Annotated in this window: 54 protein-coding genes (2 of these 54 cut by a window edge); 37 read left to right on the top strand and 17 right to left on the bottom strand. The window is 68.0% G+C overall.

Features of this window, described 5'->3' with window-relative positions:
* From accC to WS91_RS18455, 5 genes are all read right to left on the bottom strand, one after another.
* Positions 1–300, bottom strand: partial view of an acetyl-CoA carboxylase biotin carboxylase subunit gene (gene accC / locus WS91_RS18475; RefSeq protein ID WP_038754360.1) — the 5' portion only. It extends 1,068 nt beyond the left edge of the window; only the first 300 of its 1,368 coding nucleotides appear in the window; the start codon lies at positions 298–300; its stop codon lies beyond the left edge, outside the window.
* A gap of 85 nt (positions 301–385) precedes the next feature.
* Positions 386–859 (bottom strand): acetyl-CoA carboxylase biotin carboxyl carrier protein, encoded by a 474-nt coding sequence (gene accB, locus WS91_RS18470; protein ID WP_059583293.1) that lies wholly within the window; start codon positions 857–859, stop codon positions 386–388.
* Positions 860–925: 66 nt separating this feature from the next.
* A complete protein-coding gene (aroQ, locus tag WS91_RS18465; protein ID WP_038754355.1) occupies positions 926–1,378 on the bottom strand; it encodes a type II 3-dehydroquinate dehydratase in 453 nt (150 codons plus the stop codon).
* 195 nt (positions 1,379–1,573) lie between these two features.
* Positions 1,574–2,137: a TlpA family protein disulfide reductase gene (locus tag WS91_RS18460; RefSeq protein ID WP_059647176.1), complete on the bottom strand. Its 564-nt coding sequence runs from the start codon at positions 2,135–2,137 to the stop codon at positions 1,574–1,576.
* Positions 2,138–2,142: 5 nt separating this feature from the next.
* Positions 2,143–2,787, bottom strand: a complete 645-nt coding sequence (locus tag WS91_RS18455) for a hypothetical protein (protein ID WP_038754349.1) — start codon at positions 2,785–2,787, stop codon at positions 2,143–2,145.
* A 193-nt stretch (positions 2,788–2,980) separates the two neighbouring features.
* Between WS91_RS18455 and mpl the strand changes: the two genes are divergently transcribed.
* The 17 genes from mpl (at position 2,981) to pyrF (ending at position 22,245) form a co-directional block, all read left to right on the top strand.
* Positions 2,981–4,393 (top strand): UDP-N-acetylmuramate:L-alanyl-gamma-D-glutamyl-meso-diaminopimelate ligase, encoded by a 1,413-nt coding sequence (mpl, locus tag WS91_RS18450; RefSeq protein ID WP_059583300.1) that lies wholly within the window; start codon positions 2,981–2,983, stop codon positions 4,391–4,393.
* Positions 4,390–4,959: a YqiA/YcfP family alpha/beta fold hydrolase gene (locus WS91_RS18445; RefSeq protein WP_038754343.1), complete on the top strand. Its 570-nt coding sequence runs from the start codon at positions 4,390–4,392 to the stop codon at positions 4,957–4,959. The genes mpl and WS91_RS18445 overlap by 4 nt, the downstream gene beginning before the upstream one ends.
* Before the next feature lie 115 nt (positions 4,960–5,074).
* Positions 5,075–7,153 carry a ribonuclease catalytic domain-containing protein gene (locus tag WS91_RS18440; protein ID WP_059583304.1) on the top strand — a complete coding sequence of 693 codons (2,079 nt, stop codon included), beginning with the start codon at positions 5,075–5,077 and terminating at the stop codon, positions 7,151–7,153.
* Complete coding sequence (aroE, locus tag WS91_RS18435; protein ID WP_059583306.1) at positions 7,150–8,028, top strand: shikimate dehydrogenase; 879 nt, start codon at positions 7,150–7,152, stop codon at positions 8,026–8,028. Before WS91_RS18440 ends, aroE begins: the two co-directional genes overlap by 4 nt.
* 19 nt (positions 8,029–8,047) lie before the next feature.
* A complete protein-coding gene (gene mtgA, locus WS91_RS18430) occupies positions 8,048–8,818 on the top strand; it encodes a monofunctional biosynthetic peptidoglycan transglycosylase (RefSeq protein ID WP_059583308.1) in 771 nt (256 codons plus the stop codon).
* Positions 8,819–9,302: 484 nt separating this feature from the next.
* Positions 9,303–10,937, top strand: a complete 1,635-nt coding sequence (locus WS91_RS18425) for a S10 family serine carboxypeptidase-like protein (protein ID WP_059670742.1) — start codon at positions 9,303–9,305, stop codon at positions 10,935–10,937.
* Between the two features lie 91 nt (positions 10,938–11,028).
* Positions 11,029–11,430 carry an EF-hand domain-containing protein gene (locus tag WS91_RS18420; RefSeq protein WP_059583313.1) on the top strand — a complete coding sequence of 134 codons (402 nt, stop codon included), beginning with the start codon at positions 11,029–11,031 and terminating at the stop codon, positions 11,428–11,430.
* Between the two features lie 275 nt (positions 11,431–11,705).
* Positions 11,706–12,614 carry an IclR family transcriptional regulator gene (locus WS91_RS18415; protein WP_038754329.1) on the top strand — a complete coding sequence of 303 codons (909 nt, stop codon included), beginning with the start codon at positions 11,706–11,708 and terminating at the stop codon, positions 12,612–12,614.
* On the top strand, positions 12,611–13,624 hold the full coding sequence (locus tag WS91_RS18410; protein ID WP_059670741.1) for a 2-dehydro-3-deoxygalactonokinase: 1,014 nt from the start codon (positions 12,611–12,613) through the stop codon (positions 13,622–13,624). The genes WS91_RS18415 and WS91_RS18410 overlap by 4 nt, the downstream gene beginning before the upstream one ends.
* A 40-nt stretch (positions 13,625–13,664) precedes the next feature.
* Positions 13,665–14,354 (top strand): 2-dehydro-3-deoxy-6-phosphogalactonate aldolase, encoded by a 690-nt coding sequence (locus WS91_RS18405; protein WP_197422250.1) that lies wholly within the window; start codon positions 13,665–13,667, stop codon positions 14,352–14,354.
* Positions 14,351–15,130 carry an SDR family oxidoreductase gene (locus tag WS91_RS18400; RefSeq protein WP_038754539.1) on the top strand — a complete coding sequence of 260 codons (780 nt, stop codon included), beginning with the start codon at positions 14,351–14,353 and terminating at the stop codon, positions 15,128–15,130. The genes WS91_RS18405 and WS91_RS18400 overlap by 4 nt, the downstream gene beginning before the upstream one ends.
* A gap of 129 nt (positions 15,131–15,259) precedes the next feature.
* The gene (locus WS91_RS18395) at positions 15,260–16,255 is read left to right on the top strand and encodes an arabinose ABC transporter substrate-binding protein (RefSeq protein ID WP_059670740.1); all 996 of its coding nucleotides are present in this window, start codon (positions 15,260–15,262) and stop codon (positions 16,253–16,255) included.
* Positions 16,256–16,393: 138 nt separating this feature from the next.
* On the top strand, positions 16,394–17,905 hold the full coding sequence (gene araG / locus WS91_RS18390) for an L-arabinose ABC transporter ATP-binding protein AraG (RefSeq protein ID WP_038754536.1): 1,512 nt from the start codon (positions 16,394–16,396) through the stop codon (positions 17,903–17,905).
* 158 nt (positions 17,906–18,063) lie between these two features.
* Positions 18,064–19,068, top strand: a complete 1,005-nt coding sequence (gene araH / locus WS91_RS18385) for an L-arabinose ABC transporter permease AraH (protein ID WP_059647186.1) — start codon at positions 18,064–18,066, stop codon at positions 19,066–19,068.
* 37 nt (positions 19,069–19,105) lie between these two features.
* A complete protein-coding gene (locus WS91_RS18380; protein WP_059583322.1) occupies positions 19,106–19,921 on the top strand; it encodes an SDR family NAD(P)-dependent oxidoreductase in 816 nt (271 codons plus the stop codon).
* 46 nt (positions 19,922–19,967) lie between these two features.
* Positions 19,968–21,041 (top strand): aldose 1-epimerase, encoded by a 1,074-nt coding sequence (locus WS91_RS18375; RefSeq protein WP_038754311.1) that lies wholly within the window; start codon positions 19,968–19,970, stop codon positions 21,039–21,041.
* Between the two features lie 376 nt (positions 21,042–21,417).
* Positions 21,418–22,245 (top strand): orotidine-5'-phosphate decarboxylase, encoded by an 828-nt coding sequence (gene pyrF / locus WS91_RS18365; RefSeq protein WP_059670738.1) that lies wholly within the window; start codon positions 21,418–21,420, stop codon positions 22,243–22,245.
* Between the two features lie 207 nt (positions 22,246–22,452).
* Here the strand turns inward: pyrF and WS91_RS18360 are convergent, their stop codons facing one another.
* From WS91_RS18360 to thiL, 3 genes are read right to left on the bottom strand one after another with little or no spacing between them, the layout of a single operon-like run.
* Entirely contained in the window at positions 22,453–22,953 is a 501-nt protein-coding gene (locus WS91_RS18360; protein ID WP_038754303.1) for a CinA family protein, read from the bottom strand.
* Between the two features lie 46 nt (positions 22,954–22,999).
* Positions 23,000–23,605: a phosphatidylglycerophosphatase A family protein gene (locus WS91_RS18355; protein WP_038754301.1), complete on the bottom strand. Its 606-nt coding sequence runs from the start codon at positions 23,603–23,605 to the stop codon at positions 23,000–23,002.
* Positions 23,595–24,596 carry a thiamine-phosphate kinase gene (gene thiL, locus WS91_RS18350; RefSeq protein WP_038754534.1) on the bottom strand — a complete coding sequence of 334 codons (1,002 nt, stop codon included), beginning with the start codon at positions 24,594–24,596 and terminating at the stop codon, positions 23,595–23,597. The genes WS91_RS18355 and thiL overlap by 11 nt, the downstream gene beginning before the upstream one ends.
* Before the next feature lie 201 nt (positions 24,597–24,797).
* On the opposite strand from thiL, the gene WS91_RS18345 reads away from it, so the two are divergent.
* From WS91_RS18345 to WS91_RS18335, 3 genes are all read left to right on the top strand, one after another.
* Positions 24,798–27,104: an NADP-dependent malic enzyme gene (locus tag WS91_RS18345; RefSeq protein WP_059670737.1), complete on the top strand. Its 2,307-nt coding sequence runs from the start codon at positions 24,798–24,800 to the stop codon at positions 27,102–27,104.
* Positions 27,105–27,432: 328 nt separating this feature from the next.
* Positions 27,433–27,861, top strand: coding sequence for a ribonuclease (locus WS91_RS18340; protein ID WP_038754296.1), 429 nt, complete (start codon positions 27,433–27,435; stop codon positions 27,859–27,861).
* Between the two features lie 16 nt (positions 27,862–27,877).
* Positions 27,878–28,441 (top strand): barstar family protein, encoded by a 564-nt coding sequence (locus WS91_RS18335; protein ID WP_038754531.1) that lies wholly within the window; start codon positions 27,878–27,880, stop codon positions 28,439–28,441.
* Between the two features lie 321 nt (positions 28,442–28,762).
* Here WS91_RS18335 and WS91_RS18330 read toward each other — a convergent pair whose 3' ends face one another.
* Genes WS91_RS18330 through speE form a run of 3 tightly spaced genes read right to left on the bottom strand, consistent with a single transcriptional unit; the run spans position 28,763 to position 30,842 of the window.
* On the bottom strand, positions 28,763–29,530 hold the full coding sequence (locus tag WS91_RS18330; RefSeq protein WP_038754293.1) for a 16S rRNA (uracil(1498)-N(3))-methyltransferase: 768 nt from the start codon (positions 29,528–29,530) through the stop codon (positions 28,763–28,765).
* Complete coding sequence (locus tag WS91_RS18325; RefSeq protein WP_038754290.1) at positions 29,527–29,943, bottom strand: VOC family protein; 417 nt, start codon at positions 29,941–29,943, stop codon at positions 29,527–29,529. The genes WS91_RS18330 and WS91_RS18325 overlap by 4 nt, the downstream gene beginning before the upstream one ends.
* A 41-nt stretch (positions 29,944–29,984) precedes the next feature.
* The gene (speE, locus tag WS91_RS18320; protein WP_038754287.1) at positions 29,985–30,842 is read right to left on the bottom strand and encodes a polyamine aminopropyltransferase; all 858 of its coding nucleotides are present in this window, start codon (positions 30,840–30,842) and stop codon (positions 29,985–29,987) included.
* A 219-nt stretch (positions 30,843–31,061) separates the two neighbouring features.
* On the opposite strand from speE, the gene tkt reads away from it, so the two are divergent.
* The 3 genes from tkt to WS91_RS18305 all read left to right on the top strand — a co-directional run bounded on the left by tkt (position 31,062) and on the right by WS91_RS18305 (position 36,826).
* Positions 31,062–33,134, top strand: a complete 2,073-nt coding sequence (gene tkt, locus WS91_RS18315) for a transketolase (RefSeq protein WP_059647193.1) — start codon at positions 31,062–31,064, stop codon at positions 33,132–33,134.
* Between the two features lie 90 nt (positions 33,135–33,224).
* Positions 33,225–34,235, top strand: a complete 1,011-nt coding sequence (gene gap, locus WS91_RS18310; RefSeq protein WP_038754281.1) for a type I glyceraldehyde-3-phosphate dehydrogenase — start codon at positions 33,225–33,227, stop codon at positions 34,233–34,235.
* Between the two features lie 434 nt (positions 34,236–34,669).
* Positions 34,670–36,826: a hypothetical protein gene (locus WS91_RS18305; RefSeq protein WP_156432392.1), complete on the top strand. Its 2,157-nt coding sequence runs from the start codon at positions 34,670–34,672 to the stop codon at positions 36,824–36,826.
* A 122-nt stretch (positions 36,827–36,948) separates the two neighbouring features.
* On the opposite strand, the gene WS91_RS18300 is transcribed toward WS91_RS18305, so the two are convergent.
* The 3 genes from WS91_RS18300 to WS91_RS18290 form a co-directional block, all read right to left on the bottom strand.
* Positions 36,949–38,148: an MFS transporter gene (locus WS91_RS18300; RefSeq protein WP_038754275.1), complete on the bottom strand. Its 1,200-nt coding sequence runs from the start codon at positions 38,146–38,148 to the stop codon at positions 36,949–36,951.
* Positions 38,149–38,265: 117 nt separating this feature from the next.
* Positions 38,266–38,736: a cyanase gene (gene cynS / locus WS91_RS18295; protein ID WP_038754272.1), complete on the bottom strand. Its 471-nt coding sequence runs from the start codon at positions 38,734–38,736 to the stop codon at positions 38,266–38,268.
* 133 nt (positions 38,737–38,869) lie between these two features.
* A complete protein-coding gene (locus tag WS91_RS18290; protein WP_038754269.1) occupies positions 38,870–39,529 on the bottom strand; it encodes a carbonic anhydrase in 660 nt (219 codons plus the stop codon).
* Between the two features lie 116 nt (positions 39,530–39,645).
* Here WS91_RS18290 and cynR point away from each other — a divergent pair, with 116 nt between their 5' ends.
* A complete protein-coding gene (cynR, locus tag WS91_RS18285; RefSeq protein WP_059647195.1) occupies positions 39,646–40,581 on the top strand; it encodes a transcriptional regulator CynR in 936 nt (311 codons plus the stop codon).
* A 56-nt stretch (positions 40,582–40,637) separates the two neighbouring features.
* On the opposite strand, the gene WS91_RS18280 is transcribed toward cynR, so the two are convergent.
* Entirely contained in the window at positions 40,638–41,330 is a 693-nt protein-coding gene (locus WS91_RS18280; RefSeq protein WP_038754528.1) for a FadR/GntR family transcriptional regulator, read from the bottom strand.
* 243 nt (positions 41,331–41,573) lie between these two features.
* On the opposite strand from WS91_RS18280, the gene WS91_RS18275 reads away from it, so the two are divergent.
* The 3 genes from WS91_RS18275 (at position 41,574) to WS91_RS18265 (ending at position 44,554) form a co-directional block, all read left to right on the top strand.
* On the top strand, positions 41,574–42,896 hold the full coding sequence (locus tag WS91_RS18275) for a C4-dicarboxylate transporter DctA (RefSeq protein ID WP_038754263.1): 1,323 nt from the start codon (positions 41,574–41,576) through the stop codon (positions 42,894–42,896).
* Between the two features lie 109 nt (positions 42,897–43,005).
* Positions 43,006–44,016 (top strand): allantoicase, encoded by a 1,011-nt coding sequence (alc, locus tag WS91_RS18270; protein ID WP_059670736.1) that lies wholly within the window; start codon positions 43,006–43,008, stop codon positions 44,014–44,016.
* A 13-nt stretch (positions 44,017–44,029) separates the two neighbouring features.
* Positions 44,030–44,554, top strand: coding sequence for an ureidoglycolate lyase (locus WS91_RS18265; protein WP_038754258.1), 525 nt, complete (start codon positions 44,030–44,032; stop codon positions 44,552–44,554).
* 116 nt (positions 44,555–44,670) lie between these two features.
* On the opposite strand, the gene fur is transcribed toward WS91_RS18265, so the two are convergent.
* On the bottom strand, positions 44,671–45,099 hold the full coding sequence (gene fur, locus WS91_RS18260; RefSeq protein ID WP_004194273.1) for a ferric iron uptake transcriptional regulator: 429 nt from the start codon (positions 45,097–45,099) through the stop codon (positions 44,671–44,673).
* A 153-nt stretch (positions 45,100–45,252) separates the two neighbouring features.
* Here fur and WS91_RS18255 point away from each other — a divergent pair, with 153 nt between their 5' ends.
* The 9 genes from WS91_RS18255 (at position 45,253) to WS91_RS18215 (ending at position 54,649) form a co-directional block, all read left to right on the top strand.
* Positions 45,253–46,050 (top strand): outer membrane protein assembly factor BamE, encoded by a 798-nt coding sequence (locus tag WS91_RS18255; protein WP_038754255.1) that lies wholly within the window; start codon positions 45,253–45,255, stop codon positions 46,048–46,050.
* A 74-nt stretch (positions 46,051–46,124) separates the two neighbouring features.
* The gene (gene dapB / locus WS91_RS18250) at positions 46,125–46,922 is read left to right on the top strand and encodes a 4-hydroxy-tetrahydrodipicolinate reductase (RefSeq protein WP_038754252.1); all 798 of its coding nucleotides are present in this window, start codon (positions 46,125–46,127) and stop codon (positions 46,920–46,922) included.
* Positions 46,923–46,942: 20 nt separating this feature from the next.
* Positions 46,943–47,650: a MotA/TolQ/ExbB proton channel family protein gene (locus WS91_RS18245; RefSeq protein ID WP_059670735.1), complete on the top strand. Its 708-nt coding sequence runs from the start codon at positions 46,943–46,945 to the stop codon at positions 47,648–47,650.
* 37 nt (positions 47,651–47,687) lie between these two features.
* Positions 47,688–48,191, top strand: coding sequence for an ExbD/TolR family protein (locus WS91_RS18240; RefSeq protein ID WP_059670734.1), 504 nt, complete (start codon positions 47,688–47,690; stop codon positions 48,189–48,191).
* Positions 48,192–48,462: 271 nt separating this feature from the next.
* Complete coding sequence (gene leuS / locus WS91_RS18235; protein WP_038754245.1) at positions 48,463–51,057, top strand: leucine--tRNA ligase; 2,595 nt, start codon at positions 48,463–48,465, stop codon at positions 51,055–51,057.
* A 42-nt stretch (positions 51,058–51,099) separates the two neighbouring features.
* Complete coding sequence (locus WS91_RS18230; protein ID WP_038754242.1) at positions 51,100–51,651, top strand: LPS-assembly lipoprotein LptE; 552 nt, start codon at positions 51,100–51,102, stop codon at positions 51,649–51,651.
* Positions 51,652–51,696: 45 nt separating this feature from the next.
* Positions 51,697–52,785: a DNA polymerase III subunit delta gene (holA, locus tag WS91_RS18225; protein ID WP_038754239.1), complete on the top strand. Its 1,089-nt coding sequence runs from the start codon at positions 51,697–51,699 to the stop codon at positions 52,783–52,785.
* A 152-nt stretch (positions 52,786–52,937) separates the two neighbouring features.
* Entirely contained in the window at positions 52,938–54,209 is a 1,272-nt protein-coding gene (locus tag WS91_RS18220; protein ID WP_038754236.1) for a glutamate-5-semialdehyde dehydrogenase, read from the top strand.
* 17 nt (positions 54,210–54,226) lie between these two features.
* The gene (locus WS91_RS18215) at positions 54,227–54,649 is read left to right on the top strand and encodes a CopD family protein (protein WP_081990064.1); all 423 of its coding nucleotides are present in this window, start codon (positions 54,227–54,229) and stop codon (positions 54,647–54,649) included.
* A 456-nt stretch (positions 54,650–55,105) separates the two neighbouring features.
* Here WS91_RS18215 and WS91_RS18210 read toward each other — a convergent pair whose 3' ends face one another.
* The gene (locus WS91_RS18210) at positions 55,106–56,131 is read right to left on the bottom strand and encodes a MurR/RpiR family transcriptional regulator (protein WP_059583345.1); all 1,026 of its coding nucleotides are present in this window, start codon (positions 56,129–56,131) and stop codon (positions 55,106–55,108) included.
* A 299-nt stretch (positions 56,132–56,430) separates the two neighbouring features.
* On the opposite strand from WS91_RS18210, the gene edd reads away from it, so the two are divergent.
* A protein-coding gene (gene edd, locus WS91_RS18205) for a phosphogluconate dehydratase (RefSeq protein WP_038754227.1) crosses the window boundary here: on the top strand, positions 56,431–56,824 show its start. The gene runs 1,460 nt beyond the window's last position; 394 of the gene's 1,854 nt are visible here — the first part of the coding sequence; the start codon lies at positions 56,431–56,433; its stop codon lies beyond the right edge, outside the window.

The raw sequence follows: 56,824 nt of genomic DNA, 5'->3' as shown, positions 1-56,824 counted from the left end.
GAAGCCCGATTGCTCGACGCGCTCGGCGAAATCGGCGTTCTCCGACAGGAAGCCGTAGCCCGGGTGGATCGCCTCGGCGTCGGTGACTTCGGCCGCGCTGATGAGGGCCGGCATGTTCAGGTAGCTCAGATTCGACGGAGCGGGGCCGATGCAGACCGCTTCGTCGGCTAGCTTCACGTACTTGGCTTCCTTGTCGGCCTCGGAGTAGACGACCACCGTCTTGACGCCGAGCTCGCGGCACGCGCGCTGAATGCGCAGCGCGATTTCCCCGCGGTTGGCAATGAGGATTTTTTCAAACATAGCGAGTATTCGTCTCTTCGATGGGCGAGCGAGCGCGCGCCTTGAGAGGAGCGGCGTCGCTTGCGGGCGCGCCGCGCGGCGGGTCTTAGCCGATCACGAAAAGCGGCTGGCCGTATTCGACGGCTTGGCCGTTTTCGGCGAGGATTTCCTTGATGACGCCGGCTTTGTCGGATTCGATTTCGTTCAGGAGCTTCATCGCTTCGATGATGCAAAGCGTCTGGCCTTCCTTCACGGTGTCGCCGACCTGGGCGAACGGATCGGCGCCCGGCGACGGCGCGCGGTAGAACGTGCCGACCATCGGCGACGTCACGATGTGGCCCTGCGGCGCAGCGGCGGCGGGCGCGGCGGCGGGAGCCGAGGCGCCCGCGCCTTCGATCGGCGCCGTCATGACGGGGGCGGGGGCGCTCACCTGCGGCGCGAAGCCGGCCGACGGCTGCACATAGACCGGCGGCGCGTTCTTGACGATGCGCACCTTGCCTTCGCCTTCGGTGACTTCCAGCTCGGAGATGCCGGATTCGGAGACGAGGTCGATCAGAGTTTTCAGCTTGCGAAGGTCCATCGGGAGTTCCCCTTTCAATACGTGAAACGCCGGTTCGGGACCGGCGCTGAATCGAGTTCGTGAAAATCAGCCGCGCGACGCGCTTTGCAGCTTGTCGAGCGCGTATTCGAGCGCGTACAGATAACCCTTCCAGCCGAGGCCGCAGATGACGCCTTCGGCCTGATCGGAGAAATAGGAGTGATGCCTGAACGGCTCGCGCCGGTGCACGTTCGACAGATGAATCTCGACGAACGGAATGCCGACGCCCGCGAGCGCATCCCGGATCGCCACGCTCGTATGCGTATACGCGGCCGGATTGATCAGGATGAACTCGGTGCCGTCGCCTCTCGCAGCCTGGACGCGGTCGACGATCGCGCCCTCGTGGTTGCTCTGAAACGACTCGAGCTCGACGCCCGCCTCCTGCGCCCGCGCGGCAAGCGCCCGATCGATCTGCTCGAGCGTCACGCGGCCGTACACCTCCGGCTCCCGGGTGCCGAGAAGGTTCAGGTTAGGGCCGTGCAGCACCAGCAATCGTGTCATGGTCGCTTCTTTTTCTGCGGAATTGCGCGAACTTTATCGCCAATTAGAGAAATTTGTCTAGTTTTGCCGAATGGACGAGGGCCTCGACGGTCGCGAAACGGCGCGCTCGCGCGCCCAGAATCGGTCAACTTCGCGTAAATTGTCGCCATCGACATTCCAAGTATCGGCAACGCGCCGGTAGTATGCCGGGCTGGATCAGAGCGTATCGAGCGTGCGTTTCAGCTCGTCCGGGTGGATTTGCCCCAATTTTGTCTCGCGAACCTTGCCCGTTTCGTCGATGACGACGGTGAAGGGCAGTGCACCCGCCGTGTTGCCGAAATTGCGGGCCAGATCGGCGCCGGCATAGCCGCTGACGAAGATCGGATAGTCGACCGGCACCTTCTTCAGGAAGTTCTTCACGTTCTGCTCGGAATCGACGCCGATCCCGACGAAACGTACGCCTTTCTTCTCGTATTCCTGCGACAGCTTCACGAGTTCGGGCATCTCCTCGACGCACGGGCCGCACCACGATGCCCAGAAGTTGACGACCACCTTCTGGCCCTTGAAGGCGGCGAGCCCTTGCGGCTTGCCGTCGACGTCCGGATACGACGCGGCCCACAGCGCGTCGACCGCGTTGCTCGCGGCGGGGGCGCCCGCCGGCGCACCGGCTTGCGTGCCCCCGTCGGCCGCGCTGCCACGCACCCAGTGGCCGGCGACGAGGCCGCCCGCGATCGCGACGGCAGCAACCACGACGCCTGCGAAAATCCCTTTGCTGTTCATTCGGTTCAAGATTCGGTTGATGAGGAGGGCGACGCGTCGACGAGCGCGCGCAGCGCCTGCGCGTCGGCTCGCGACAGACGGCCGCGGGCGTCGGCCTTCACGGCGCCGCGCAAGTCGTCGCTCGTATACAGTGCGACGTGGATGCCGACCGGCTCCGCGCCGCGCGCCTCGCGCCACAGGAAGCTGAGCGTCTCGACGTCGCCGCGCCCCGCGAAGTGGCGGGTTTCGGATACGTCGTACTGGATGTTCTGGTTCAGCAGATAGATCGCGACGTCCTTCTGGTTGTCGCTGAACGTCTGCAGATGGATGTCGGAGTGCGCGTTCGCCGTGCCGTTCAGCACCGCGCCCGCGACGTACGGATTGAACGGCGCGAGCCGCTCCATCCACGCGAGCGCGACGACGCGCAGCCGCCGCAGTTCGGCGGGCTGCGTGTCGCCCTGGAAGAGCGCGAGGTATTCGTGCAGTTCTTCTTCGATTTGGTCGTTATCCGGCAGCCATTCGCCGGCAATTCGGCTTTCGCCGAGCACCTGGCGCGCGGCCTTGCGCTTCGCGCCGGCGTAGTCGAGCCCGTCTTCGGCGATCAGGCGTGCCGCGGCGAGCGCGATTTCGTCGCGCACGCGTCGCGGATCGAGTAGGGTTTTGCGAGACATGATCCGGCAATCATACTAGATCGGTGCCGAGTGACCTGGCGGTTGCGTCAAGCGTCGTTCGCGTCGGAGCCGTCAGTTACAATAGCCCCCTTTGCGCGGCGGCGCGAGCGCCACGACGCGCAGGTTTTTCCGGCTGCCGGCGCGAAGCGCGGCCGGCTTCCGATTCGACTACGCCCATGCGGCGCGAAGCTCTATGCATATCCACATTCTCGGCATCTGCGGCACCTTCATGGGCGGTCTCGCCGTGCTCGCCCGCGCGGCGGGCCACACCGTGACGGGTTGCGACGCGGGCGTCTATCCGCCGATGAGCACGCAGCTCGAGGCGCAGGGCATTCAGCTGATCGAGGGTTACGGCGCCGAACAGGTCGACCTGAAGCCCGATCTGTTCGTGATCGGCAATGTCGTGTCGCGCGGCAACCCTTTGATGGAGGCGATCCTCGACCGGGGGCTGCCGTACGTGTCCGGTCCTCAATGGCTCGGTGAGCATGTGCTCGCCGGCAAGTGGGTGCTCGCTGTCGCCGGCACGCACGGCAAGACGACGACGAGCTCGATGCTTGCGTGGATTCTCGAAGACGCCGGCTTGAATCCCGGCTTCCTGATCGGCGGCGTGCCGCTGAACTTCGGCGTGTCCGCGCGGCATACTGATTCGAGCTTCTTCGTGATCGAGGCGGACGAGTACGACACGGCGTTTTTCGACAAGCGCTCGAAGTTCGTCCACTACCGGCCGCGGACCGCGATCCTGAACAACCTCGAATTCGATCATGCCGACATCTTTCCGGATCTCGCCGCGATCGAAACGCAATTCCATCATCTCGTGCGTATGGTGCCGGGGGTCGGCCGGCTTGTGACGAACGGCTGCGAAGATGCGCTCGAGCGCGTGCTGTCGCGCGGCTGCTGGAGCGACGTCGAGCGTTTCGGCGTCGACGGCGGCTGGCAGGCGCTGCCCGCCGAGGACGGCGTGCCGATCGACGAGCGCTTCGCCGTCTATTGGCGCAGCGAGCGAATCGGTGCGGTCGACTGGCAAGTGCAGGGCGAGCACAACCGGATGAATGCACTCGCCGCGATCGCCGCGGCGCGCCACGTCGGCGTGCCGCCCGTGCAGGCGGCCGCCGCACTCGCGGCGTTTCGCAACGTGAAGCGCCGGATGGAAGTGCGCGGCAGCGTCGACGGCGTGACTGTCTACGACGATTTCGCACACCATCCGACGGCGATCGAAACGACGATCGCCGGTCTTCGTGCGCGTATCGGCTGCCAAAATTCCCGAATCCTCGCGGTGCTGGAGCCGCGCTCGAACACGATGAAGCTCGGCGTGATGAAGGCGCAACTGCCGGCGAGCCTTGCCGACGCCGATCTCGTGTTCGGCTACGGCGCGCCGACCGGCCGCGACGCGCTCGGCTGGAGCCTGCCCGACGCGCTTGCGCCGCTCGGCGACAAGGCGCGAGCATTCGACGATCTGCACGCGCTCGTGAAGGCGGTGACGGCGGCCGCGCGGCCGGGCGACCATGTGCTCGTGATGAGCAACGGCGGCTTCGGCGGCGTGCACCAGAAGCTGCTCGACGCGCTGTCGGCGCGCGGCGGCGCGGCGACGCCACGGAGCGGCGCGTGATTCTGTATCTGCACGGCTTCCGCTCGTCGCCGCAGTCGTTCAAGGCGCGCGCGCTCGCGGGCCGGCTGTCCGAGCTCGGGCGCGCGGACGAATGGCGCTGCCCGACGCTGTCGGTCGCGCCGCTCGACGCGATCGCGGCGGTGGAGGCCGAAGTCGCGGGCGTGCCCGTGCGCGACGTTACCGTGATCGGCAGCTCGCTCGGCGGCTATTACGCGACGTGGCTCGCGGAAAAGCACGGCTGGCGCGCGGTGCTGCTGAATCCGGCGACGCAGCCGCAGCGCGACCTGCGTCGCCATCTCGGCGAGCAGCCGCTCTGGCACGGCGGCGGCACGATTGTCGTCGAGCCGCATCATCTGGACGAGCTGAACGCGCTGCGCGTCGCGGCGATCACGCGGCCCGAGCGCTACTATCTGCTTGCGGCGACGGGCGACGAAGTGCTCGACTACCGCGAGATGCTCGCGCACTACCCGGGCGCGCGAACACGCGTCATCGACGGCAGCGATCACGGAATCAGCGAATTTGCCGACTATATCGACGACGTTCTTGCATTTTGTGACGCCGGATAGACCGTCGCCGGACGCGAAGTCCGGCGCGCGGCACCTTATACACCACACGCGGCGTCGACGGCTTCCGAAGCGAAGCGCGGCGCGCGGAAGTCTGAACGAAAGACGAGAGTACTGAGTGAACGTTTTCTTCGAGGAATCGGGCAGTTTCAAGGCGGGCAGCGTGCTGTCGCGCCAGGGCGACGCGTTTCAGGTCGAATTGCCGGGCGGCCGGCGCGCAAAGGTGCGCGCGAAGGATGTGCTGATCGAATTCGAGAAACCTGCCGCGGGCGAGCTGATGCAACAGGCGGATGAAGCCGCGCAACAGATCGATCTGGACTTTCTGTGGGAGTGCGCGCCCGCCGAGGAATTCGCGTATGCGACGCTCGCCGACGAATATTTCGGCGCGAGCTATGGCCCCGTCGAGCGCGCGGCGCTCGTGCTGCGCCTGCACGGCTCGCCCGTCTATTTCCGCCGCAAGGGGCGCGGACAGTACCAGCGCGCGCCCGAAGAGCAGTTGAAGATGGCGCTCGCCGCGCTGGAGCGCAAGCGCCAGCAGGCGCTCGTGCAGGCCGGCTACGAAGAGGAGCTGAAGGCGGGCAAGCTGCCCGACGCGTTCGCCGGCAAGGCGCTCAACCTCCTGACGAAGCCGGACAAGAACTCGATCGAATACAAGGCGCTCGACGCGGCGGCGCTCGCTCGCGGCGTGTCGCCCGCGCGCCTGATGCTCGACTGCGGCGGCGTTGCGTCCGCGCGCGCATTGCACGAGGCGCGCTTTCTCGCCGAATACTTCCCGCACGGCACGGGCTTTCCGACCGTCGCGGTGGGCAAGCTGCCCGACGACCTGCCGCGCGCGGACGTGAACGCGTTCTCGATCGACGACATCACGACGACCGAAATCGACGACGCGTTCTCCGTCGAGCATCTGACCGACGGCCGCGTGCGGATCGGCGTGCACATCGCGGCGCCCGCGCTCGGCGTCGCGCGCGGCGACGCGGTCGATGCGATCGCGCGCGCGCGGCTGTCGACCGTCTACATGCCGGGCGACAAGATCACGATGCTGCCGGACGACGTCGTCGACGTGTTCACGCTGAAGGAAGGCGACTATCGCCCGGCGCTGTCGCTGTACATCATCGTGAAGCGCGACACGCAGGAAATCGTCGCGAACGAAACGCGCGCCGAATACGTGTACGTGAAGAGCAACCTGCGGCACAACACGCTCGACGAGCTCGTCACCGAGGAGGCGCTCGCGGCGGGCGCGGGCGACTATCCGCACAAGGACGACATCGCAGTGCTCTGGCCGCTCGCGCAGGCGCTCTTCGAGCGGCGCCAGGTCGCGCGCGCGGGCTATGGCCTGAGGCGTGAAGTGCAGCGCAACACCGATTACAACTTCTACGTCGAAGACGAGCGCGTGTCGATCACGCCGCGCCGGCGCGGCTCGCCGCTCGATCTGATCGTGTCCGAGCTCGCGATCCTCGCGAATTCGACGTGGGGCGCGTTCCTGCACGATCACAGCGTGCCCGGCATCTATCGCACGCAGCGCGCGTTCGGCATGCCGAGCGGGCCGAAGCGCACGCGGATGCAGACGAGCGCCGCGCCGCACGAAGGGCTCGGCGTGCCGCAGTACGCGTGGAGCACGTCGCCGCTGCGTCGTTACGTCGACCTCGTCAATCAATGGCAACTGCTCGCCTGCGTGCAGCACGGCGTGACCGCGAAGCTCGCCGCGCCTTTCAAGCAGAAGGACGCGGATCTGTACGCGGTCGTGCAGGGCTTCGACGACACGTATGCCGCCTACGCCGATCACCAGCGGCGGATGGAATATTTCTGGTGCCTGCGCTGGATCAAGCAGGAAGGCCGCAAGCAGGTGAACGCGACCGTCGTGAAGGGCGATCTCGTGCGTCTCGACGAAGTACCGCTGCTGCTGCACGTGCCCGCGCTCGGCGTGCATGCGCGCGGCACGCGCGTGCTGCTCGACGTGATGTCGGTCGACGAGCTGACGATCGAGGCGTCGGTGCGGCTCCTCGGCGTGCTCGACGCGCCGACGGTGTCGGGCGGCGAGCCGGCCGACGATGAAGAGGACGCCGAAGCGGCCGACGACGTGCTGCTCGACGCGGCCGACGAATCGGCCGAAAGCGAGGCGGAAGCGCTTGCCGAGGCGGGCGGCGCGGCGCACGGCGACGGCGAAGCGTCCGCGAGCGGCGAGGAGCAGCCGAAATGAGCGCGACCGTCGATTCCGCCGCGCGCACGCGCGATCGCTATGCGGTGATCGGCAATCCGATCGCGCACAGCAAGTCGCCGTTCATCCATGAGCGCTTCGCCGATCAGACGGGCGAGGCGATCGAATACGCGCATCTGCTCGCGCCGCTCGACGGCTTCGCGGCCGCGGTGCGCGAGTTCATCGCGCAGGGCGGCCGCGGCGTGAACGTCACCGTGCCGTTCAAGCTCGAGGCCTACGCGCTTGCCGACACGCTGTCGCCGCGCGCGGCGGCGGCGGGTGCCGTGAACACGCTGCGCTTCGACGCAGGCGGCATCTTCGGCGACAACACCGACGGCGTCGGCCTCGTACGCGACATCGAGACGAATCTCGGCGTGAGCCTGACGGGCGCGCGCATCCTGCTGCTCGGCTCGGGCGGCGCGGCGCGCGGCGTCGTGCTGCCGATGCTCGAGCGCGCGCCCGCGTCGCTCACGATCGTCAACCGGACCGCGAGCAAGGCAGAAGAGCTCGTCGGCCAGTTCACGCAGGCGGCGCACGACGCGGGTTGCGTGCTCGCGGGCGGCGGGCCCGAGCGGGTCGCGCGCGAGCCGTACGACGTGATCGTCAACGCGACGGCGGGCAGCCTCGATGCGGCGCTGCCCGCGTGCGACGCGGCGGCGTTCGGCCCGTCGACGCTCGCGTACGACATGATGTACGGCGCGCGGCCGACCGTCTTCATGGAGCACGCGGCGGCGCTCGGCGCGCGCGTGGCGGACGGGCTCGGGATGCTGGTCGAGCAGGCGGCGGAGTCGTTCTATATCTGGCGCGGCGTGCGGCCCGACAGCGCGCCCGTGCTCGCCGCACTGCGGGCCGCGCTCGCGGCGTCGGCGGCGCACTGAGCGCGAGAGGCGCGGCGGGGTGCGGAACAGTCCCGTTACGCCCGGCCGGGGCCGCGCGCCGGCACGCGGCGCGACCGGCGCGCGCCGGCGCGGCCTCGCGCGCTGGCTCGCGTACGCAGGCGGCGTGTTCGCCGGCGCGTGGCTCGCGACGCAGCTCTACTACTTCGCGCAGATCGCGCTCTGGACGGTGATCGATCCGGGCTCGAGCGCGTTCATGCGCGCGGACGCGTGGCGCTTGTCGGCCGAGCGGCCCGCCGCAGCGATCCGGCATCGATGGGTGCCGTACGACAAGATCTCGCGAAACCTGAAGCGCGCGGTGATCGCATCCGAAGACGCCGATTTCGCAAACAATTCGGGCTACGAAGTGGATGCGATCCTGCAGGCGTGGGAGAAGAACCGCGCGCACGGCAGGATCGTGTCGGGCGGCTCGACGATCACGCAGCAGCTCGCGCGCAACCTGTTCCTGTCCGGCGAGCGGAGCTATATCCGCAAGGGGCAGGAGCTCGTCATCGCGTGGATGCTCGAAACGCTGCTCGACAAGGAGCGCATTTTCGAGATCTATCTGAACTCCGTCGAATTCGGCCGCGGCGTGTATGGCGCGGAAGCCGCCGCGCAGTACTACTACCGGATTTCCGCGAGCCGGCTATCCGCATGGCAGTCGGCGCGGCTCGCGGTGATGCTGCCGAATCCTAGGTATTTCGATGCGCACCGCGGCTCGCCTTATCTTGCGCAGCGCGCGGGCGTGATCGCGCGACGGATGGGCGCGGCGGAATTGCCGGCGTCGCAGTAAGGGCGGCCGGGCCGCCCGCGTTTTCCGTTTTCTTCCGCGCGTGCGCGTCGATCGGGCGGCGTTTCTTCATGCGGCCGGCGCGCGCGCATCCTGCGGCACACCATTCCGCTATTCAGGCTTCTACAAATCTTTCAAAATCGATACATCCGGAATTCGGGTAATTCCTCAATTTATTTCGGTCACCAGATTAGTTCTGCTCCGCAGTGCGAATCGAGCAATAAAAAATCCGTTCGATCGGCGCTTTTGTGGCGATCGGATTGACAAAACACGGCTCGAAAGCCCGATTTCATATCGATTCCGTTCAAATCGAAATTCGAGTTCGAAAGAATAAAGTAAGCCTGATTTCTTTCAAATGTTTCGCTATTTTTCAAATCGAAGCTTGTCGCGTATATTGGCCGACGCCTTGGCTTATCGGGCCGATCGAGCAAGGTGGGGGCGCCTATCCGGCCGCTCTGGAAAACAACACGAGAGAAGGAAGACGACTATGCCAGCACGTAAAACGAAGCTGTTATTAGCCGCGGTATTCTCTTCGCTGCTCCTCGCAGCGTGCAACGGGGATGACGGAGGCCCCGCTGCGAGCGTCGCCGCGAACGCCGACAGTTCGAGCAATACCGGCACGTCCTCCGGCGCGGACAAGCCCTACCAAGATCCCAACCGCTATTCGTCGAGCGGGAGCGCATCGCTGTCGCCTTCCGCCGTGACCGAGAACGCCGCGATCACGCATCACCAGATCACGGTGAACGGCAAGACGATCAACTACACGGCGACTGCCGGCCACCTGAGCGCCCGCAACCCGCAGACGGGCGCCGCCGAAGCATCGTTCTTCTACGTCGCGTACACGGCGGACAACCAGCCGCTCGGCAAGCGTCCCGTCACGTTCTTCTACAACGGCGGCCCGGGTTCGTCGACGGTCTGGCTGCACCTCGGCTCGTTCGGTCCGAAGCGCCTCGTGACCGGCGATCCGAACGCGAACAGCCCGACGCCGTTCCCGTTCGTCGACAACCAGGAAACGCTCCTCGACACGACCGATCTCGTGTTCGTCGACGCGATCGGCACCGGCTTCTCGGAAGCGATCGCGCCGAACACGAACCAGACGTTCTGGGGCGTCGATCAGGACGGCGGAGCATTTCGCGATTTCGTGACCCGCTATCTGCAGGTGAATCGGCGCAACGATTCGCCGAAGTACCTGTTCGGCGAATCGTACGGCACGCCGCGCACCGACGTGCTCGCGAACCTGCTCGAGACGGCGGGCGTGAAGCTCGACGGGATCGTGCTGCAGTCGTCGATTCTCAACTACAACAGCAATTGCGACATGGCGAGCAACTCCGTCGGCAATTCGAACAACGGATCGAGCGCGGTGAGCTGCGCGGGCTTCGTGCCGAGCTACGGCACGGTCGGCGCGTACTACCGGCTCGACAATCCGAACCCGTCGAATCTGCCGCAATACGCGGACCAGATGCGCCTGCTGACGGCGGGCACCTATGCGCCGGCCGTGGATGCGTATCTCGCGAGCAACACGCAGCCGTCGCAGAGCCTCGTGACGACGATGTCGAATTCGACGGGCGCCGCCGCGTCGCTCTGGCGCGCGAACTTCAACCTGCTGCCGACCACGTACGACAACAGCTATCAGCTCGCGCTGATCCCGGGCACGCTGATCGGCCGCTACGACGCGCGCGTGAACGTGCCGACGAACAGCCCGCTCGCCGCGGACGGCGATCCGTCGAGCAGCTTCATCACGAAGCCGTTCACCGACACGATCGGTACCTATTTGCCGAACGTGCTGAAGTACTCGGCGAAGTCGGCCTATGCTGTGGAGAGCAACGCGATCAATTCGTGGGATTGGAGCCACGACGGTCTCGATCTGCCCGACACGATCCCGGATCTGGCCACGGCGCTCACGCTCAATTCTGCGCTGAAGGTGCTGTCGCTGAACGGTTATCACGACATCGCGACGCCGTTCTATCAGACGGAGCTCGATCTCGCCCGTCTCGGCGCGCAGCCCAACCTGACGATCAAGGATTACCAGGGCGGACACATGGTCTATCTGGACGATACGTCGCGGCCGCGGGAGAAAGCCGATCTGGCGACGTTCTATGCCGCGACGCCCGTCGCGCGGTGACGTCGAACGATGCTGAACCGCTGGTCGCGCCGCGCGCATGATGCGCGGCGCGCGACGAGCCATGACGACCCCATTTCTCATCGGAGCTGACATGAAAATCCATTCGGCATTTGCCTGGTCGGCGCTCGCCGCCGCAGGCCTCGCGCTCTTCATGCAAGCGGCGCTCGCGCAGCAGGCGGCGAGCGGCGCGCAACCCGATCGCCGCGCGCAGGCGCAACTCGGCGATCCGTACGTACCGCCCGCCGCGCGCAAGCCGACGGCCGGCACACAGACGTCGGGCGCCGCGCTGCACGCGCAGGTCGTGCGCAAGCTGCAGCGCCAGTTCGCAGCGGCCGACGCCGACAATACGGGCCTGACCGAAGCGCAGGCGAAGGCGGCGGGCCTCGGCTACGTCGCGAAGAACTTCAAGCAGATCGACGCGAACCACACGGGGCGCGTGTCGTTCTCCGACGTGCAGCGCTACATCCAATCGCAGAGCGCGACGCAGCAGTAAGCGCGCCGCGCATCGTCTACCCCACGAGGAGCGCGGGGTGCGCATCGAACGGGCTCAGCCGGGCATTCGGCTCAGCCCGTTTTTTTCATGCGCGTTCATGCGCGCGGCCGTCTCGCGGGTATGATCTGGATTCCCAATATATGAGAGCTTCATTCAGATATTGGAGCTTGCTGCAGGCCCCCCTACAATCCGAAGCACATCGAAATGCTTCGGCAGATGTGCGGCCGCCGCGAAATCGCGGCTCGCGCGTCTGAATTGCCGGAGTTCATCGCACCATGAACAAGACGCCCATGACGCTTGCTTTGAACGGCGCGACAGCCGTCCATACCGACATGTCCGACGCGGCGCTCGCCGACAGCATCGGCGCGACGAGCACGCCGCTCGATCTCGCCGCGCAGCAGGCGGGCACGCAGACGCTGCTGCGCGGGCTCGCGATTCTCGAGGCGGTCGCGGGCGGCGCGCGCGACATGCGCGCGATCGGCGCCGCGCTCGGCACGACGCGCAGCACGACGCACCGCCTCGTCAGCAGCCTCGTGCAGGCGCGCTATCTGCGCCAGGTGCAAGGCGGCTATCTGCTCGGTCCGAAGCTGATCGAGCTCGGCACGATCGCGCTCGAGCAGATGCCGCTCACGGCGGTTGCGCGGCCGCATCTCGAGGCGCTCGCGCAAGCGACGCTCGACACGATTCACCTCGGCGTGCGCGACGGCGACGACGTGCTTTACATCGACAAGATTCCCGGCACGCGCGGCCTCGAGATGCGCTCGCGGATCGGCCACCGGATGCCGCTCGCGTCGACGGGAATCGGCAAGGCGATGATGCTCGACCTCGATCCCGACACGTGGCGCTCGCTGTTCGAGGCGTCCAAGCGCGCGCTCGCGGGCGTGAACTTCAAGCCGGATCGCCGCCCCGACGTCGGCACGTTCCTGCAGCGGATGGCGCACTACGCGGCGGGCGGCTACACGTTCGATCTCGAGGAGAACGAAACGTCGATTCGCTGTGTCGCCGCGCCGGTGCGAGACGCGTCGGGCGCGATCGTCGCCGCGCTGTCGGTGGCGAGCACGATTCCGTACATGTCGCTCGACCGCATGAACGAGCTCGTGCCGCTCGTGCAGCGCGGCGCGCGCGCGATTTCGGCCGATCTCGGCTGGAGCGCGCCGCAGGCGACGCGCAGGATCAAGCGATGACGGCGCACGCGGCGGCGCCCGCGCTGATCGGGCTCGACTGGGGCACGACGTCGCTGCGCGCGTACCTGTTCGCCGCCGACGGCTCGGTGCTCGACACGCGCGCGCTTGCCGCCGGCGTGATGAGCTTGCCCGATGCGCAGGGCGCATCGTCGTCGCAGGCATTCGACGCGGCGTTCGAGCGCGCGTGCGGCGCATGGCTCGATCGCGCGCCGCACGTGCCCGCGCTCGCGGCCGGCATGGTCGGCAGCGCGCAGGGCTGGCGCGAAGCGCCGTACGTGACGATGCCGGCCGACGCCGACGTGTTCGCATCGAATCTCGTGCGGCTTCGCACCGCGCGCGGCTCGTCGCTCGCGATCGTGCCGGGCGCGCTCGAGCCGGACGAGTTGCCGGACGTGATGCGCGGCGAGGAGACGCAGATCGTCGGCGCGCTCGCGGCCGAGCCGTCGCTCGCGCACGAGCGAGCGGGCGTGCTGATCGCGCTGCCCGGCACGCACGCGAAATGGGCGTGGGTGCGCGACGGCCGCATCGAGTGGTTTCGCACGTACATGACGGGCGAGCTGTACGCCGCGCTGCGCGGGCACACGATTCTCGGCCGCACGATGCAGCCGAGCGACGCGCCCGATTGGCCCGCGTTCGCGCATGGCGTGCGGATCGCGCGCCGCAAGCGCGGCGAGGGATTGCTCGCGACCTTGTTCAGCACGCGCACGCTCGGCCTGACCGGGCAGCTCGCGCCGCAAGCGCAGGGCGATTATTTGTCCGGACTGCTGATCGGTCACGAGCTGAACGCGCTCGACGCGCTGCTCGACGGCCACGGCGCATCGCTTGCCGCGCTCGCTCCGCGCCTCGTCGGCGACGGCGCATTGTGCGATCGCTATCGCCGCGCGCTGGCCGAATTCGACTGCGGCGAGGCGCGCATCGTCGAGCGTGCGTCCGAGCGCGGCCTGTGGCGCATCGCGACGCTGGCCGGGCTCGTCGGCGCGGCGGGCGACGCCGTCTGCACGTCGCAATAGACGCAGCACGTTTCGACGCGAAGCTGCTGGAGGAGATGAGATGTCGATGGATGCCGAAGCACTCCGTTTTCCCGCGCCGTATGCGCCGCATCGCGCCCTGATGCGCGCGTTCGACGCGTGTCCGCTGATCGCGATCCTGCGCGGGATCACGCCCGCGGACGCGGCGGCGCACGGCGCCGCGTTGTACGAAGCGGGCTTTCGCATCGTCGAGGTGCCGCTCAATTCGCCCGATCCGTTCGACGGCATCGCCGCGTTGCGCGCCGCGTTGCCCGCCGACGCGATCGTCGGCGCGGGCACGGTGTTGCGCGCCGAATACGTCGACGATGTCGTGCGCGCCGGTGGCGAGCTGATCGTGATGCCGCATGCGGACGGCGACGTCGTGCGCCGCGCGAAGACGCTCGGCATCGGCTGCGCGCCCGGCGTCGCGACGCCGACCGAGGCGTTCGCCGCGCTCGCGAACGGCGCGGACGTGCTGAAGATGTTTCCGGCCGAGCAGCTCGGCCAGGTCGCCGTGAAGGCGTGGCGCGCGGTGATCGATGCGCGCGTGCCGCTCGTGCCGGTCGGCGGGATCACGCCCGAGAACATGGGGTCGTATCTCGCGGCGGGCGCGAACGGCTTCGGCCTTGGCTCCGCGCTGTACGCGCCCGGACAGACGCCCGACGTCACAGCCTCGCGCGCGCGGGCGTTCGTCAAGGGATGGCAGATCGCCCGCAACGGAGCGGCGCGGTGAACCGGCTCGCGGGCAAGATCGCGTTCGTGACGGGCGCGGGGCGCGGCATCGGCGCGGCGATCGCGCGCGCGTTCGTGCAGGAAGGCGCGGCCGTCGCGCTCGCGGAGCTCGACGCGGCGCTCGCCGAAGAGACCGTCGACGCGATCGCGCGCGATGTGGCCGATGCGCGCGTGCTCGCCGTGCCGACGGACGTCGCGCAGGCCGAGTCGGTCGCGGCGGCGCTCGCGCAAACGGAGCGCGCGTTCGGCCCGCTCGACGTGCTCGTCAACAACGCGGGCATCAACGTGTTCCGTGATCCGCTCTCGCTCACCGACGAAGACTGGCGGCGCTGTTTCGCGGTCGATCTCGACGGCGTCTGGAACGGCTGTCGCGCGGCGCTGCCCGGCATGGTCGAGCGCGGGCGCGGCAGCATCGTGAACATCGCGTCGACGCATGCGTTCAAGATCATTCCGGGCTGCTTTCCGTATCCGGTCGCCAAGCACGGCGTGCTGGGTCTCACGCGCGCGCTCGGCATCGAATACGCGCCGCGCAACGTGCGCGTGAATGCGATCGCGCCCGGCTACATCGAGACGCAGGCGACGCGCGACTGGTGGAGCGCGCAGCCCGACCCCGAGGCCGCGCGGCGCGAGACGCTCGCGCTGCAGCCGATGAAGCGGATCGGGCGCGCGGACGAAGTGGCGATGACCGCGGTGTTTCTCGCGTCGGACGAAGCGCCGTTCATCAACGCGAGCTGCATCACGATCGACGGCGGGCGTTCGGTGCTGTATCACGATTGATTCATTCGCGCGGTCGTCCACTCGTGGACGCATACGCGCGAAGGCGGCGCGCGACGGTCGCACGCGCCGCGTCGAGACGACGAAGCGGCCGACGTATCCGGTGACGGAGACAACAAGGAGACAAGCAACATGAAGCGCAGAACGTTCATCACACTGGCGGCCGCCGCGACGGTCGCGGCGGCGGGCCTGCCCGCGCACGCGGCCGAGCCCGTGAAGATCGGCTTCCTCGTCAAGCAGCCCGAGGAGCCGTGGTTCCAGGACGAATGGAAATTCGCCGAGATCGCCGCGAAGAGCCGGGGCTTTACGCTCGTGAAGATCGGCGCGCCGTCCGGCGAGAAGGTGATGAGCGCGATCGACAACCTCGCCGCGCAGAAGGCGCAGGGCTTCGTCATCTGCACGCCCGACGTGAAGCTCGGGCCGGGCATCGTCGCGAAGGCGAAGTCGCACGGCCTGAAGATGATGACCGTCGACGATCGCCTCGTCGACGGCGCGGGCAAGCCGATCGAATCGGTCCCGCACATGGGCATTTCCGCGTACGACATCGGCAAGCAGGTCGGCGGCGGGATCGCGGCCGAGATCAAGAAGCGCGGCTGGAACATCAACGAAGTCGGCGCGATCGACATCACGTACGAACAGTTGCCGACCGCGCACGACCGCACGACGGGCGCGACCGATGCGCTCGTCGCGGCGGGCTTTCCGAAGGCGAACGTGATCGCCGCGCCGCAGGCGAAGACCGACACCGAGAACGCGTTCAACGCGGCGAACATCGCGCTCACGAAGAATCCGCAGTTCAAGCACTGGGTCGCGTACGGCCTCAACGACGAAGCGGTGCTCGGCGCGGTGCGCGCGGCAGAAGGGCGCGGCTTCAAGGCGGCCGACATGATCGGCATCGGCATCGGCGGCTCCGATTCGGCGCTCAGCGAATTCAAGAAGCCGCAGCCGACGGGCTTTTTCGGCACCGTGATCATCAGCCCGAAACGCCACGGCGAGGAGACGTCGGAGCTGATGTACGCGTGGATCACGCAGGGCAAGGCGCCGCCGCCGCTCACGCTGACGACGGGCATGCTCGCGACGCGCGAGAACGTCGGCCACGTGCGCGAGACGATGGGGCTCGCGGCGAAGTGAGCAGCATGCGCCGTGCGCGCGAAGCGGGCGTCGCGCGTTGCGCGGCGCTCGCGGCGAGCGTGGCGAACGATGTGCGCGATGCGCCCGATGGGGCGAGGCGACGCAATGGCAATACGGATGGCGGTAGACGGAGGCGACGTGGCTGCGGCACTGCGTTTTGACAATATCGGCAAGGTCTTTCCCGGCGTGCGCGCGCTCGACGGCATCTCGTTCGACGTGCACGCGGGGCAGGTGCACGGCCTGATGGGCGAGAACGGCGCGGGCAAGTCGACGCTGCTCAAGATTCTCGGCGGCGAATATCAGCCCGATTCGGGCGGCGTGCTCGTCGACGGGCGGGCGATGCGCTTTCCGAGCGCCGCTGCGTCGATCGCGGCGGGCGTCGCGGTGATCCATCAGGAACTGCAATACGTGCCTGATCTGACGGTCGCCGAGAACCTACTGCTCGGCCGGCTGCCGAACGTGCTCGGCTGGGTCAGGAAGCGCGACGCGCAGCGCTTCGTGCGCGAGCGGCTAGCCGCGATGGGCGTCGATCTCGATCCGCAGGCGAAGCTGTGCCGGCTGTCGATCGCGCAGCGGCAGATGGTCGAGATCTGCAAGGCGCTCATGCGCAACGCGCGCGTGATCGCGCTCGACGAGCCGACGAGCTCGCTGTCGCACCGCGAAACCGAGGTGCTCTTCGCGCTCGTCGACGATTTGCGGCGCGACGGCCGCGCGCTCATCTACATCTCGCACCGGATGGACGAGATCTATCGGCTCTGCGACGCATGCACGATCTTTCGCGACGGCCGCCAGGTCGCGTCGCACGCGTCGCTCGCCGACGTGCCGCGCGAGTCGCTCGTGCGCCAGATGGTCGGCCGCGAGATCAGCGACATCTATCACTACGAGCCGCGCGCGCTCGGCGGCGTGCGCTTGTCGGCGCGCGCGCTCGAGGGCGACGCGCTGCGAGCGGGCGCGAGCTTCGACGTACGCGCGGGCGAGATCGTCGGCTTCTTCGGGCTCGTCGGCGCGGGGCGCAGCGAGCTGATGCGCGTGATCTACGGCGCGGACCGCCGGACGGGCGGCGCGCTCACGCTCGACGGCGAGCCGCTCGACATCCGCTCGACGGGCGACGCGATCCGCCACGGGATCGTGCTGTGCCCCGAGGATCGCAAGGAGGAGGGGATCGTCGCGCATGCGTCGGTTGCGGAGAACATCAACATCAGCTGCCGCCGTCATACGCTGCGCGCGGGGCTCTTCCTCGATCGCAAGCGCGAGGCGCAGACAGCCGAGCGCTTCATCAAGCTCTTGAAGATCAAGACGCCTAACCGTCGGCAGAAGATCCGCTTCCTGTCGGGCGGCAATCAGCAGAAGGCGATTCTCGCGCGCTGGCTCGCGGAGCCGGATCTGAAGGTCGTGATTCTCGACGAGCCGACGCGCGGCATCGACGTGGGCGCGAAGCACGAGATCTACGGCGTGATCTACGAGCTCGCGAAGCGCGGCTGCGCGATCGTGATGGTGTCGTCGGAGCTGCCGGAGGTGCTCGGCGTGTCGGATCGCATCGTCGTGATGCGCGAGGGGCGGATCGCGGGCGAGCTCGCGCGCGACGAGGCGAACGAAGAGGCGGTGCTGAATCTCGCGCTGCCTCAGGGCGCGACCGCGCGCGCCGCATGACGCACGGCGCGCGATATACGACGCATGACGAGTGACGCACGAAGCGCGAAGCATGACGCGCGCGCGATCGGAGCGCAACGGTCCCGCGATACGCGCGACGACTGATTCAGGAATTGGAGACGAGGGCGGCCGCGCCGCCCCGCAGAGGAGCAGACGACATGCAAGCGAGAGAGAATCTTCCCCAGGCCGCCGCGCACGCGGCGGTTGCGCCGGCCGGCGACCGGCAACGCTGGCGGCAGCACGTCGCCGATTACAGCCTCGTCGCGATCTTCGCGGCGATGTTCGTCGCGATGTCGCTGACCGTCGATCATTTCTTCTCGATCGACAACATGCTCGGGCTCGCGCTGTCGATCTCGCAGATCGGCATGGTCGCGTGCACGATGATGTTCTGCCTCGCGTCGCGCGATTTCGACCTGTCGATCGGCTCGACGGTCGCGTTCGCCGGCGTGCTGTGCGCGATGGTGCTGAACGCGACCGACAACACGTTCGTCGCGATCGGCGCGGCGGTCGCGGCGGGCGCGGTCATCGGCTTCGTCAACGGCGCGGTGATCGCGTATCTGCGGATCAACGCGCTGATCACGACGCTCGCGACGATGGAGATCGTGCGCGGGCTCGGCTTCATCGTGTCGAAGGGGCAGGCGGTGGGCGTGTCGTCGGAGACGTTCATCGCGCTGGGCGGGCTGTCGTTCCTCGGCGTGTCGCTGCCGATCTGGGTGACGCTCGTGTGTTTCGTCGTGTTCGGCGTGCTGCTCAACCAGACCGTGTACGGCCGCAACACGCTCGCGATCGGCGGCAATCCGGAGGCGTCGCGGCTCGCGGGGATCAACGTCGAGCGCACGCGCGTCTACATCTTCCTGATCCAGGGCGCGGTGACCGCGCTCGCGGGCGTGATCCTCGCGTCGCGGATCACGTCGGGCCAGCCGAACGCCGCGCAAGGCTTCGAGCTGAACGTGATCTCCGCGTGCGTGCTGGGGGGCGTGTCGCTCGCGGGCGGGCGCGCGTCGATCTCGGGCGTCGTGATCGGCGTGCTGATCATGGGCACCGTCGAGAACGTGATGAACCTGCTCAACATCGATGCGTTCTATCAATACCTCGTGCGCGGCGCGATCCTGCTCGCCGCCGTGCTGCTCGACCAGTTGAAGAATCGCGGCGCGCGCGATTGAGCGCGCCGCTTTTTTCGAGACCTTTCGGGAACGTCTGATGACCGACATTTCTTCGCATTTCGAATCGAACGGCGCGCAGGATGCGCAAGACGAGCGTTACGCGCGCTACCCGAGCCTCGCCGGCCGCACCGTGCTCGTCACGGGCGGCGCGACGGGCATCGGCGCGTCGTTCGTCGAGCATTTCGCGCGGCAGCGCGCGCGCGTCGCGTTCGTCGATCTCGACGCCGAAGCCGGCGAGGCGCTCGCCGCGCGGCTGTCCGACGCGGCGCACGCGCCCGTGTTCATCGCGTGCGATCTCACCGAGATCGCGGCGCTGCGCGGCGCGATCGACACGATCCGCGCGCGCATCGGCCCGATCGCAGTGCTCGTCAACAACGCGGCGAACGACGCGCGCCATGCGATCGTCGACGTGACGCCCGCGTCGTTCGACGCGAGCATCGCGGTGAACCTGCGCCATCAGTTCTTCGCCGCGCAGGCGGTGATCGACGACATGAAAGAGCTCGGCGGCGGCTCGATCGTCAATCTCGGCTCGATCAGCTGGATGCTCAAGAACGCGGGCTATCCGGTCTACGCGACCGCGAAGGCCGCCGTGCAGGGGCTCACGCGCGCGCTCGCGCGCGAGCTCGGGCCGTTCGGCATCCGCGTGAATTCGCTCGTGCCCGGCTGGGTGATGACCGACAAGCAGCGCCGCTTGTGGCTCGACGACGCGGGCCGTGAGGCGATCAAGGCGGGGCAGTGCATCGACGCCGAGCTGCTGCCCGGCGATCTCGCGCGGATGGCGCTTTTTCTCGCCGCGGACGACAGCCGGATGATCACCGCGCAGGATGTCGTCGTCGACGGCGGCTGGGCATAGCATTCGTTCGGATAACGAAGCTCGACGCAAGCAGGAGGACCGAAACATGACGGCGACCCACCGCCGATCCTCGGCAGCCGAGGCGGTGCAGACCTTGCAGACGCGCACGGCGCGGCGCGCGGCCGCCGCGCACCTGGTGAGCCCGGGGCCGCAGACGTCGCAGATCGCGCGCGGCGCGGGCGTCACGGAGACGGCGATCGCGACGCTCGCGAACGACGTGCTGCGGCTCGATGTCGCGCCGCATCTGGGCGGCGGCGTCACGCGCTTCGACTGGCGCGGCGACGGGGCGCTCACGCCGATCTTCCGCCGCTGCGACGCGCCCGGCGCGCGCACCGACCCGAACGAGCTCGCGTGCTATCCGCTGCTGCCGTATTCGAACCGGATCGGCGGCGGGCGCTTCGAGTGCGACGGGCGGCTCGTGCGCGTGCCGCGCAACCGTGCGACGGAGCCGCTGCCGATTCACGGCGACGGCTGGCTCGCGCACTGGCGGCTCGACGATGCGAGCGACACGCAGGTGTGCCTGTCGCTCGATCGCAGCCAAAGCGCGCCGTATGCGTATCGCGCGACGCTCGTCTACGCGCTCGACGGCGCGACGCTCTCGATCGCGCTCGCGATCGAGAACGCGGGCGCGATGCGCTTGCCGTTCGGGCTCGGCGTGCATCCGTTCATCGTGCGCGACGCGTCGACCGAACTCGCGGCCGCGGCGAGCGGGCTATGGCTGTCGACGCCCGACTGGCTGCCGTCGCGCCATGTCGGCGCGCCGGCCGCGTGGCGCTTCGGCATCGCGTATCCGTTGCCGGACACGCTCGTCAATCATGCGTTCACCGGCTGGGGCGGCGGCGCGACGATCGCGTGGCCGCAGCGCCGGCTCGCGCTGACGGTCACGGCCGACGCCGATTGCTACGTGCTGTACACGCCGCCCGGCGAACCGTTTTTCTGCTTCGAGCCGGTCGATCATCCGATCGACGCGGTGAACCTGCCGGGCGGCGCCGACGCGCACGGCATGACGCTGCTCGCGCCGGGCGAGCGTTTGACGCGGCGTTTCCGCTTCACGGTCGCGCGCACCGACGCGCGGGCGGCGCCCGTCGCGCGCGAGTCGAAGCGCGGTTCGATCGGATAGCGGAGGCCGATCTCGGCGCGCGCGACCGTTCGCGCGCGTGCGGGGAGCGCGGTGGGCGCGGCGCGGCTCGAAAAGCGTGCGCGCGATCGGTTCGCGGTTCGCGCCGGCGTTCGCGCGCCGCGCTCGGAGCCGGCACGACCGCTCGGCGCCCGGCGCGCGGCGCCCGGCGCGATTCCGAGCTGCCGCTGCGCATTCGGCCGCGGCTTGATCGTACGAATGATCGTACGAATCCGCGCCAGGCAGGCGCCGCGCGGCGCATTCGCATCCGCGTTCCTGCGCGCCGCCGCCGCCCCGCCACGACGCCGCCCGCGCGATCGCCCGGCGCGACACAGGTAAAATACGCGCCTTCCCAACCGCTTAGCCGCGAGTGAGCGCCATGTCTTCCACGCCTACCTTCATCGAATCGCTGCGCGCCGCCTGGCGGCGCACGAATTCGCTGCTGTGCGTCGGCCTCGATCCCGAGCCGACGAAGTTTCCCGCGCACCTTGAGAATCAGCCCGATGCGATCTTCGATTTCTGCCGCGAGATCGTCGACGCGACCGCGCCGTACGCGAGCGCGTTCAAGCCGCAGATCGCATACTTTTCCGCGCATCGCGCGGAGGATCAGCTCGAGCGGCTGATTGCGCACATCCATTTGCAGCATTCCGGCCTGCCCGTGATTCTCGACGCGAAGCGCGGCGACATCGGCAGCACCGCCGAGCAGTACGCGCGCGAAGCGTTCGAGCGCTATCGCGCGGACGCGGTCACGGTCAATCCGTACATGGGCTTCGATTCGATCGAGCCGTATCTCGCGTACGAGGACAAGGGCGTGATCGTGCTGTGCCGCACGTCGAATCCGGGCGGCTCGGACCTGCAGTTCCTCCAGACGGGCGGCCGGCCGCTCTATCAGGTCGTCGCCGATCTTGCGGCGAACAAGTGGAACGCGAAGACGGGCCAGCTCGCGCTCGTCGTCGGCGCGACGTTTCCGAAGGAGATCGAGATCGTGCGCGGGATCGTCGGCGACATGCCGCTTCTGATTCCCGGCATCGGCGCGCAGGGCGGGGACGTCGCCGCGACCGTCGCCGCGGGCCGCACGGCCGACGGAGCGGGCATGATGATCAACTCGTCGCGCGCGATTCTGTACGCGAGCCGCGACGACGACTTCGCCGACGCGGCCGCGCGCGTCGCCGAGCAGACCCGCGACGCGATCAACGCGCATCGCTGAACATCGCCGCCGCCCCCGACGATGCCCGGCGCGGTGCCGGGCGTCGTTCGCCGCCGCTCATTCGCGCAGTTCATTTGCGCCGTTCATTCGAGCGCTTCATTCGACGCCGCCGCGTCGCGCGCATTTCGCGCGCCGTAGCGCGTCCGATCGCGTCCGATTCGATGACGTCGATGCGAGCTACCCGCCGCCCGCCGCCCGTCGCGCGCTTCAGCGCTCCTCTTCCTCGAGCAGCTTGATGAGGCCGCGCAGCGCGTGCGCGGCCGCCTGCACGCGGATCTGCTCGCGGTCGCCCTTGAACACCAGCGTCTCGACCGACGTGTGCAGCCGGTTGCTCCAGCCGAACGACACGGTGCCGACGGGTTTGTGCTCGGAGCCGCCGCCCGGCCCGGCGATGCCAGTGACGGCGAGCGCGACCTGCGCGCGGCTGTTGCGCAGCGCGCCTTCGGCCATCGCGTGCGCGACGGGCTCGCTGACCGCGCCGTGCTTGTCGATCAGATCGGCGGGCACGCCGATCATCTCGATCTTCGCGGCATTCGAATAGGTGACGAAGCCGCGATCGAACCAGCCGCTGCTGCCGGAGATGTCGGTGATCGCGGTCGCGATCATGCCGCCCGTGCAGGACTCGGCGGTGGCGAGCGTCAGGTGCTCGTCGCGCAGCTTGTTGCCGGCGCGGATCGCGAGCTGGTGAACGACGGAATCGGTTGGCATGCGGGAAGATCCGGTGCGAACGGGGGCGAGCGGGAATCGGGCCGCGTCACTGGACGAACGAGCGCCACAGCGCGATCACGAAGAGCGTCATCAACGCGGCGATCAGGTCGTCGAACATGATGCCGAAGCCGCCTTTCAAATTCCGGTCGAAGTAGCGGACGGGCGGCGGCTTCACCATGTCGAAGAAGCGGAACACGACGAACGCCCACAATTGCTCGACGAACGTCGCCGGCGTGACGAGCAGCATCACGAGCCAGATCGCGACGATCTCGTCCCAGACAGCGGGGCCCGGGTCGGCGATGCCCATCTTCTTCGCGGTGAAGCCCGTCATCCAGATGCCGGCGACGAAGCCGACGACGATGAGCGCCCACCATTCGGGCACCGTGAGATAACGGTTCAGCGCGACGAACGTGAGCCAGCCGAACAGCGTGCCGAACGTGCCGGGCATGAACGGCGCGAGGCCGCTGCCGAAGCCGAGCGAGACGACATGCACCGGGTGCGAGAACATGAAGCGCACGGTCGCGCGGCGGCGCGCGGTCGCCTGCGAATCTTGCTGCGGCGCGGCCGAGGGCACGGCAGACGGGGCTGCTGAGGGCGCCGGGCCGGGCTGGCCGGCGGAGTCGCCCGGACGGGACGTCGGGTCAGTTGGCATGGAAATGATCGAAACCGTGCAGCGTGAGCGAAAGCGGCGCGCCCGACGCGTCGCGCCACGTGACGGCGCACGCGTCCGTCGGCGCGGACAAGCCGCGTATTGTACCGATCCGCGTGACGGCCACGCCCGCGCGCGCGCCGGCCGCCTCGATCGCGGTGCGCGCGGACGGCGCGGCCGTGAAGCACAGCTCGTAGTCGTCGCCGCCCTCGAGCATGCAGCGGCGCTGCACGTCGGCGGGCAGCGTCGCGAGCGCGGCCGAGCGCGGCACCGCGTCGACGTTCACGTCGGCGCGCACGCTCGAGCGCGCGAGGATGTGAGGAAGATCGCCCGCGAGGCCGTCGGACACGTCGAGCGCCGCGTGCGCGATGCCCGCGAGCGCGATGCCGAGCGCGACGCGCGGCTCCGGCCGCTCGAGCGCCGCGCGCAACGCGGCCGCTTCGTGCTCACCCGCGCGCCATTCGCCGCGGATCACGCCGAGTCCGGCGCGCGCGTCGCCGAGCGTGCCGGACACCCACACGTCGTCGCCGTCGCGCGCGGCGTCGCGGCGTAGCGCCGCGTCGGGGGCGACGTCGCCGAACACGGTGACGCACAGATTGAGCGGGCCGCTCGTCGTGTCGCCGCCGATCAGCTCGCAGCCATGGCGGTCCGCGAGCGCGAAGAGGCCGTCGGAGAACGCGTCGAGCCAGTCGGCGTCGGCGCGCGGCAGCGCGCACGCGAGCGTGAACGCGCGCGGCGCGGCGCCCATCGCGGCGAGGTCCGACAAATTGACGGCGAGCGTCTTGTGGCCCAGCGCGCGCGGATCGACGTCGGCGAGGAAGTGCCGGCCCTCGACCAGCATGTCCGTCGAAATCGCGAGCATCTTGCCCGGTTGTGGCGCAAGCAGCGCGCAATCGTCGCCGATGCCGAGCGCGGCGCGCGCGTGCGGCCCCTTCGCGCGGCGCGCGAAGAAGCGGTCGATCAACGAGAATTCCGAAAGGGGAGTCTGGGCCACGGGCGAGAATGTCCGAGCAATGAGATGACGCTCATTGTAAGGCGCTTCGGGCGGGCGCCAGGCGCTGCGGCGGCCCGCGCGCGGCCGATTCATGGCGTTTCGGTCGCGGCTGTCAAACCCTAATACGACGATTTAACGTGTGGGATTGGCGCTACAATGCGTCGAACAGGTATTCTAATCCGCAGCCCCCCGTAGAGACACATGCCCACCTCGTCCTCCTCCTCGTCCAAAGAAAAACTCCGCGAAGCCGCTCTCGATTATCACGAATTCCCGACACCGGGCAAAGTCGCGATCGCGCCGACCAAACAGATGATCAACCAGCGCGATCTCGCGCTTGCGTATTCGCCGGGCGTCGCGTTCGCGTGCGAGGAGATCGTCGAGAATCCGCTGAACGCCGCGCGCTTCACCGCGCGCAGCAACTTGGTCGGCGTCGTGACGAACGGCACGGCGGTGCTCGGGCTCGGCAACATCGGCCCGCTCGCGTCGAAGCCGGTGATGGAGGGCAAGGCGGTCCTGTTCAAGAAGTTCGCCGGGATCGACGTGTTCGACATCGAGCTCAACGAGTCCGATCCGCACAAGCTCGTCGACGTGATCGCCGCGCTCGAGCCGACGTTCGGCGGGATCAATCTCGAGGACATCAAGGCGCCGGACTGCTTCATCGTCGAGCGCGAATGCCGCAAGCGGATGAAGATTCCGGTGTTCCACGACGACCAGCACGGCACCGCGATCGTCGTCGCGGCGGCGGTCACGAACGGGCTGAAGGTCGTCGGCAAGAGCATCAAGGAAGTGAAGCTCGTCGCGTCGGGCGCGGGCGCCGCGGCGCTCGCGTGCCTCGACCTGCTCGTCGATCTCGGCCTGCCGCTCGAGCACATCACGGTCACGGATCTGGCAGGCGTCGTCTACAAGGGCCGCACCGAGCTGATGGACCCGGACAAGGAGCGTTTCGCGCGCGAAACCGACGCGCGCACGCTGTCGGAGGTGATCGGCGGCGCGGACATCTTCCTCGGCCTGTCGGCGGCCGGCGTGCTGAAGGCCGACATGGTGAAGACGATGGGCGAACGCCCGCTGATTCTCGCGCTCGCGAATCCGACGCCGGAAATCCTGCCGGAAGTCGCGCTCGAAGCGCGCCCGGACGCCGTGCTCGCGACGGGCCGCACCGACTACCCGAACCAGGTCAACAACGTCCTTTGCTTCCCGTTCATCTTCCGCGGCGCGCTCGACGTCGGCGCGACGACGATCACCCGCGAGATGGAGGTCGCCGCCGTCAACGCGATCGCCGAGCTCGCGCAGCAGGAGCAAAGCGACATCGTCGCGACCGCGTACGGCATCCAGGATCTGTCGTTCGGCCCCGAATATCTGATTCCGAAGCCGTTCGATCCGCGCCTCATCGTGAAGATCGCGCCCGCCGTCGCGCAGGCGGCGATGGACGGCGGCGTCGCGACGCGCCCGATCGAGGACATGGACGCATACAAGGTTCACCTGCAGCAGTTCGTCTACCACAGCGGCACGACGATGAAGCCGGTGTTCCAGATCGCGCGCGGCGCGCCCGCCGAGAAGAAGCGGGTCGTGTTCGCGGAAGGCGAGGAAGAGCGCGTGCTGCGCGCCGTGCAGATCGTCGTCGACGAGAAGCTCGCGAAACCGATCCTGATCGGCCGGCCGGGCGTGATCGAGCACCGGATACAGCGCTACGGGCTGCGCCTCACGCCGGGCGTCGATTTCACGATCGTCAACACCGAACACGACGAGCGCTACCGCGATTTCTGGCAGACCTACTTCAAGATGATGGCCCGCAAGGGGATCAGCGAGCAGCTCGCGCGGGTGGAGATGCGCCGCCGCACGACGCTGATCGGCTCGATGCTCGTCAAGAAGGGTGAGGCGGACGGGATGATCTGCGGCACGATCAGCACGACGCACCGCCATCTGCACTTCATCGACCAGGTGATCGGCAAGCGCCAAGGCTGCAGCGTGTACGGCGCGATGAACGCGCTCGTGCTGCCGGGCCGCCAGATTTTCCTCGTCGATACGCACGTGAACGTCGATCCGACCCCGGCGCAGCTCGCCGAGATCACGATCATGGCGGCCGAGGAAGTGCGCCGCTTCGGCATCGAGCCGAAGGTCGCGCTGCTGTCGCACTCGAACTTCGGCACGAGCAACGCGCCTTCCGCGCAGAAGATGCGCGATACGCTCGCGATCCTGCACGAACGCGCGCCGCAGCTGCACGTCGACGGCGAGATGCACGGCGACGTCGCGCTCGACGCGGCGCTGCGCAAGGAAATCCTGCCGGAATCGACCCTCGAGGGCGAGGCGAACCTGCTCGTGCTGCCGAACATCGACGCGGCGAACATCGCATACAACCTGCTGAAGACGGCCGCGGGCAACAACATCGCGATCGGGCCGATCCTGCTCGGCGCCGCACAGCCTGTGCACGTGCTGACCGAATCGGCGACCGTGCGCCGGATCGTCAACATGACGGCGCTGCTGGTTGCCGACGTGAACGCGGTGCGTTGAACGAAGTTAGCGGCCGATAAAAAAGCGGCGCGCCCATTGCGGGCGCGCCGTCGGGCATGGCGGAGATAAGCGCCTTCCCGAAGCCGACGACGCCACCCTTGGGCCGCAAGAGGCGGCGAGGAGGCAGAAACCCGCCGCAGCTGACGCCGTCGAGGCAATTTTACCTCATTGGAGCTATTTCTATCCTATAAAAGATAGAAATAGTGCCGACGAGGACTATTCTGTCCTTTCATTTCCCTAACGAGCATTGATTCCCGCGTGCATTAGCGCTACGCTTACGCCTTTCTTGGTCGTCAACTTATTGATTTAACAGCGGGAACCCTCGTTTATGGCACGCAAGTGGCTCCGCAACGGCGCGCTCGCGTCCGTCTTCGCGATCGTCGCGATGGGCAATATCGGCGTTTCGCCGGGCAGTCTGGTTTCCGCCGCATACGCACGGGAAGCCGCCGCTGTAAATGGGGCGGCGCAGACCGACACGGTCCCCGCATCCCGATTGCCGCGCGAAGCCGTGACCACGCTGAGCCTGATCGCCGCGGGCGGCCCCTATCCGTACGAGAAAGACGGCGCGGTATTCGGCAATTTCGAACGGATATTGCCGAAGATGCGGCGCGGTTATTACCACGAGTACACCGTGCCGACCCCGCGGGCCCGCAATCGCGGCGCGCGGCGCATCGTTTGCGGCGGTGCCTTGAGGCGCGTCGACAATTGTTATTACACCGACGACCACTACAACAGTTTCAAACGTATCGTTGATTGACTTCGGGATGAGCGGCATGAGCGACAACATTTACGCGCGCGACATGTCGGCTGCGGCGGATCTGTTCGCGGCCGGCGACGGCAACCTGTTCCAGCGCGTCATGCAGATGCGCATGGCGGCGCACGCCGGCGGCGCGCCTGACGGCGCGGCCAGCCCCGGGCTTTCATCCATCGAGGAGCCTATGAGCCTTTTTGCGACCGTGCGACCGAATCTCGTGCAGTCGATCCGTGCATTCCGCGTGCAGGATCTTGCCGACGAAGCGAATCAGCTCGGCCAGCATTTCCTGTATGCGTACTGCGGGAATGCCCAATCGAAGCAGGAAGTGCTGGAGACGATCGCGACGTCGTTCCTGTTTCCGAAGCACTTCGGCAAAAACTACGACGCGCTGTACGACTGCCTGACGGACCTCGTCCACAAGGCGGGCGCGCAGCCCGGCTTCGTGATCGTGCTCGAGGCGCTGCCGATCGCGCACAAGTTCGACAAGGAAGGGCGCGAGACGCTGCTCGACGTGTTCCGCGAAGCGGCGGAATTCTGGGCCGAGCGCAAGGTCGCGTTCCGTGTCTTCTACTCCTTCGCGTAATTCCGGACCGCACGGCCCGCCGGAAAGCCCGCCTTCGCGCGGGCTTTTTGCGTTTGCGGCCTCGGCAGGCGGGCAGCGGGCGCGCGTTCGCCTGACGGCGGCCTTTCATTGCGCATCATTTCTCATGATCGACGAGGCGCCGCTGCGCCGGCGCGTGACGGGCAAGGTGGAAATCCGCGGCACGGACCGATAGGGGTGGGCGACCGATCGCCCTGTGGGTTGTGGTGACCGGTGGTCGACGCGCCGTTCGGCCCCGTCATCGCGGCCGTCGCCCCGCCTTCGCCCGCGGCCGACCGGCGCGTGTCGGCAGGTGGCCGCGCGTCACCATCCGCCCCAGCGCGCCGCGAGCGCGGCGAGCACCGCCGCGCCTGCCGTCTCGGTGCGCAGCACGCGCGGGCCGAGCGACAGCGCGGCGAAGCCGCGTGCGCGCGCGGCCAGTTCCTCGTCGGGCGACAGCCCGCCTTCCGGGCCGATCAGCAACGTGACGCCGCCGGCGGGCGGCACCTCGGGCAACGACGCGAACGCCATGCTCGCGCGCGGCGACAGCAGCAAACGCAACTCGCCGTCGGCCGGCGCGGGCGGCAGCGCGTCGAGCCATGCGTCGAAGCCGCGCACCGGCGTGACGTCCGGCACGCGATTGCGGCCGCATTGTTCGCACGACGCGCGCACGACGCCGCGCCAGTGGGAGACGCGCTTGTCCGCGCGCTCGCCCGACAGCCTCACCACGCCGCGCGCGGTCGACAGCGGCGCGACCGCCGAAACGCCGAGCTCGACCGCCTTTTCGATCACCCAATCCATCTTGTCGCCGCCGGCGATGCCCTGCGCGAGCGTGACGTGGTACGGCGGCTCCGCTTCCGCCGGCTCGAACGCGTCGATCCGGGCGAGCGCGCCGCGCTTGTCGATCTCGACGAGGCGCGCGTGGTACTGGCCGCCCGTGCCGTCGAACAGCGCGAGCGCGTCGCCCGGCTGCAGCCGCAGCACCTGCGCGTGCCGCGCGACGTCGGCCGGCAACGGGAGCATGGCGTCGGCCCGCAACGCCGCGTCGACGAAGAAGCGCGGCACTGCCGCGGTCGTGGCGCCGCCGCTCATGCCGCGATCCGCCGCGCGAGCGCCCAGCGATAACCATCGAGATCCTCGATCTGCGCGAAGCGATCGCCCCAGAACTGGTCTTGCGGCGCGCTCAGCGATTTCGCGCCGGCGTCGAGCGCGCGACGATAGGTCGCGTCGACGTCGTCGACGTACAGATAGAACGACTGCGGCGCGATCGCGCCCGCGCTCCTCGGCGTGCGGGCCGTCGAGCCGAACGCACCCTCGGGCGCGAACATCACGATCAGCTGGCCGCGGTACGACATCTCGACGTGCATGATCGCGCCGTCTTCGTCGATCAACTCGCGCTTTTCGAAGCCGAATGCGTCGCCAAAGAACTGAATCGACACGTGCGCGCTGCGCACCGTCAGGTAAGGGGTCAACCAGGGCACGTCGGCCGGCCGTGGGTCGGTCATGCGGGTTCTCCTGCGGGGAAAAGGCGAATGCTTCGCCGAACTTAGCGATGCATGCCGAGAGTATCGCGCAGCGTGCGCGGCAGCGTGAAGAGCGCGGGATGCAGCTTCGCGTCGTAGAAGCGCAATCCGCCGATGCGCCGCACGGCGAGCCGCTCGTCGACGTCGTGCGAGAACAGCGACGCCGCGTCGAGCGCGTCGCTCGCGATCGCCATCAGCCACGGCGAGCCGTACAGCGGCACGTGCGCGCAAAGCGGCGCGACCACGGCGAAGCACGCATGCAGCCCGGCGAGCAGCGAGACGATGCGCGCCTCGTGAAAGAGCGGCGAGCCGAGGTGCAGCGAGACCGCGCCTTGCGGCGTCAGGATGCGCTTCAGGCGAGCGTAGAACTCGGGCGTGTAGAGGCTTGCGGCGGGCGAGTCGGGCGGCGTCAGGTCGAACACGGCGAGGTCGAAGTGCTCGCACGCGTGATCGACGAAGCGTGCGGCGTCGCCGATCACGAGCTCGACGCGCGGATCGTCGAGCGCGCCCTGGTGGACGTCGCCGAGAAAGCGGCGCGCCATCTCGACTACGGCCGGATCGAGCTCCGCGACGACGATCCGCTCGATGCACGGATGCTTGAGCAACTGGCGCGCGGCGCCGCCGTCGCCGCCGCCCAGCACGAGCGCTTTTCTCGGCGCCGGATGCGCGAGCGCGGCCGGATGCGTCATGCACTCGTGGTACACGAATTCGTCGCCGACCGACGTCATCGGTCGGCCGTCGAGCGTGAAGAGGCGCCCGAGCAGCGCCGTTTCCCAGACCTCGATCGCCTGATGATCGGACGCGACGCGCGCGAGCCGCCGGGCGTTCGGAAAGCCGTAGGCGACGTCGGGGGTCGGATGGAAGAGGAGGGTGGAGCTCAAGGCGGCGGGCGCGGCTGGCGGGGCGGTTCCGATGGTGAGAATTATAGAGGGTGGGAAGACGCGCGAGAAACCGCGCGGCCGGGCGGTTTCCGACAAGGCCCGCGCGGAGGGCATCTGCTAAAATGACGAGCTTTGCAGCCTCGTCCGTTTGCTCGTCCGCTTCGCGTCCTGCCGGCGCCGCACCGCGCGCCGGGAACGGTTTGGTCCGCGAGCTTTCGGATGCCGCCCGCGCCCCGTTTTCTCGACTCGTTCTCCGGACTCGACATGACGACTTCGTCTCCCGCCCCCACCACTTTGATGGCCAACGCGATTCGTGCGCTCGCAATGGACGCCGTTCAGCAAGCGAACTCCGGCCACCCCGGCATGCCGATGGGCATGGCCGAGATCGGCGTCGCGCTGTGGTCGCGCCACCTGAAACACAACCCGACGAACCCGCACTGGGCCGACCGCGACCGCTTCGTGCTGTCGAACGGCCACGGCTCGATGCTGCTGTACGCGCTGCTGCATCTGACGGGCTACGCGCTGCCGATCGACGAGCTGAAGAACTTCCGCCAACTGCACTCGAAGACGCCGGGCCACCCGGAATACGGGATCACGCCGGGCGTCGAGACGACGACGGGCCCGCTCGGGCAGGGTCTCGCGAACGCGGTCGGCATGGCGCTCGGCGAAGCGCTGATGGCCGCCGAGTTCAACCGCGACGGCGCGAAGATCGTCGATCACCACACGTACGTGTTCCTCGGCGACGGCTGCCTGATGGAAGGCATCTCGCACGAGGCGTGCTCGCTCGCGGGCACGCTGAAGCTGAACAAGCTGATCGCGCTCTACGACGACAACGGCATCTCGATCGACGGCGACGTCGTCAACTGGTTCAACGACGACACGCCGAAGCGCTTCGAGGCGTATGGCTGGAACGTGATTCCGAACGTGCACGGCCATGACGTCGATGCGATCGACGCGGCGATCGCGAAGGCGAAGCAATCGGACAAGCCGACCCTCATCTGCTGCAAGACGCGCATCGGCAACGGCGCGGCGACGAAGGCGGGCGGCCACGACGTGCACGGCGCGCCGCTCGGCGCGGAAGAAATCGCGAAGACGCGCGAGGCGCTCGGCTGGAAGTGGGAGCCGTTCGTGATCCCGCAGGAAGTCTACGCGGCATGGGACGCGAAGGAAGCGGGCAAGCGCAGCGAAGACGACTGGAACGCGGCGTTCGCGCAATATCGCGCGAAGTATCCGACCGAGGCGGCCGAGTTCGAGCGCCGGATGACGGGCAAGCTGCCGGCCGACTGGGCCGCGAAGGCCGCGGCGATCGTCGCGGGCGCGAACGAGCGCGGCGAGACGGTCGCGACCCGCAAGGCGTCGCAGCAGACGATCGAGGGGCTGGCGGCGGTGCTGCCCGAGCTGCTCGGCGGTTCGGCCGACCTGACGGGCTCGAACCTCACGAACTGGAAAGCGTCGAAGGCGGTGCGCGCGAATGCGGACGGCCCGGGCGTCCAGTGGGGCAACCACATCAACTATGGCGTGCGCGAGTTCGGCATGAGCGCCGCGATCAACGGCCTCGTGCTGCACGGCGGCTACAAGCCGTTCGGCGGCACGTTCCTGACGTTCTCCGATTACAGCCGCAACGCGCTGCGCGTCGCCGCGCTGATGAAGGTGCCGTCGATCTATGTGTTCACGCACGATTCGATCGGCCTCGGCGAGGACGGCCCGACGCACCAGTCGATCGAGCACGTCGCGAGCCTGCGGCTCATCCCGAACCTCGACGTCTGGCGTCCGGCCGACACGGTCGAGACGGCCGTCGCGTGGACCCACGCGGTCTCGCATCAGCATCCGTCGTGCCTGATCTTCAGCCGCCAGAACCTCGCGTTCAACGCACGCACCGACGCGCAGATCGCGAACGTCGAGAAGGGCGGCTATGTGCTGCGCGACTGGGACGAAGAGATCGTCGCGCGCAAGATCATCCTGATCGCGACGGGCTCGGAAGTCGAGCTCGCGATGAAGGCGGTCGAGCCGCTCGCGCGGCAAGGGATCGCCGCGCGCGTCGTGTCGATGCCGTCGACGACGGTGTTCGACCGGCAGGACGCCGAATACCGCGAGCGCGTGCTGCCGCACGGCGTGCGCCGCGTCGCGATCGAAGCGGGCGTCACCGGATTCTGGCGCAAGTACGTGGGCCTCGAAGGCGGCGTGGTCGGCATCGACACGTTCGGCGAGTCGGCTCCGGCTGGCGTGTTGTTCAAGCATTTCGGCTTCACCGTCGAGCACGTGGTCGAAACGTCGAAGGCGGTGCTCGCGTAACCCAATCGACGCCCGGGCGGCCGTGCCCCGCGCCGGCCGGGCGCGCGTGAAGCTGCACGAAGTATTTTTTCAGCCATCAGGAGATACATCATGACGATTCGCGTTGCAATCAACGGTTACGGCCGCATCGGCCGCAACACGCTGCGCGCTTTCTACGAAAACGGCAAGAAGCACGATCTCGAGATCGTTGCGATCAACGATCTGGGCGACGCGAAGACCAACGCGCACCTGACGCAGTACGACACCGCGCACGGCAAGTTCCCGGGCGAAGTGTCGGTGGACGGCGACTACCTCGTCGTGAACGGCGACAAGATCCGCGTGCTCGCGAACCGCAATCCGGCCGAACTGCCGTGGGGCGAGCTGGGCGTCGACGTCGTGCTGGAATGCACGGGCTTCTTCACGACGAAGGAAAAGGCGAGCGCGCACCTGAAGGGCGGCGCGAAGAAGGTGATCATCTCGGCGCCGGGCGGCAAGGACGTCGACGCGACGATCGTCTACGGCGTGAACCACAATGTGCTGAAGGCCGAGCACACGGTGATCTCGAACGCATCGTGCACGACGAACTGCCTCGCGCCGCTCGTCAAGCCGCTGAACGACAAGATCGGCCTCGAAACCGGCCTGATGACGACGATCCACGCGTACACGAACGACCAGGTGCTGACGGACGTCTATCACGAAGACCTGCGCCGCGCGCGCTCGGCCACGCACAGCCAGATCCCGACGAAGACGGGCGCGGCGGCGGCCGTCGGCCTCGTGCTGCCGGAGCTGAACGGCAAGCTCGACGGCTACGCGATTCGCGTGCCGACCATCAATGTGTCGGTCGTCGACCTGTCGTTCATCGCGAAGCGCGATACGACGGTCGAGGAAGTCAACGCGATCATGAAGGAAGCGTCGCAAGGCGCGCTCGCGGGCATCCTCGGCTACAACGACGCGCCGCTCGTGTCGATCGACTTCAACCACAACCCGGCTTCGTCGACGTTCGACGCGACGCTGACGAAGGTGTCGGGCCGTCTCGTGAAGGTGTCGAGCTGGTACGACAACGAGTGGGGCTTCTCGAACCGCATGCTGGATACGGCGATCGCGCTCGCGAACGCGAAGTAACAGGTCGAGCCGACGCGCGTTGCTATGTGCCGGGGCTGGGCACGGCAGCGCCAGGCAGGATCGGGCCGCGCCGATGATGATTCATCGGCGCGGCTTTTTTATCGGACGGCGCCGCATCGGGCGCGACGGCAATGCACACCTCGATGATGAAGAGGCATGGGGTGGCCGGTTCTCATATCCCGCGCGGCGGCAATGGCGGTGCTGCCGTCGGCGTCCGTCTTGCCGGGCTCGCACCCGCCGCATTTCGCAATCCGCTCCGTCAAAATATTTTCGACACATCCCCCTTCCGGGTTGATGGTTAATATATTAATAAAAATACGAAAATCGAGTTTTATTTCAAAAGGCGAGTTAATCGGCCTTTGCTAGGATCGGGTGCCTATGTACGGACATGACGTGTCCGAAGGTTGAACCGACCAACGAAGGAGGTAACCCGTATGACCCAAAGTCCTTTCAACGGACGTGTCGTCCGGCAGTTCCGAATGCGCCGGATTACCGGTTTTCCCGCGGTACTGGACAAATTGATTCGGTCCGAGAAACGCCAAGCGACCGGCCGCGGCGCAAACGCTCGGGCGTCGGCGGGCGGCGCACGCAGTATGAACGGCGCAGGCTGGTGGACCGCTCCGGCAGCCGGACGCGCTGACATCGCGGCGGACCCGGTCGCACGGAGTCGGCCCGCTAACGGAACGGCGCTGCTCCGGCGAATCGGACGCCCGATTCTCGCTTGCATGCTCGTCTCCTGGCTGTGCTATTTCCCGAGCGTAAGTCTGGCACAGGCCGCGAGCGGCGAGCTGGCCGATCGCCGGGTAAACGAATTCAAGTATTTCAATATCGACAAGATATACGGACGCGCGCAAAAGCCGGACGAAATCCGGAGTTTCCATCTGACTTTCGAAGGCAGCAGGAATCGGGTGTATTCGACCGAATTGAACGAACACCTGATTGCGTCGTTCGTGGACGGCACGGCGACCATCGTTCAGCAAAGCCGCACCACACCCAAGAAAATGACCGTGTTGTACTCTAACCGGTTGAGCGACAAGACGGCGTTCGTGTCCGTCGCGTTCGAATTGACGCCGGGCCACGGCGCTGCGCTGCAGGTGGTGGAGACCGATCGTAACCACAACTTCGTCGACGGCAGCCCGATCTACAGGCTGCCTTCGCGGGCGGAAGACGACCCGGCGGCAAGCGACGCGTCCGACCAGGTTCGCGTCACCAATCGTCCGCAATTTGGTGGCCCACTGACGATCGAACGCGTGTCCTTCGCCACCCGGGCAAACGAAGACCTGCGCGCGCGACGCTCCGTCCATGCCTATCAACTGGAATGCGTGCTGCCGATCCTCGCGATCGCCAATTACGTGTTGAACCGGCCGTGCGACCTCATCAAGAGCGCGCTTTCTCATTTTGACGGCGATCGGCCGCTCAAGAAGGTCGCGGCGAGCCCTGCGCCCGTCGCGGCAGGCCTGGAATGGCGGCTTCACAGCCTGACCTCGGTCGGCAGCAAGAATCCTTACGCCGGCTATGCGGCGAGCATCGCGTGCAAGGCGCCGCTGCAGTTCGCGTTCTCGTCCCGCAAGCCGCGCGGGCCGGAAACGTCCGACTGCGTGTTCATGGTGATGGACGTCATTACGCCGTACCTGATTCTGAACAACTACGATTTCGATCGTGCGCACTTCGATCGCATCATCCAGAACGTCGTGAACACCGGATCGAGCGGCCTCGCCGGTGCGAATTCGCTTGCCGAGCAGCAACTCGTCAGCGCGGTCAACGCCGTGCAGGCCCGAACGAGAGAGAATATGGCGCGCATCAGTCGCGCATTTCACGATGCGTCCAGGCTGAACGCTTCGACCATCAGCTTCGCCAGCACCGAGGTCGGCACAGTCGACGCCAATTCGGCCAACGACACGTTGCCGCCCGTCCCGGAGCCGTCCACCTCGGGACAAGCGACGAGGGCGGTCGGCCAGTTCGAGCTGAATCTCGCCGATCTGACGCTCGAACGCTTCCGGCAACTTCATCCGGAGGTCAGGCCGCGAATCCGGGCCGGCAACCAATGGGTGCAGGGCAACGCGTCCTTTGCGGTCGACGTGCTGCCGAATCCGAGCCCGTCGCAGATCGCCGAAGTGCAAAGCACGCTGTCGCAGTGGTATCCGTCGGATTCCGATTCCAACTCGTCTTCCGACAGCGACTCCAGCGATTCGAGCGGCCCTATCGCCATTTCGAATACGCCGATCGGCGCTGGCGCACTGCTCAGGTCCGGACGGACGATCGCCTCGTCGATGAGCGACGAGCTCGACGAGCGCAATCCCGGTACCGTGATCGTCATCGCGCGCTACCAGAACCGGCCCGTTTCGATCTTGATGGGTAACGTCAACACGGACGTTCGCGAAGCGTCGATTCCTTACAGCGTGTCCAATCCCGACAGCCTGCGTACGCCGTACTCGAACGCCGCGGTTCGCGGCGGGGGGCAGCGCACGTTGCAGCGTTTCATCGAGTACAACCTCGAGCGCGGCATCCGGTTGATCAGCACGGATGCGGTCACGGAAGTGTCGGCCCAGGTCAAGCGGAAGTTCGGCTTCAAGCATGAAGACGAACTATGATTGATCGGCGCCGCAATCGCGCGGTGAACGTGCGGAATCGGTGTGTGTCCTTTGCGCCCCGGATTCCGTGCGTCGTCCGCGCGCGGCGCTCGCGTGGTGGTTTTCGGTATCCGAGGCGTGCTTCAGCGTGCGGCGCGGCGTGCGCGCACGCCGTGCGTCACGCACCACAGCGCGACGAGCGTGCTCGACAGCGCGCCGCCCGCGGCGCACACGCCGCGCCAGCCGTCGAAGCGGTATGCGGCGCTCGCGACGGCCGAGCCAAGCGCGCCGCCGATGAAGTAGCTCGTCAGATAGACGGTCGTGACGCGGCTGCGTGCGTCGGTGGCGAGCGCATAGATGACGCTCTGGTTCGAGATGTGCAGCCCTTGCACGCCGACGTCGAGCAGCAGAATGCCCGCCACTAGCGCGACGAGCGACTGCGCGCCCGCCGCGATGAACGCGAACGATACGAGCACGGCGGCTGCGAAGAGGCCCGTCGCCGCATGGGCGTGGCCGCGGTCGACAAGCCGGCCCGCCGCGCCCGCCGCGAGCGCGCCCATCGCGCCGACGACGCCGAACAGACCGATCGCGCCTTCGCTGAAGCGATAGGGCGGTGCGCTCAAGAGGAACGTGAGGCCCGTCCACAGCAGGCTGAAGCACGCGAACACGAGCGCGCCGTAGACGGAGCGCAGCGCGAGCGTCGGCTCGCTGCGCACGAGCGTCGCGAGCGAGCCCATCAGCTTTCGGTAATCGAGGCGCGCGGTGCGGCGATCCTTCGGCAGTTTCGTCGAGAGCACGCCGGCGAGCGCGAGCACGAGCGCCGCCGCGATCGCATAGACGGCGCGCCAGCCGAGCCAGTCGGCGATCGCGCCGGATACGACGCGCGCGAGCAGGATGCCGAGCAAGAGGCCGCTCATCACGGTGCCGACCGCGCGGCCGCGCGATGCGTCGTCGGCGAGCGACGCGGCGAACGGCACGAGCAACTGCGTCGAGCACGTGACGAAACCGACGCACACGTTCGCCGCGATGAAAAAGCCGTAGCTCGTGCTCGATGCGACCGCGACGAGCGCGACGACGTTCGCGCCCAGCAGCCGCACGATCAGCGCGTGGCGATTGACGACGTCGCCGAGCGGCACGACGACGAGCAGGCTCGCCGCGTAACCGAGCTGCGTCAGCGTGACGAGATAGCCGAGCTCGGCCGGCTTGCGCCCGAAGCTCGATGCGATCGCCGCGAGAAGCGGCTGCGAATAGTAGAGGTTGCCGATGACGATGCCGCAGGCACACGCGAACAGCAGCGTCATCCCGCGCGTCAGCGCGGGCGGGGGAACGGTGACGGAATTCATGAGGCGCGTAGCGAAGAAGAACGGAGTCCGAAAAGCCGGACGGGCATCACGCGAACGGCGCGCGCGGCGGGCCGCGAGAAATCGGCCCGCCGCGCGCGCCGCGCGTCGGATGGGCGATCAGAACGGCTTCGTCGGCAGGTACTTGCCGTCGAGCGTGATGACGGCGCGCGAGCCGCCTTCCGGATCGTCGACCTTCTTGACGTCGAGCTTGAAGTTGATCGCGCTGACGATGCCGTCGCCGAATTGCTCGTGGATCAGCGCCTTCAGCGTCGAGCCGTAGACCTGCACGATTTCGTAGAAACGGTAGATCGTCGGATCGGTCGGAATGCCGCCCGGGATGCTGCCGCGCACGGGAATCGTCTGCAAGAGGCGCACCGCGTCGTCGTCGAGGTCGAGCTTCGCGGCGACGGTGCGCGCGGCGTCGGCGGGCAGCGGATGCTGGCCGAGCAGCGCGGCCGTCGTGAACGCGACGCTCAGGCCGGTGCCCTCGTTGAGCTGCTCGAACGTGAGGTTCTTGCGCGTCTTCGCGTCGACGATGCGATCGGCGAGCGCCTGGCGCGCGGTCTGGTTGTGTTGCGATTGGGTCATGCGGGCTCCTTGCGGTGAGGGTTCGGCAACGAAACGGAGATTGCTGTCGGCGCGTGATGCGTCGCGCCGCGAGCTGCATGTGGCGCCCGGCGCCTCGCGGGCGCGTTGCGCGGCGCGCGTCATGTGTCGTGCGTCAGGCCGCGCGATCGAGTCGCGGCGGCGTCGCGCGCACGTGCGGATGGTCGGCGAGCGCGACGAAGCGGCCCGTCGCGCCGTCGAGCGCGTCGATCGAGCCGGTCTCGATGTCGTACACCCAGCCGTGCAGCGCGAGGCGTCCTTGCTCGAGCGCGAGCCGCACGCATGGATGCGTGTTGAGATTGGCGAGCTGCGCGACGACGTTTTCCCGCACCATCGAATCGACGCGCTCCCGCTCGCCCGCGTGCTCGCGCGCTTCGTTCACGCATTTGGCGGCGTCCGCGTAGCGCAGCCAGCCGCGCACGGCGGGCAGATGGTCGAGGCATGCGCACGATGCGATCGCGGTCATCGCGCCGCAGTCCGAGTGGCCGCACACGACGACGTCGGCCACTTCGAGCACCGCGACCGCGTATTCGACGGACGCCGATACGCCGCCCGGCTCGGGGCCGAACGACGGCACGATGTTGCCCGCGTTGCGGATCACGAACAAATCGCCCGGCTCGCGCTGCGTGACGAGCTCGGGCACGAGGCGGCTGTCCGAGCACGAGATGAAGAGCGCGCGCGGCCGCTGGCTCGCGGCGAGGCGCTTGAACAGTTCCGTGCGCTGCGGGAGCGCGTCGCGCTGGAACTTCAGAAATCCTTCGATGATGTCCTGCATCGTGTGCTCCGTGGTCGATGGCGAGAGCCGACGACCGAAGAATGAGGCAAACGATCCATAGCGTCCAAGACCGGTTTATTATCATTCGTATAGGTAAAACCAATACTCGAGGCGCGATGCTGCTCCGACACATCCGTTATTTTCTCGCCGTCGCCGAGCAGGGAAATTTCACGCGCGCGGCCGAGTCGCTGCACGTATCGCAGCCGACGCTGTCGCAGCAGATCCGGCAGCTCGAGGACGCGCTCGGCGTGCAACTGTTCGACCGCTCGGCTCGCGCGGTGCGGCTGACCGAGTTCGGCGCCGCGTATGCGCGGCACGCGCGGGCCGCGCTGCAGCAGCTCGAGGCTGGACGGCGCGCGGTGCATGACGTCGAGAATCTTCAGAGCGGCTCGCTGCGGCTCGCGATGACGCCGACCTTCTCCGCGTATCTGATCGGCTGGCTGATCGACGGCTTCAACGCGCGCTATCCGGGCCTGAAGCTGACGATCCGGGAGATGCCGCAGGAGCAGATCGAGCCGCTCCTCGCCGATGACGAGCTCGACGTGGGGATCGCGTTCGATCCGACGCAGTCGCCCGAGATCGACGCGACGCCGTTGTGGGTGGAGACGCTCGCGCTCGTCGTCGGGCGCGATCATCGCCATGCGCGCCGCCGCAAGCCGCTATCGCCCGCCGAGGCCGGCGACGAACCGCTGATCCTGCTGAGCCGTGCGTTCGCGACGCGCAGCAAGGTCGATCAGTACTTCCATCGCAACGGCGTGACGCCGCGCGTGGCGATCGAAGTGAATTCGATCAGCGCGATGCTCGAGATGGTGCGCGGCGGCCGGATCGCGACGGTGCTGCCGTCGGCGATCGCCGAGCGCCGCGACGACCTGCGCGCGATCCGGCTCGACCCGCCGCTGCCGCGGCGCACGGCGGCGCTGCTCACGCGCAAGGGCGGCTATCGAAGCGCGGCGATGCGCGCGTTCATCGACTATGCGCTGGCGAGGCGACACGAAATCCGAAGCAGCGGCGGCTCGCAGGCGCGCGGCGGCGCGTCGCCCGAAGGCGAGTAGCCGCGCCGCGCGCGATGCCGCATGCGCGACGGCGTGCCGCGCGCGAACGCGCCGCGTCAGCCCTTCGGTGTCGGAAAGAACACGCCCGCGCGCTGCGCGGCGTTGGAGATGTGCGCTTCGATCGCCGCGCCTGCGGCGGCCGGGTCCTTCGCGATCAGCGCATCGAGAATCGCGCGATGCTCGTGATACGTCGACAGCACGAGCTCGCGCCGGTAGAACGGCATCCGCTGGCTTTCCTTCATGATGTCCGCGCTGCCGCGCAGGATCGATTCGATCGCCGCGTTGCCGGCGAGGCTGACGATCCGCATGTGGAAATCGAAATCGAGCTGCGACGCGCCGTCGAGCTCGTCGTTCGCGAGCGCCTCCTGCAGCGCGGCGACATTCTCCTCGAACCACGCGAGATCCTGCTCGCTGACGGCGAGTGCGGCCATTCGCGCGGCGAAGCCTTCGAGCGCGTAGCGCATCTGATAGGTGTCGGGCAGCGACGATTGCTCGGCGAAGCGCCACGCGTGCGCGGCGCTCGCCTGCGCGCTCTCGACGTACACGCCCTTGCCGGGGCGGATGCGCAGCATCCCGAGCGCCTCGAGCGTCGACAGCGCCTCGCGCAGCGACGCGCGGCTGATCTCCAGTTCTTCGGACAATTGACGTTGCGCGGGCAACAGGCTGCCGACGGGATAGAAGCCGCTCTCGATCCGGCTGCGGATCGTGGCGATGGCGGCGTCGGTGACGGTGTGCGGAACGTTCTTCATGCAGTGGATCGATTGCGCGGTCTGACCGGCATTGTAAACCGCCGCCGGCGGCGCGCGCTCCGGCTCCGGGAAAGCGATGATCCGCGTGCGCCGCAGCATCGAAACGACCGCCGAAATGCGCGGGTAATCCCTATTTTTGGCGTCCTTGACTCGACTATATCGGCTTCCTACTATCCTCCATAACAGTACTGGTCGGACCAGTATGAACAGACGAATCCGCAACCGTTGTGACGGGAGAACGCCGTGTCGAAGTTTCTCAATTCGCTGTTTGGTCGGGTGGTCATCGCGCTTGTGATCGGCGTGGCGCTCGGCGCCTTTTTCCCGCACTTCGCGCAGTCGCTGCGACCGTTGGGTGACGGGTTCCTCAAGCTGATCAAGATGGTGATCGGGCCGATCGTGTTCTGCGTCGTCGTGAGCGGCATGGCGAACGCGGGCGATCTGAAGAAGGTCGGCCGCGTCGGCCTGAAGGCAGTCGTCTACTTCGAGGCGATGACGACGCTCGCGCTCGGCATCGGCCTCGTGCTCGCGTATCTGACGAAGCCGGGCGTCGGGATGAACGTCGATCTGCACGCGCTCGACGCCGCGTCGCTCGCCGATTACGCGAAGAACGCGCAGAGCCTGAAGGACACGGCGGGCTATCTGCTGAAGATCATCCCCGAAACCGCGTTCGACGCGTTCGCGAAGGGCGACATCCTGCAGATCCTCGTGTTCTCGGTGCTGTTCGGCTCCGCGCTGTCGCTGCTCGGCGAGAAGGCGAAGCGCGTGAACTCGCTGATCGACGAATTCGCGCAGGTGTTCTTCCGCGTGATGGGCTTCATCATCAAGCTCGCGCCGCTCGGCGTGCTCGGCGCGATCGCGTTCACGACCGGCAAGTACGGCGTCGCGTCGCTCAAGCAGCTCGGCCTTCTCGTGATCGTGTTCTACGTGAGCTGCGCCGCGTTCGTCGTGATCGTGCTCGGCGCGGTGATGAAGCTCGCGGGCTTCTCGGTGTTCAAGCTGATCCGCTACCTGCGCGAGGAACTGCTGATCGTGCTCGGCACCGCGTCGTCGGACGCCGTGCTGCCGCAGGTGATGCGCAAGCTCGAATGGCTCGGCGTGAAGGATTCGACGGTCGGCCTCGTGATCCCGACCGGCTACTCGTTCAACCTCGACGGCTTCTCGATCTACCTGACGCTCGCCGTGCTCTTCATCGCGCAGGCGACCAACACGCCGCTGTCGGCGCACGACCTGATCGTCGTGCTGCTCGTGTCGCTCGTCACGTCGAAGGGCGCGCACGGCATTCCGGGCTCGGCGATCGTGATCCTCGCCGCGACGCTGTCCGCGATCCCCGCGCTGCCGGTGCTCGGCCTCGTGCTGATCCTGCCCGTCGACTGGTTCGTCGGCATCGCCCGCGCGCTCACGAATCTGCTCGGCAACTGCGTCGCGACGATCGTCGTCGCCGTGTGGGAGAACGACATCGACCGCGCCCGCGCGAAGCGTGTGCTGAACGAGGAACTGCGCTACGTGCCGGCAGGCGACGAAAGCCCGAACGGCGCGATCGCGGACGGCGGCGCGCACGCGCTCTGACGCCGCGCCGCCCGGCATCGCGCGCCGGCGCGGCGGTTCGCGCCGGCGCTTCGTTTTTCAGCTTCCGGTTTTCGGTTTTTCGGATGCACACCCAACAATAGGAGACGACATGGCCGCCCCGATTCTCGATCCGAACGCGCCCGCGTTCACGCGCCGCTACATGAATCTCGCCGATCCGCGCCTCGGCGCGAAGGCGCTCTTCGCGAGCGACGAATTCTTCGCGCCGAAGGAGCGGATGCTCGATCCGGAGCCCGCCGTGTTCATTCCCGGCAAGTACGACGACCACGGCAAGTGGATGGACGGCTGGGAGACGCGCCGCAAGCGCACGACGGGCCACGATTTCTGCGTGGTGCGTCTCGCGCGGCCGGGCGTCGTGCACGGCGTCGATCTCGACACGAGCCACTTCACCGGCAACTTCCCGCCCGCGGCGTCGATCGACGCGTGCGTGTCGGACGTGCAAACGCCGCCCGACGACGCCGACTGGCAGGCGCTCGTGCCCGCGACGACGCTCGCGGGCAACCAGCATCACTACGTCGAGGTGAGCGATCCGCGGGCCTGGACGCACCTGCGCGTGAACCTGTATCCGGACGGCGGGCTCGCGCGGCTGCGCGTGTACGGCCAGCCGCAGCGCGACTGGAGCCGCGCGGCGCGCGGCGAGCTCGTCGATCTCGCCGCGATCGAGAACGGCGCGTATCTCGTCGCCGCGAACAACGAGCACTTCGGGCCGGCGTCGCGGATGCTGATGCCCGGGCGCGGCGCGAACATGGGCGACGGCTGGGAGACCCGCCGCCGCCGCGAGCCCGGGAACGACTGGGCGATCGTCGCGCTCGCGCGGCCGGGCGTGATTCGCAGGGTCGAAGTCGATACCGCGCACTTCAAGGGCAATTACCCGGATCGCTGCTCGCTGCAGGCGGCGCACGTCGCGGGCGGCACCGATGCGTCGCTCGTCACGCAGGCGATGTTCTGGCCGACGCTGCTCGGCGAGCAGCCGCTCAGGATGGACAGCGTGCATACGTTCGAGGCGGAGCTCGCCGCGCTCGGCCCCGTCACGCACGTGCGCCTGAACATCCATCCGGACGGCGGCGTGTCGCGGCTGCGCCTCTGGGGCGAGCTCGCATAACGGGAGGACGCGCATGGAGACGCTCAATACCCTGCGCCTCGAGCGCCTGACGCGCGAAGCGTTCGCGCCGTTCGGCGACGTGATCGAGCTGGCGGGCGCGCGCCGCTTCCTGATCAACGGCGGGACGACCGAGCGCTTTCACGATCTCGCGTCGATCGACGTCGCGGAGGCGGGCGGCCGGCCGCTCGTGAGCCTGTTTCGCGCGCAGCCGCGCGGGTGGCCGGTCGAGATCGACATGATGGAGCGCCATCCGCTCGGCAGCCAGGCGTTCGTGCCGCTCGCGGCGGTCGCGCGCTACGCGATCGTCGTCGCGCCGGCGGGCGAATTCGATCCGACCCGGATGCGCGCATTCCTCGCGCAAGGCTGGCAGGGCGTCAATTACGCGAGGGGCGTCTGGCACCATCCGCTCCTCGCGCTCGACGCGGTCAGCGATTTCGTCGTGGTCGACCGGGGCGGCGCGCAGCCGAACTGCGACGAGATCACGCTCGACGCGCGCTGGCGGCTCGTCACGGACGGCGCGCACGCGAGCGCCGCCTGACGCGCACGTCGCGCCGGACGCAAAAAGGCCCGGTCAGGCTTGCGCCGGCCGGGCCTTTCAGCATGCGCGGCGAGGATGCCGCGACGCGAGCGTTCGGGGGGCGCTCGGTGCTTGTCTCAGTGCTTGCGATACGGGCAGTTTTCTGTCGTGCACGTGCCGTACATCGCGAGCGAATGCTCCTGCAGCTTGAAGCCGCGTTCCTTCGCGATCGACTGCTGGCGGGTTTCGATCTCGGCGTCGAAGAACTCTTCGACGCGGCCGCAATCGAGGCACACGAGGTGGTCGTGGTGCGAGCCTTCGTTCAGCTCGAACACGGCCTTGCCGGATTCGAAGTTGCTGCGCGACAGAAGGCCCGCCTGCTCGAACTGGGTGAGCACGCGGTAGACCGTCGCGAGGCCGATGTCGAGCTCCTCGTGCAGCAGGTTGCGATAGACGTCTTCAGCCGTCAGGTGGCGAACCGGGCTTTGCTGGAAAATTTCGAGAATCTTGAGGCGCGGTAGGGTGGCCTTGAGCCCGATGTTTTTGAGATCGGTCGGATTGGTCATGGCTAGGCGTCCCTAGAGTACAATGCAGGGCTTCAATAGTACCGGCTTTTCGCCTTTTCAGTCATCTGTGACATTCTCGCGCGGCCTCGGACAAGGGCCAGCACGGTGAGGGAAATGATTCCAAGATCTCTTTTGCAACTTCAGAGGAGCCGCATGCGGAGCACCGTCATCGCAGCTGTCGCCGTGGCCGGACTGGCCGCCTGTTCGTCGTACGACAGCGTGACTCAGCGGATCGCTCAGAGCATCACGCCGTATCGGATCACCGTCGTCCAGGGCAACTTCGTGTCGCAGGAAAAGGCCTCGCAGCTGCAGGTCGGCATGTCGCGGGACCAGGTGCGCGCGCTTCTCGGCACGCCGCTTCTGACCGACATGTTCCATGCGGATCGCTGGGACTACATTTTCTACTTCAAGCGCGGCTCGACGTCGGTCGTTCAGCAGCGCGATCTCGTGGTGAACTTCTCGGGCGACCGCGTGGCGAGCTGGACGGGCGCCGACAACCTGCCGTCCGAGCTTGATCTGCTCGCCGACATCGACGGCGACCGCCGCGGCAAGAAGGCGAGCAAGGCGGCCGCGGCCGCGCGCGCCGCCGCCGCGTCGGAAGTCGCCGCCGCGGCGGCGCCCGAAGCCGCGCAGGCGGCGGACCAGAACGACGCGAACGCGCAGGCGGCGCGCGCGGCGAACCGCGCGACCGCGCAGGTGTCGGGCCAGAGCAGCGCGGCGGCGCGCTTCTCGCCGTCCGCGCAGGCGGCGCCGAACGCGCCGACCCCCGGCGGCCTGCCGCCCGGCGCCGCGCCCGCGATCCAGCCGCAGTTCCAGTTCCATCGCCCGCCTCCGCCGCCCGCGGGGGGCGGCGCGAACCAGCCGGTCGGCCCGCAGGGCGCCGACAGCCTGCCGAACCAGCCGCTCACGGCGCCCGCGCCCGCATCCGGCGCGCAGGGAACGGGCGGTTGATCCGGCGTCCGAACCAAACCCGGGGCGGCGCGCGCCGCCCGTCTTTCATTCGTAGCAGGTAGCGCATGTCGTCCATGAAGATTGCGATTGCTGGTGCGTCCGGCCGGATGGGCCGGATGCTGATCGAAGCGGTGCTCGACGCACCCGACGCGACGCTCGTCGGTGCGCTCGACCGCGCGGGCTCGCCGCAGCTCGGCCAGGACGCGGGCGCGTTCCTCGGCAAGGAGACCGGGGTCGCGCTCACCGACGATATCGAGCGCGTGTGCGCCGAGGCCGACTACCTGATCGACTTCACCCGCCCCGAAGGCACGCTTGTCCACCTGGACGCGGCGCAGCGCCACGACGTGAAGCTCGTGATCGGCACGACGGGCTTCAGCGAGCCGCAGAAGGCGCAACTGCGCGCGGCGGGCGAGAAGATCGCGCTCGTGTTCTCGGCGAACATGAGCGTCGGCGTGAACGTCACGATGAAGCTGCTCGAATTCGCGGCGAAGCAGTTCGCGCAGGGCTACGACATCGAGATCATCGAGGCGCACCACCGGCACAAGGTCGACGCGCCGTCCGGCACCGCGCTGATGATGGGCGAGACGATCGCGGCCGCGCTCGGCCGCTCGCTCGACGATTGCGCGGTCTACGGCCGCCACGGCGTGACGGGCGAGCGCGATCCGTCGACGATCGGCTTCTCGGCGATCCGCGGCGGCGACATCGTCGGCGATCACACGGTGCTCTTCGCCGGCATCGGCGAGCGCATCGAGATCACGCACAAGTCGGCGAGCCGCGTGTCGTACGCGCAGGGCTCGCTGCGCGCGGCGCGCTTCCTCGCCGGCCACAAGACCGGCTTCTTCGACATGCAGGACGTGCTCGGCCTGCGCTGAGCACCGCCCCGCGGGCATCGATGGCGACCCCGACCGGCATCCTCCATTACCTCGAGAGCGGCGACACCGTCACGCACGCGGTTGCGTACGTGCTGCTCGCGATGTCGATCGCGAGCTGGTGCTTCCTGATCGTGAAGGCGTGGGTGCTCGTGCGCGCGAAGCGCCAGGGCCCGGCCGCGCTCGCGGCGTTCTGGCGGGCCGCGACGCTCGACGACGGCATCGCCGCGCTGCGCGCGACCGACAAGGAGCGCGTGTTCGCGCCGCTCGCCGAGGCCGCGCGCGACGCCGACGCCGCGTCGCGCGTCGAGCCGCGCGCGCTGTCGGCGCGCGTCGAGCGCGGCGAGCGCGTGCTGCGCGCGCTGCGCCATGCGCTGCGCAAGTCGCAGCGGCGGCTCGAGTTCGGCCAGGTGCTGCTCGCGTCGATCGGCAGCACCGCGCCGTTCGTCGGCCTGCTCGGCACCGTCTGGGGGATCTATCACGCGCTCGGCAGCATCGCGGCGAGCGGGCAGGCGCAGATCGAGAACGTCGCCGGCCCGGTCGGCGAGGCGCTCATCATGACGGCGTTCGGCCTCGTCGTCGCGATTCCGGCGGTGCTCGCGTACAACATTTTCGGGCGGCTCGTGCGCCAGCTCGTCGAGGAGCTCGACGGCTTCGCGCGCGATCTGCACGTGTTCGTCTGCGGCGAGACGGCCGCGGCCCCGGCGGCCGATCCGGCCACCGCCGCGTAGCGGCGCGTCGGTCCGGCAATCCAGCGAGGAGGGCGGCATGGCGTTCGGCGGACTCGATCATCAGCACACGTCGCAGCCGATGGCGGACATCAACATGACGCCGCTCATCGACGTGATGCTCGTGCTGCTCGTCATCTTCATCATCACCGCGCCGCTCCTCACGCATGCGATCCGGCTCGATTTGCCGAAAGTCGCGGCGGCGCCCGCGCGCGAGACGCCCGAGACGATCACGGTGTCGATCGACGCGGCGGGCAAGCTGTACTGGAACGACGCGCCCGTGGCGTTCGACGCGCTCGCCGCGCGGCTGCGCGACGCGGCGGCAGGCGGCAAGGACCCGGAACTGCACCTGCGGGCCGCGCGCGACACCCGCTACGACACGATCGCGCGGGTGATGGGTGCCGCGCAGCAGGCGGGCGTCGCGCGGATCGGCTTCGTCACCGACGTGTCCGGGAAGCCCGATGCGCGCGGGAATCCGCCGGCGCGGCCGTCGCCGCAGCGCGACGCGCGGCTTGCGCCGTCGCTGCCGCCGCCGCGGCCGTAGCCGTCCGCCCACGCTGTCCGCCCGTACCGGTCGCACCGCTCGCGCCACCCGTGTCACCCGCACCACCCGCACCACCCGCGACGTCCGCGCCACGCTGATCGCCGCCCGCGGCCGCGCCAACGGCCTTGCCGGCCGGCGCGGACGGTATAATCGACGTTTTCCCCGCGCCGCCACCCGGCCGCCGGGGAAGCGCGACTTTCGATCCACTCGAGCGCGCGTGCGCTCGGCTCAATGCGTCGCGCGCCGCTCAAAGCCCAGCCCGAACCACACCATGCACGAAAGATACGTACCCGCCGACGTCGAAGCCGCCGCCCAGAGCGACTGGCGCGCAGCCGATGTCTACCGCTCGAAGGAAGACACGGACCGCAAGAAGTTCTACTGCGTGTCGATGCTGCCTTACCCGTCCGGCAAGCTGCACATGGGTCACGTGCGTAACTACACGATCAACGACGTGATGTACCGCTATCTGCGGATGAACGGCTACAACACGCTGATGCCGATGGGCTGGGACGCGTTCGGGATGCCGGCCGAGAACGCCGCGATGGCCAACGGCGTGCCGCCCGCGCAGTGGACGTACGACAACATCGCTTACATGAAGAAGCAGATGCAGTCGATGGGCCTCGCGATCGACTGGTCGCGCGAGGTCACGACCTGCAAGCCCGACTACTACAAGTGGAATCAGTGGCTGTTCCTGAAGATGCTCGAGAAGGGCGTCGCGTACAAGAAAACGGGCACCGTGAACTGGGACCCGGTCGACCAGACCGTGCTCGCGAACGAGCAGGTGATCGACGGGCGCGGCTGGCGCTCGGGCGCGCTCGTCGAGAAGCGCGAGATCCCGATGTACTACATGCGGATCACGCAGTACGCCGATGAACTGCTGCACGATCTCGACGGTCTCGGCTGGCCCGAGCGCGTGAAGATCATGCAGCAGAACTGGATCGGCAAGAGCTTCGGCGTGAACTTCGGCTTCCCGTACGAGCTCGACGGCGAGAAGAAGCTGCTGCGCGTGTTCACGACGCGCGCCGACACGATCATGGGCGTCACGTTCTGCGCGATCGCGGCCGAGCATCCGCTCGCCGCGCATCTTGCGCAGGACAAGCCCGAGCTGCAGGCGTTCATCGACGAATGCAAGCGCGGCGGCGTCGCCGAGGCCGACATCGCGACGATGGAGAAGAAGGGCGTCGCGACGGGCTTTTCGGTGTCGCATCCGCTGTCGGGCGAGCCCGTCGAGGTGTGGATCGGCAACTACGTGCTGATGAGCTACGGCGAAGGCGCGGTGATGGGCGTGCCGGGCCACGACGAGCGCGATTTCGCGTTCGCGAAGAAATACGGCCTGCCGATCAAGCAGGTGATTGCGGTCGCGGGGCAAACATACTCGCTCGACGCGTGGCAGGAGTGGTATGGCGACAAGGAAGCCGCGGTTTGCATCGATAGCGGCAAGTACGACGGCCTCGCTTACGGCGCGGCCGTCGACGCGGTCGCGGCCGACCTGAAGGCGGGCGGCTTCGGCGACAAGCAGGTCACGTATCGCCTGCGCGACTGGGGCATTTCGCGCCAGCGCTACTGGGGCACGCCGATTCCGATCATCCACTGCCCGTCGTGCGGCGACGTGCCGGTGCCGGAGCAGGATCTGCCCGTCGTGCTGCCGGAAAATCTCGTGCCGGACGGCACGGGCAACCCGCTCGCGAAGTCCGAGGCGTTCCTGAACTGCACGTGCCCGAAGTGCGGCGCGGCCGCGAAGCGCGAAACGGACACGATGGACACTTTCGTCGATTCCGCGTGGTACTTCTCGCGCTACGCGGCGCCGGACGCCGAGACGATGGTCGACGCGCGCACCGACTACTGGATGCCGATGGATCAGTACATCGGCGGCATCGAGCACGCGATCCTGCACCTGCTGTACTCGCGCTTCTGGGCGAAGGTGATGCGCGATCTCGGCCTCGTGAAATTCGGCGAGCCGGCGAAGAACCTGCTCACGCAGGGGATGGTGCTCAACGAGACGTTCTACCGCGAGGACGCATCGGGCAAGAAGACGTGGTACAACCCGGCCGACGTCACCGTGTCGTTCGACGACAAGGGCCGCCCCGTCGGCGCGGTGCTGAAGTCGGACGGCGAGCCGGTCGAGCTGGGCGGCATCGAGAAGATGTCGAAGTCGAAGAACAACGGCGTCGATCCGCAGATGCTGATCGACCATTACGGCGCCGACACCGCGCGCCTCTTCACGATGTTCGCGGCGCCGCCCGAGCAGCAGCTCGAGTGGTCGGGCGCGGGCGTCGAGGGCGCGAGCCGCTTCCTGCGCCGCGTGTGGGCGTTCGGCCATGCGAACCGCGACGCGCTCGCCGCGCGCGCGACGTTCGACGCCGCGCAACTCGGCGAAGCCGACAAGACCCTGCGCCGCGAAATCCACGGCGTGCTGAAGCAGGCCGATTTCGACTATCAGCGCCTGCAGTACAACACGGTCGTATCGGCCGCGATGAAGATGCTGAACGCGCTCGAAGGCGCGAAGGGCGCGACGCCCGCCGTGCTGCGCGAAACCTACGGCGTGCTGCTGCGCGTGCTGTACCCGGTCGTGCCGCACGTCACGTTCGAGCTGTGGAAGGCGCTCGGCTACACGGACGAGTTCGCGCCGCTGCTCGACGCGCCGTGGCCGAAGGTCGACGAGGCCGCGCTCGAGCAGGCCGAGATCGAGCTCGTGCTGCAGGTGAACGGCAAGGTGCGCGGCGCGCTGAAGGTCGCGAAGGACGCGAGCCGCGAGGCGATCGAAGCGGCGGCGCTCGCCGACGAGATGTTCGCGAAATTCGCCGAAGGCAAGCAGGCGAAGAAGATCATTGTCGTGCCGGGTCGTCTCGTGAATGTCGTCGTTTGACGGCGCACGGCGGCGCAGGCACGCAACAGCCAAGGAGCGAAGGTGATCCGCAGATCGTTTTTGATGTTCGTGGGCAGCGCGGTGCTGCTGTCCGCGTGTGGTTTCAAGCTGCGCGGGCAGCAGGACTACGCGTTCAAGCATCTGTACATCGCCGGCGCGCCGCCCGCGGCGGCGGCGCGGCTCACGCGCCTCGTCGAGGCGGGCAGCGACACGAAGATCGTCAAGACGCCGGGCGAGGCGGACGCGGTGCTGAGCCTGTCCGAATCGCGCGGTCAGGGCACGCTGACGCTCGACAAGTACGGCACGGTCCAGGAGTACCAGCTCAACTATTCGCTGAACTACACGCTTTTGGCCAAGGACGGCGCCGCGCTGATTCCGCCGAGCGTGATCGCGCTCAATCGCGCGATGACGTATAGCGCGCAGTACACGAACGCGAAGGCGCAGGAGTCCGAGATCCTGTTCGCGGACATGCAGAACGACGCGATCGATCAGCTGATGCGCCGGCTCGCGATCGTGCGCACGCTGCATCCGGAGCCGGGCCAGGGCGTGCCGGGCGTCACGCCGCGCGCGCCGCTGCCGCCGCCGCCGCTGTGATCGCCGCGTTTTCCATTTCCCGTTCAACGATCGACGCAGGAACCGATGCAACTGCGACTTGACGCACTGGAGCCGCATCTCGCGAAGGCGCTCGCCGGGCTGTACGTCGTCTACGGCGACGAGCCGCTGCTCGCGCAGGAAGCATGCGACAAGATCCGCGCGGCCGCGCGCGCCGGGGGCTTCACCGAGCGCTCGGTGCATACCGTCGAGCGCGGCTTCGACTGGAGCACGCTGATCGGCGCGAGCCAGGCGATGTCGCTGTTCGGCGAGCGGCAGCTCGTCGAGCTGCGGATTCCGTCCGGCAAGCCCGGCAAGGACGGCGCCGACGCGCTGAAGACGCTCGCCGGCGCGGGCAACCCTGACGTGCTGATGCTCGTCACGCTGCCGCGGCTCGACGCCGCGACGCAGAAGTCCGCGTGGTTCACGGCGCTCGTGAACGCGGGCGTCGCGCTGAAGATCGATCCGGTCGAGCGCGCGCAATTGCCGAACTGGATCGGCCAGCGGCTCGCGCTGCAGGGCCAGCGCGTCGCGCCGGGCGAGGACGGGCGGCGCGCGCTCGCGTTCGTCGCCGAGCGCGTCGAGGGCAATCTGCTCGCCGCGCATCAGGAGATCCAGAAGCTCGGCCTGCTGTATCCGGCCGGCGCGCTGACGTTCGAGCAGATCCACGACGCGGTGCTGAACGTCGCGCGCTACGATGTGTTCAAGCTCAACGAAGCGATGCTCGCGGGCGACGCCGCGCGGCTTGCGCGGATGATCGACGGCCTGAAGGGCGAGGGCGAGGCGCTCGTGCTCGTGCTGTGGGCGGTCGTCGAGGAGTTGCGCACGCTGCTTCGGATCAAGCGCGGCGTCGCGGCCGGCAAGCCGCTCGCCGTGCTCGTGCGCGAGAACCGCGTGTGGGGGCCGCGCGAGCGGCTCGTCGGGCCCGCGCTCGCGCGCGTGTCCGAAGCCGGGCTCGAGCACGCGCTCGCGTTCGCCGCGCGGCTCGACCGGCAGGTCAAGGGGCTCGCCGCCGTGTCGCGCGGCCCGGCGCGCGGCGAGCCGCCGCCCGACCCATGGGACGGCCTGTTCCAGCTCGCGATGACGGTCGCGCGCGCGTCCGGGCCAGGCGGCGACGCGCCACGCCGGCCAGCCTGAGCGCGCTTTCGCGCCGGCGCTTACAATCGGCGTGGGGCGGCTCGGCATGGGGCGGTTCGCCGCCGCGTGACCGCCGCGGCAGCGCCCCGCGCATCCGCTTTCCGACAATCGTTTTTTCGCCGCTCGACGCGGCTTGCATTGCGAGTCTCACGATGGATATCGATCAGTACATGACGGATGTCGGCCGCCGCGCGCGGCGTGCTGCGCGCGACGTCGCGCGCGCGTCCACCGCCGCGAAGAACGCCGCGCTCGAGGCGGTCGCGCGAGCGATCGAGCGCGACGCCGACGCACTGAAGGCGGCCAACGCGCGCGACGTCGCGCGCGCGAGGGACAAGGGTCACGACGCGGCGTTCATCGATCGCCTGACGCTGTCCGACAAGGCGCTGAAGACGATGATCGAGGGGCTGCGCCAGGTCGCGGCGCTGCCGGACCCGATCGGCGAGATCGGCAACCTCAAGTACCGCCCGAGCGGCATCCAGGTCGGCCAGATGCGCGTGCCGCTCGGCGTGATCGGGATCATCTACGAATCGCGGCCGAACGTGACGGTCGACGCGGCCGCGCTGTGCCTGAAGTCCGGCAACGCGACGATCCTGCGCGGCGGCTCCGAAGCGCTCGAGTCGAACACCGCGCTCGCGAAGCTGATCGGCGAAGGGCTCGAGGCGGCGGGGCTGCCGCAGGATGCGGTGCAGGTCGTCGAGACCGCCGATCGCGCGGCGGTCGGCAAGCTGATCACGATGACCGAATACGTGGACGTGATCGTGCCGCGCGGCGGCAAGAGCCTGATCGAGCGGCTGATCAACGAGGCGCGCGTGCCGATGATCAAACACCTCGACGGCATCTGCCACGTGTACGTCGACGATCGCGCGAACCTGACGAAGGCGCTCACCGTCTGCGACAACGCGAAGACGCACCGCTACGGCACCTGCAACACGATGGAGACGCTGCTCGTCGCGCGCGGAATCGCGCCGGCGGTGCTGCCGCCGCTCGGCCGCCTGTATCGCGAGAAGGGCGTCGAGCTGCGCGTCGACGCGGACACGCGCGCGGTGCTCGAGGCGGCGGGCGTGGGCCCGCTCGTCGACGCGACCGACGAAGACTGGCGCACCGAATATCTCGCGCCCGTGCTCGCGGTCAAGATCGTCGACGGGATGGACGCCGCGATCGGGCACATCAACGAGTACGGCTCGCATCACACCGACGCGATCGTCACCGAAGACCACGACCGCGCGATGCGCTTCCTGCGCGAAGTCGATTCGGCGAGCGTGATGGTGAACGCGTCGACGCGCTTCGCCGACGGCTTCGAGTTCGGCCTCGGCGCGGAGATCGGCATCTCGAACGACAAGCTGCACGCACGCGGCCCGGTCGGGCTCGAAGGGCTCACGTCGCTGAAGTACGTGGTGCTCGGGCACGGCGAAGGGCGTCAGTGACGAAAGGCGACTGATCAATGACCATGCTCTGGGTGAAGACCTTCCATATCGTGCTGATCGCGTCGTGGTTCGCGGGGCTTTTCTATCTGCCGCGCATTTACGTGAACCTCGCGATGGAGACCGATCCCGCCGCCGTCCGGCGGCTGCTCGCGATGGCGCGCAAGCTGTTCCGTTTCATGACGATCATCGCGGCGCCGGCGCTCGCGTGCGGCCTGTGGCTGTGGCTCGTGATCGGCATCGGGCAGGGGCAGGGCTGGGTGCACGCGAAGCTCGCGGTCGTGCTGCTGCTCGTCATCTATCACGCGTATTGCGGGCATCTGCTGAAGGCGTTCGAGCGCGGCGAGAATCGCCGCTCGGACAAGTGGTATCGCGTGTTCAACGAGCTGCCGGTGCTCGGGATGCTCGCGGCCGTCGCGCTCGCGGTGATCAAGCCGTTTTGAGCGCAGGCGGCGCTCGGCATGGCCGCCGTCGCCGCGTCGATGCCGGCGCAGACGCCGGCGAGAAAGCCCCGGCCCTGGCGGCCGGGGTTTTTTGTATGGCGGCGTGCGATGGGGACGGGCGCGGAAGTCGTGGTGTTCGTCGTGCGAAGCGGGCGCTCAATGCCTTCTGTTCGTATGTCCGCGCTCGCGCTCGAAACCGAAGCCCCGGCTCGCAGCGCGACGCCCGAGACTCGAAGTTCGGCGTCAGAATCGGGGCGCGAGCGTGGCGAACTTTCGCGCGCGGCCGCCCGGCGTTCCGTTCACGCCGATCACGGGCTGGCGGCCGGCCCCGCAAGAGATTCGTGATATCAGAGGAACGCCCCTTGCCGGCCGCAGCGCGGTGTCGCGTGTCGCTTGTCCCCTTGCGGGACGGCCGGCAAGGGGCGTTCGCCAGCCCGTGATTGGCGTGAGCAGGCTCTAATCCTTCACGTCCTCGACGTCGCGCGCGATGCGTGCTTCGCGCGACGCATCCTTCGGCGCGTCCTTCGATTCCTCTTGCGATGCGTCTCCCGGCATGTTTCCCAACGTGCCGCCCGATACGCCGCCCGACGTGTCTCTCGCCCCGTCCTTCGCCCCGTCCTTCGTCGCCTCCTTCGCCCCCTTCGCGTCGACGCCGATCCGCCGCCGCGTGATCGCTTCCTTCGCGCGGCCGAGCCGGTCGACGAGTTCGGGCCCGCGCCGCAGCGCGACGCCGACTGCGAGGATGTCGCCGATCGCGAGATGCGACATCCGCGACGTCATCGGCGAGAACACATCGGTTTCCTCGGCGACGTTCGACGCGAGGCTCACCGTCGACAACTGCGCGAGCGGCGAGTGGCTGTGCGTGATCGAGATCACCTTCGCGCCGCACGCGCGCGCCGCGCGCGCGGCGTCGACGATGTCGCGCGTGCGCCCGGTGTTCGAGATCGCGACGACGACGTCGTTCGCGCCGAGGAGCGCCGCCGACATCGAGAACGTATGCGGGTCCGAGTACGCGACGCTCGGCACGCCGAGCCGGAAGAACTTGTGCTGGATGTCCTGCGCCGCGATGCCCGAGCCGCCCGCGCCGTAGAACTCGATGCGCGACGCGCGCGTCAGCAGCTCGATCGCGTCGGCGACGCTCGTCGCCGACAGGCTGTTGCGCACCTCGATCAGCGCGCCGATCGTGCGGTCGAACACCTTGCCGATGATGCCGGGTGCGCGCTCGTCGGGTTCGACGTCGCGATACACCGACGCGACGCCCGGCGCGACGCTCTGCGCGAGCCGGATCTTGAACTCGCGAAAGCCGCTGCAGCCGAGCGCCTGGCAGAAGCGCGCGATCGTCGGCTGGCTCGCGCCCGCGCGGGCGGCGAGCTCGATCATCGACAGATCGAGCACCTCGCGCGGCGCGGCGAGCACGAAGTCGGCGAGCTTGCGCTCGGACGGGCGAAGCTGGGCGCGGATCTTCTCGATACGGGGAAGCATGATGCGAATTGACGCAGGAGAGGTTGGGGGATGGATGTGAGTATCGCGGTAGTTTTGTAGAAAATCTACAAGAATTTTCTAGCGATTATCCTGATGAAGGTCATTGCGAATCAGGGTTAACGCTAGGTGTATATGCTGTATTCATCGGCCATAGCGTAGCGTTATCGCCGGCTTTGCTGCGCTGCGAGATTGCGAGCTTGTAGTTTTTCTACTAAACTCGCGCCGTTCGTTCGACTCGTCGGACGTCCCCACGATTCCAGCTTGCCGGCCTCGCCCGGCTCATGTGAGGAGCGCCCAGCATGGCCACGCTGCACCCCACTCTTGCGTCCGTCACCGAGCGTGTGATCGCGCGCAGCCGACCGACCCGCCAAGCCTATCTCGCCCGCATCGACGCCGCGCAGGGCCGCTTCCCGGCGCGCGGCGCGCTGTCGTGCGCGAATCTCGCGCACGGCTTCGCGGGCCTCGAAGGCAGCGACAAGTTCGCGATCAAGGCGATCCGCGAGCCGAACATCGGCATCGTGTCGGCGTACAACGAGATGCTGTCCGCGCATGCGCCGTACAAGAGCTTTCCCGACATCATCAAGGCGGCCGCGCGCGAGCGCGGCGGCGTCGCGCAGTTCGCGGGCGGCGTGCCGGCGATGTGCGACGGCGTGACGCAGGGCAATCCGGGGATGGAGCTGTCGCTGTTCTCGC

This window comes from Burkholderia sp. MSMB1498, from assembly GCF_001526245.1.
Taxonomy (GTDB): domain Bacteria; phylum Pseudomonadota; class Gammaproteobacteria; order Burkholderiales; family Burkholderiaceae; genus Burkholderia; species Burkholderia savannae.
Note: the sequence above shows the minus strand (reverse complement) of the source record. Positions and strands in the feature narration are given on the sequence as shown.

Bases quoted from the DNA above. Each gene is read 5' to 3' on its own strand.
- accB (WP_059583293.1), bottom strand. From the start codon at position 859: ATGGACCTTCGCAAGCTGAAAACTCTGATCGACCTCGTCTCCGAATCC.
- aroQ (WP_038754355.1), bottom strand. From the start codon at position 1,378: ATGACACGATTGCTGGTGCTGCACGGCCCTAACCTGAACCTTCTCGGC.
- WS91_RS18460 (WP_059647176.1), bottom strand. From the start codon at position 2,137: ATGAACAGCAAAGGGATTTTCGCAGGCGTCGTGGTTGCTGCCGTCGCG.
- WS91_RS18455 (WP_038754349.1), bottom strand. From the start codon at position 2,787: ATGTCTCGCAAAACCCTACTCGATCCGCGACGCGTGCGCGACGAAATC.
- mpl (WP_059583300.1), top strand. From the start codon at position 2,981: ATGCATATCCACATTCTCGGCATCTGCGGCACCTTCATGGGCGGTCTC.
- aroE (WP_059583306.1), top strand. From the start codon at position 7,150: ATGAGCGCGACCGTCGATTCCGCCGCGCGCACGCGCGATCGCTATGCG.
- WS91_RS18425 (WP_059670742.1), top strand. From the start codon at position 9,303: ATGCCAGCACGTAAAACGAAGCTGTTATTAGCCGCGGTATTCTCTTCG.
- WS91_RS18420 (WP_059583313.1), top strand. From the start codon at position 11,029: ATGAAAATCCATTCGGCATTTGCCTGGTCGGCGCTCGCCGCCGCAGGC.
- WS91_RS18415 (WP_038754329.1), top strand. From the start codon at position 11,706: ATGAACAAGACGCCCATGACGCTTGCTTTGAACGGCGCGACAGCCGTC.
- WS91_RS18410 (WP_059670741.1), top strand. From the start codon at position 12,611: ATGACGGCGCACGCGGCGGCGCCCGCGCTGATCGGGCTCGACTGGGGC.
- WS91_RS18405 (WP_197422250.1), top strand. From the start codon at position 13,665: ATGTCGATGGATGCCGAAGCACTCCGTTTTCCCGCGCCGTATGCGCCG.
- WS91_RS18395 (WP_059670740.1), top strand. From the start codon at position 15,260: ATGAAGCGCAGAACGTTCATCACACTGGCGGCCGCCGCGACGGTCGCG.
- araH (WP_059647186.1), top strand. From the start codon at position 18,064: ATGCAAGCGAGAGAGAATCTTCCCCAGGCCGCCGCGCACGCGGCGGTT.
- WS91_RS18380 (WP_059583322.1), top strand. From the start codon at position 19,106: ATGACCGACATTTCTTCGCATTTCGAATCGAACGGCGCGCAGGATGCG.
- WS91_RS18375 (WP_038754311.1), top strand. From the start codon at position 19,968: ATGACGGCGACCCACCGCCGATCCTCGGCAGCCGAGGCGGTGCAGACC.
- pyrF (WP_059670738.1), top strand. From the start codon at position 21,418: ATGTCTTCCACGCCTACCTTCATCGAATCGCTGCGCGCCGCCTGGCGG.
- WS91_RS18360 (WP_038754303.1), bottom strand. From the start codon at position 22,953: ATGCCAACCGATTCCGTCGTTCACCAGCTCGCGATCCGCGCCGGCAAC.
- WS91_RS18355 (WP_038754301.1), bottom strand. From the start codon at position 23,605: ATGCCAACTGACCCGACGTCCCGTCCGGGCGACTCCGCCGGCCAGCCC.
- WS91_RS18345 (WP_059670737.1), top strand. From the start codon at position 24,798: ATGCCCACCTCGTCCTCCTCCTCGTCCAAAGAAAAACTCCGCGAAGCC.
- WS91_RS18340 (WP_038754296.1), top strand. From the start codon at position 27,433: ATGGCACGCAAGTGGCTCCGCAACGGCGCGCTCGCGTCCGTCTTCGCG.
- WS91_RS18335 (WP_038754531.1), top strand. From the start codon at position 27,878: ATGAGCGACAACATTTACGCGCGCGACATGTCGGCTGCGGCGGATCTG.
- WS91_RS18330 (WP_038754293.1), bottom strand. From the start codon at position 29,530: ATGAGCGGCGGCGCCACGACCGCGGCAGTGCCGCGCTTCTTCGTCGAC.
- WS91_RS18325 (WP_038754290.1), bottom strand. From the start codon at position 29,943: ATGACCGACCCACGGCCGGCCGACGTGCCCTGGTTGACCCCTTACCTG.
- tkt (WP_059647193.1), top strand. From the start codon at position 31,062: ATGCCGCCCGCGCCCCGTTTTCTCGACTCGTTCTCCGGACTCGACATG.
- gap (WP_038754281.1), top strand. From the start codon at position 33,225: ATGACGATTCGCGTTGCAATCAACGGTTACGGCCGCATCGGCCGCAAC.
- WS91_RS18305 (WP_156432392.1), top strand. From the start codon at position 34,670: ATGACCCAAAGTCCTTTCAACGGACGTGTCGTCCGGCAGTTCCGAATG.
- WS91_RS18300 (WP_038754275.1), bottom strand. From the start codon at position 38,148: ATGAATTCCGTCACCGTTCCCCCGCCCGCGCTGACGCGCGGGATGACG.
- cynS (WP_038754272.1), bottom strand. From the start codon at position 38,736: ATGACCCAATCGCAACACAACCAGACCGCGCGCCAGGCGCTCGCCGAT.
- WS91_RS18290 (WP_038754269.1), bottom strand. From the start codon at position 39,529: ATGCAGGACATCATCGAAGGATTTCTGAAGTTCCAGCGCGACGCGCTC.
- cynR (WP_059647195.1), top strand. From the start codon at position 39,646: ATGCTGCTCCGACACATCCGTTATTTTCTCGCCGTCGCCGAGCAGGGA.
- WS91_RS18280 (WP_038754528.1), bottom strand. From the start codon at position 41,330: ATGAAGAACGTTCCGCACACCGTCACCGACGCCGCCATCGCCACGATC.
- alc (WP_059670736.1), top strand. From the start codon at position 43,006: ATGGCCGCCCCGATTCTCGATCCGAACGCGCCCGCGTTCACGCGCCGC.
- WS91_RS18265 (WP_038754258.1), top strand. From the start codon at position 44,030: ATGGAGACGCTCAATACCCTGCGCCTCGAGCGCCTGACGCGCGAAGCG.
- fur (WP_004194273.1), bottom strand. From the start codon at position 45,099: ATGACCAATCCGACCGATCTCAAAAACATCGGGCTCAAGGCCACCCTA.
- WS91_RS18255 (WP_038754255.1), top strand. From the start codon at position 45,253: ATGCGGAGCACCGTCATCGCAGCTGTCGCCGTGGCCGGACTGGCCGCC.
- dapB (WP_038754252.1), top strand. From the start codon at position 46,125: ATGAAGATTGCGATTGCTGGTGCGTCCGGCCGGATGGGCCGGATGCTG.
- WS91_RS18245 (WP_059670735.1), top strand. From the start codon at position 46,943: ATGGCGACCCCGACCGGCATCCTCCATTACCTCGAGAGCGGCGACACC.
- WS91_RS18240 (WP_059670734.1), top strand. From the start codon at position 47,688: ATGGCGTTCGGCGGACTCGATCATCAGCACACGTCGCAGCCGATGGCG.
- leuS (WP_038754245.1), top strand. From the start codon at position 48,463: ATGCACGAAAGATACGTACCCGCCGACGTCGAAGCCGCCGCCCAGAGC.
- holA (WP_038754239.1), top strand. From the start codon at position 51,697: ATGCAACTGCGACTTGACGCACTGGAGCCGCATCTCGCGAAGGCGCTC.
- WS91_RS18220 (WP_038754236.1), top strand. From the start codon at position 52,938: ATGGATATCGATCAGTACATGACGGATGTCGGCCGCCGCGCGCGGCGT.
- WS91_RS18215 (WP_081990064.1), top strand. From the start codon at position 54,227: ATGACCATGCTCTGGGTGAAGACCTTCCATATCGTGCTGATCGCGTCG.
- WS91_RS18210 (WP_059583345.1), bottom strand. From the start codon at position 56,131: ATGCTTCCCCGTATCGAGAAGATCCGCGCCCAGCTTCGCCCGTCCGAG.